Below are 57,671 nucleotides of genomic sequence, written 5' to 3' on the forward strand. Positions count from 1 at the left end.
AACTTAGATTACGGAAAAGTTGAAGCTGCAACTGGCAACACTGTTCGCCAACGCGCAACACTTCAACAAGGTATCGATAAAGATAACGCGAAAAAAATTAACAACATCATTAAAGAAATGAAATTAAAAGTAAAAACACAAGTACAAGATGATCAAGTACGTGTTACAGCAAAAAGCCGTGATGACTTACAAGCAGTAATCGCAGCTGTTCGTAGCGCTGATTTACCAATCGACGTACAGTTCATTAACTACCGCTAAAAAGAAAACTCCTCTTAATTAGAGGAGTTTTCTTTTTTGTCTTGTAGAGACAATATTACGAGAACAAACTATAGAAAAAGGTATATGCGGTGAAAATCGCTAAGTGAACAGGGTCTAACCATACGCATACTTTACAAGTGACCGTATGATTAAACTAGGCCTTATTGTAGAATTTGTTTTATACATGTATTTAGCAGACCTTATTGAAAATAAGAAAAAGACACCTCAAGACGTTTCCCCCTTCGATTTGAATTACTTTTCTTAGTAACTACACCCTAGACCAAAGTCATCTTAAAAATCGCTGTAACTCATAATTCCTCCCCCCGCCAAAACGTAACAATTTATGAGTATAAGAATATTTCCCAACCTTTAATGTATTGTAAAATTAATAAGGAACTTAAAAAATGTTAATTAAAAAAGAGTTAGAAGTGGTTATATGAAGAAATTAATACTATGGTTTTTATTGGCCACATTCTCCCTAAATACTGTAGGATGTTCTAATAATGCGAATTCACTAACGGATAAGTCTAACTGTATCAACAAAGCTTGGTACAAAAAAACTATGTCATGTAATCATTTAAAAAAACATTAAATAGTTAATGATAAAGGTCTAAAGAAAAGACACCCCAAAGTACCTTCCTCCGACTTGAACCAATAATATTCGGATGGATTTAAAAAGAAGCATACATCGTTAATAAAGATGCAGACTTCAAAATAAAAAGTACACTAAGTAAACTCTTATTCAAAAATTTATATTAAACACTAATATTTTAGAAGAAAGTTTATAAGTTTAAAACCTACAGGGATTTTCCCTGTAGGTTCTATTATATTTCAAGTAATCCCCAAATGAATTATGAGTGGCTTTTTTCATTTTGGTTTTCAAAATATTTTTCTTTAACCATTTTTATCAGATTTTCTTTTTCTGTTAGTTCAAATATAAATAATGCTTTTTTTATGTTATTTGCAATATCTTCTTCATTCTGTTGTTTAAATCTTAATAAATTCCATCCCTTTAAATAGTAAAGTTCACCTAATAAGTATAAAGTATTTAGATTAATAGCTAATTTGACTTTGTGAACATATTCCATGACATAATTCGGATTGTGATATATTTTTTTAAATTCTAAGCTCTTTAATGGTAATACCCAAATCGTAAAACTCCATTTTTCCACCTACTATTTAGCACTGTATTAGTATAAGAGTATTCTCTAACTTTTAATGTAATGTAAAATCAATATAGTTACAATTATTGATTGCTTCAAAGATTCTTCCCTATCGGTGCTAACACAAAAAACAGGTTAGGAAGAACATCCCCTTCCTAACCTGGCCCTCCTCTCACTAGGGACGTTTTCATTCTCACATCGTTTCTCTTAAGAAATTTCATATCAACAGAATAAATACTATCGCGTCACTGAACAAACTTACATATACAATAAGAAGACATGAACATAGAGCCAGCAACTTCTCATCTACGTTTCCTTTTAACTGCAATTAAAAACGCAATAAATAATACATTCACACCAACGATTAAGGAGATAAATAACCAATTCACACCTGTTTCTCCGTTAACTTTATACACGTTTGATTCTTCACGCTTTAAAACGAGATAAAATTTTCCGTTTTCCTCTCTTATAATTTCATCCTGCAACAATCCTCTTAACTCTTGTTTTTCACCAATTGCACTTGCAGGTAAGGAGACTTTTTGTGTTTCTTTCGTATTATTAATTGCTACTAAAGTTACTTCATCTTTATATTTTCGTTTTAGTACGCTCATCCCGCTCTTATCATACAGAAGCTCAAACGTACCGCGTCGTAAAGACGGTCTCGCCTGCCTAAGTTCACCTAGTTTTGTTATGTGCTGCATAAATTTTTCGTCTGACTTAAAATCCATTAATCGTCTATTATCGGGTACACTTCCTCCATCTAATGCAATTTCAGTTCCGTAATAAAAATTCGGAATTCCAGGTGATGTTAACAAATAAGTAAGCGCCAGTTTTAAACGTGATGGCGGATAATACATATTTTCTTTTGCAATACGCGCATATCTTTTTGTTTCTTGATCATCTAAAAGCGTAACAAATTCTCCTTCTTTTTTACTCACATCGTATAACGATTTCACCGATACATCTGCTTTAGAAAACGATTCTACTATTTTTTCGTTGTATTCACCATCCTCCTTTGTCATAATACGAAAATCTTTCTTTATCACTTGCATATCTTTTTGCGCGTTATCCCAAAAGGAACGCGGCTTTTTTTCACTATGTATAACATAACTTCCGTCTAAATCAACTTCTTTTATCCACCATTTCGTTGCATCAATTACCTGTTGTTCGTTTTCTCCAAGTGGAAATTGAAATACAACTTTCATTCCTTTTGCATGAGCTTCTTTTACAAGTTCTTTCACATCATTGTCTGTCCCGAAATGTTCATTTACCTTTTTAAAATTTCGCACGTCTAATCCATCGTACTTTCCACTTTCAAAAAGCGGCGAAAGCATAATGGTAGTAAAACCCATTTCTTTTATGTAATCCAACCTTTTTATAATTCCTCTTATATCCCCGCCTTGATACCCTTCTAAATTACCAACTTCTAACTGCTTGTCATTTTTCGGTTCTCCATTATTGAAGCGATCAATCATAATGGAGTATATAACTTCATCTCGCCACTCTCTTTTTTCGTCTGCAAAAGTATGTATTGGTACAAACAAAACAAAAGCTAAGCAAAAACAAATGAATAGTTTCCTAGTCCGTATTTTTCCCACACGCATCCCCCAAGTTCTTTAATTGTAAGAATATTATACCAATTTTCTGAATGAAGCGCATATGTCGATTTTAATCCTCACAAAATAATTCATGTTAGGTTTCATTACATCATATATATAATCTTCTGAATTTTTAGTTGATTTTTGGTTTAATTTCGAATATGATATGAAACATAACAAATATATGTTATTTTTTCTAACATTACAGGAGGAGAGATCATGGATATGGGAGATACAGTTTTTATGTTTATGACGACAGTAATGGTCATGTTGATGACACCAGGATTGGCACTTTTTTATGGAGGTATGGTTCGCAGCAAAAACGTACTCAGTACAACGATGCATAGTTATAGCGCAATGGCTATCGTTTCGATTCAATGGATTGTTATCGGCTATTCTTTATCATTCGGACCAGATTGGCACGGGCTTATCGGTACACTTGATTGGTTCGGTCTAAACGGAGTTACCTACGCACCAAATCCAGACTACTCATCTACTATTCCTCACAATTTATTCATGATGTTTCAACTCATGTTCGCCATTTTAACTCCAGCTTTAATTTCAGGTGCATTTGCTGAAAGAATGCGATTTTCTGCCTTTCTTATTTTTATCCTTCTATGGACAACAATCGTTTACAATCCTGTCGCTCATTGGGTATGGGGCGTCGGTGGGTGGCTAAGGGAACTTGGCGCCCTAGACTTCGCTGGCGGAAACGTCGTTCACATCACTTCCGGAGTTGCTGGTCTTGTATTAGCTATTTTCCTTGGAAAACGAAAAAACATAAATGGTTCTTCTCCTCACCATTTGCCATTTACAATGTTAGGCGCAGGTTTATTATGGTTTGGCTGGTTCGGCTTTAACGTCGGCAGCGCATTATCCTTAAACGACGTAGCGTTAACTGCATTTATTAATACAAATATAGCCGCCGCTGCCTCGGCTCTAACTTGGATGCTTTCTGAATGGTTCTTCCAATCAAAACCGACCGCAATGGGAGCTGCTTGCGGAGTTGTTTCTGGTCTAGTCGCTATTACACCAGCTTGCGGGTTCGTTACACCTTTCTCAGCTCTTCTTATCGGAGCAATTGGTGGCATATTATGCTTTGGCGCCGTTTTCTTCTTAAAAACAAAATTCGGTTATGACGATACACTTGATGCCTTTGGATGCCACGGCATCGGAGGAACTTGGGGCGGTATTGCAACAGGACTATTTGCAACTACTGCCGTAAACGGGGATGGTGCGAACGGATTGTTTTACGGAAACGCCGCGTTACTGTTTAAACAACTTGTAGCAATCGGGGCAACCTATGCCTTTACAATCATAATGACGTACACCATTATTAAAGTTATTAGCTTTTTCCTCCCTGTTCGAGTAGATGAGCACGAGGAACACATGGGACTTGATATTTCGATGCATGGTGAGAAAGCTTATGAGTATGTAGAAAAATCGGCAAATTAAAACGAAAAAGGTGTACTCCGTTCTAACACGGGGTACACCTTTTTCGTATATTCATAACGATACAATTATCTCAAACTATTGGTATATAAATATCCTTATCTATCTATTCATATAAACATCTTACCTTTTCATTAGTGCATTTAAAACGAGTTGTACTGCAACCGCATCATCTAAATAGCCGATTGGAAATATATAATCCGGAATTACATCGACCGATAATATAAAGTAGATCAGCGCACTTCCCATTAAAGCAAGTTCTGCAGTCGTTCCCTTCTTCTTCGTAAATCTTTCATACAATTCTTTTAAATCATTAATAAACGGGCCAATACTGCTTACCTTTTGAATCTTTTCAAGAAACCCCTTTTCAATCGTTTCTTTGCCTTCTTCTGTTTGCGAATATTGTTCATAATTCGTTAATTGCTGCTCTACATTCGATATACTAAACTTTTGATCATAGAGCTGTGCGGATTCAAGTAAATGTTCAATGTTATTAATGGAAACATGAATATCCGATTGCTCCTCCTGTTTCGTTTCAATAGAATAGCCTGCTGCCACAAACAAATCACCAACTGGAACACCAAGACTCTCCGCGAACTTTTGCAAATGCTTCGGATTTGCCTTTCGCTTACCATTTACAATCATTGAAATAGTAGCCGTATCAATTTCAGTAAGCAAACTAAGCTTTCGCATCGATAAAGACTTTTCCTTAAGTAACTTTTTCAACAACAATCCAAGATTACTTTTTTCATTATCTTGAGACATATCTCATTCCCCTTTATTCACGAGAATAACCATAGTTATTATAAGAAAAACAACTATAATCTCTATACAATTCATATTAACAAATTTTTTTGACTATTTACAAGATAGAAGTCCTTTATATGTTTACATTTTGTAAACAAAAAAGCTATCTTAAAAAATTAAGATAGCTTTTTAACTCATTTTAACCATTTCCGTAATAATAAAAATACACTACCACAAATTATGTAAGAACTCACGAATGTGACAATTGCTATAAAAAATGAATGATGCATAGAAAAGGTCAGTACCATTAATAAGAAAGATACGAAGATTAAATCCAATAAAATAAAATACCCCGAACTTAAAACACTTTCTACTAATTGTAACTCCGATTCTAATTCCGAATATTTCAGTCTTTTATACAGTAATCTCACTTTCACTCACCTTCTATGAATTAATCAAAAAATGCAGCAAAGGCAATAACTAATAATAATGTTCCACTAATCAATGTACCAAACTGACCTAAAGTGAATTTACCGATGCGAACGTGAGCTATCTTTCTTCCCAACACAACTCCGCCCCATACTGTAATAAAACTACCAACTGCAGCTGCAATACAAACAGCAATTGGATTCAAACCGAACAAACCCGCTCCTAATCCATTTGTGAGCGCATTAGCAGATAAACCAATCCCAAGAAAAATAGACTCCACAAAACCGATTTCCCCAGATTTACCGATATTTTTCGTTAAGCCATTTATTTCAGTGTCCCCCACTTCTCCTTCAATCTCTTGCACCGAAACCTTCCGAGGAATTGCTAGTAAGATGATTCGGAGACCGATTATAACTAATAAGAACGAACCGATTACAACCGGCATTATCCCAGGTAAAATTTTTGATAGCCATAAGCCAAAATATATTCCTACTACACTAAATAAAAAGCAAATTACCGAAATAATAAAATTTGATAGATGACTAATTTTTATATTTCGAATGCCATAAGAAATTCCTACCCCTAAGTTGTCAATACTCGATGAAAACGTTAGTGCTAATACCATCATCCATGCTGCCATTTCGTTCACCCCTTCGTATTGTTGAACATCCCGGAAACTAACGTGACATACATAGCATGGAATAGGAATATAGGAAGAAAATAACTCCCTATATTCCTTCCACTTAACAGCTCTGTTTAAAAACGGGGTAGAGTGAACCACTTCATTATATTTATACGATGTACTTTTCCTTTTTCGCGAACGAATTGAAAAATATCTCCCGTAAAAGATCCCATTTTACTAGAAATTTCTTTTTGCATCGCTTTATTTTCCGATACCGCTTTTACACTTAAATCTAATGCTTGCTCAAAATGTTCTAACGCTTTCTCTAGGTGGTAATCTACATCTTGTTCAACAGCTTTATGCGTCATTTCTTACTTCCTCCTTTTCCTCAACCTTTGCAGCTGCTTCAATTATCTCTTGTTCATTAGAATGTTCTTCTTCAACATAAGAAAGTTCTTTCTCGAATTGTTTTTGCATTCTATCCATTTTCGCTTCTACAATAATATCTTCCACTTCTTCTTTAATCGTTTCAAAAGTAGACTTCACACCTTTTGCACCTGATTCAACAAGTGGACGGAGTGTATTTCTTACAACAGGTAATAAAGCGGCACTTGCTAACGCTAAAGTAGATCCAATAACAATTTTTCGTATCATTTTCATTACTCCTTTACACTGTTTTTAATAATGCTAGTTCATTAACTACCAACTTTTTCGAGTCATCATTCTTATATGAGATTAATTTAATAATAGGTTTTGAAATTTGAGACACTGTACCAGCTACAAAAAGAACAGGTACCCATTGCATAAATGTTAATGGAGCGGTATGGAATATACGAGCAAATGGCGGAACATATATAGCTGATAATAATACAAGCCAAGACGTTCCTAACGCCGTCACAAAGAAACGATCTTTTGACCAATCACGCATCGTTTCGTCCGATCCTTCTTGTCTCCAAGAGAATGTTTGAATAAGTTGGCCGGCAACTAATGCTGCAAATGCTGATGTTTGCGCTACCGCAAGAGGCACGCCAACCGCTAAGCTCATACCGAATAAAGCAAGTGAACCTGCTCCAAGCAGTATTCCCCGCGTTACAACTTTTTTGTACAACTCTTTATCAACAATATCTTGACGTTTCGCTTGCTTCGTTTTGTTTCCAGGATTTACAGCTAAAATCATCGCTGGTAAAGCATCTGTAATAAGATTCATTAATAAAATTTGAATTGGTACTAACGGAATCGGCATTCCCGCAATAACTGCCGCACTTGTCACTAATACTTCAGCTAAATTTCCCGTCAATAAACATCCAACCGCTTTACGAATATTACCAATAATCGTTCTACCTTCTTTTACCCCTTCCACAATGGAACCGAAATGATCTTTTTTCAATATAAGATCCGCAGCTTCTTTCGTTACTTCTGTTCCTGTTTGCCCCATCGCAATACCAATGTTCGCTTTCTTTATAGCAGGTGTATCATTTACACCATCCCCAGTCATCGCTACAATTTGACCGTCCGCTTGGTATGCAGCTACTATACGTAACTTATGTGCCGGTGTTACGCGAGCAAAAACAGAAGTATTTTTTACAATTTCTTTTAATTGTTCATCTGTTACATTGTCGATTTCTACCCCTGTCAAAACACGATCATCACGATTCCAAATACCGGTCTGCTTCGCAATAGAAATTGCCGTAGTCGGATGATCCCCAGTAATCATGACAGGCTTTACACCAAGTTCAATCGCTCCACGAATACTCTCTTCCACTTCAGGTTTTGGCGGATCAATCATACCAACTAATCCAACAAAAATAAGGTCATCATTCTCAACATTACTATACGCAAAACCTAATACACGTAATGCCTGTTCTGCAAAACCTTCGTTTTGTTGTAAAATGACCTCTTTTTCTTTATCACATAACGGATAGATTTCACCGTTATGTTGATACCATTTACATCTAGTAAGGATTGCCTCTACAGATCCTTTCGAAAACTTATACAATGATTCATTTTCCTTACAAACGACACTCATAATTTTCGTCTCAGAATCGAACGGTTCTTCATGATGTCGTTCAAATGATGCCATATCCTTATATGAAACACCCGCTTTAGAAGCAAAACTTAATAAAGCCCCTTCAGTTGGGTCACCTTTCACAATCCACTGATCGTCTTCATGTTCTAACTTACTATTATTACAAAGAACACTAATTTGCAGAACGCGAACAAAATCTGGATGTTCTAACGGCGTTTTTTCACTTTCATGATAAGTCGCTTCTTCTACTTCCATCTCTACAGCAGCTGCGACTTTAGACGACGTTACATCCGATATTGTACCAACTGGTTCATATCCATCACCCGATACACTCCACATACGATTTGGTGTGGCAATGACTTTAACTGTCATTTCATTCTTCGTAAGAGTACCTGTTTTATCAGAACAAATAACAGTTGTTCTACCTAACGTTTCTAAACTGGAAAGCTTCCGAACAAGTGCATTTTGCTTTTGCATACGAAAGATTCCTGCACTTAAAGCGATTGTAATCATAATCGGTAAACCTTCTGGCACAGCAGATGCTGTAAGAGCAACTGATGTTGTAATCATTTGCGTAATCGGTAAACCGCGTAGCAATCCTGCTACAAGCACAATACCGCCAGCCACAAATGCTCCTTTAATAAAGGTTTTACTAATAGACGTCACCTTTTGCTGTAGTGGTGTAGGCTCTGTTTCTTCCCCCTTCATTAAGGAAATCATATAGCCCATCTCTGTACTCATCCCGGTTTCCACTACTATAGCTCTCGCCTTGCCGCGCGTTACAGATGTGCCCATAAAGAGCATATTATTCTGCTCCGCTAACGAAGATTCTTCCCCTACCGCATCCACTTTCTTTTCAACTGGTAGAGACTCACCCGTTAGCATCGCTTCATTAACTTCTAAATTCCAAGAGTCTATAATACGAAGATCCGCAGGTACGCGGTCTCCGGCTTGAAGGCAGACAACATCACCTGGGACGAGCTCACTACTTGCTACCTCTATCTCTTCCCCTTCACGGGTTACTATACAATTTGGCGCACGGAATTGATTTAAAGCTTCTACTACTTTTTCTGCTTTTCGCTCTTGAAGGGTTCCAATTACCGCATTGACGACGAGAATTGTCCCCATCGCTAATCCATCAAACACCCCGCCTGATAATACAGACAATCCAGCTGCTCCAAGTAAAATAAGCGATGTAAACTCTTTAAATTGCCCCATAAATGAAACAATCCAAGGAACAGACTGCTTCGGTTCAATTCTATTCATTCCATACTTTTCTTGTCGCATTTGCACTTCTCGAGCGCTTAGCCCTTGCTGTTTCTCCACTTGTAAATCTTTTATTACATCTTCTTGCGAGAGTGCATACCATTTTGTAGAAGTTTCTCTAGCTACCGAGTGGTTCATATTCAGTAACTTTTTATTAGAAAAAATCTTCTCACTTACTCGCTTCGCTCTAGATAAAAACGTTAAAGATAGAGCATTTGCCATTAAAGCGATAATAGGTGCCGTGAATATAGACCAAACAGCCAGCATCTCCCCGGCAATATTCCATATTTTCGCTACTCGAAAATGTTCTTTCACTAATAAATCGATTTGTTTCGCATAGGCGATTGACTGAAATATATTTTTCATTTCATAATAAGATACAGACGGAAATTCAATATTATCCTCACAAACAAATAATACTTCTTCCCCATCCGAACGAATACGCTCCACACGCTCTACAACATCACTATGTTGCCAACTTGCATCAATACCGTGCTGCGAAAGAACACTATGATTTACATGTAAACTATTTTGCAAAACTGCAAACTTCCACTGATTTTCACCTAATTCTTTCATTATTTCTGTGAATTCAGGTGTAATCGTCATTTTCGATCCAACTAACAATCCTACACATTTTTTACCTTTAGCAACGAACTGAACGTTAAATCCTTCTTTGCCAAGTCCTTTCGCTTCTAACTCATAAGCACTTATATCTACACCATTTCGCTGCACAAATACTTTACTCCCGATAAAGGATGGAATGCCTTGTATGTCACCTTTTATCCCTTCGTCATCAACTTCGATTTCAAAAGCTTTCCTTAACGTTCTTCCTGTTTGCTTCGCTCGTTGCACAACTTCCTCTTTCCAATCATGCCCACTTTTCTCCAGCAGTGAGGCTGCCGTGCACCAAACTTGCCCTTCATCTTCTGAAATGCAGCTAATCTCCGCTTCTTCATGACAGAATATACGCGATACATCGTCAAATACGATTGTTCTCGTTCGGGACAGTTGAGATAACGATCCTTCATTTGGAATAAGATATCCTCTTTCCCTCGCAACGAGATCTCCTTGTCGCCATGCATACTCAGCAGACGAAACTGCAGGTTTCGGATTCGCAGCTAATAAAACCGCCATTCCGCGTAGTGGATTTCTCGTAAAGGCCCATGTTGCTCCCCCAAAAAGCATGCCCCATTTCGATTGCTTTTCACTGTATGCTTTAATCTCCGGGGATAAAATTCTTTCTTTATACGAATCTGTCTCTTCATTTATGTTCGCTTGACTACGCTTCCAATTTAAATAATTTAATAGACTAAGTCCCGCTAGTACGACGATATTTTCCCGCGCTAGTGCGAGTGCAAGCGTTCCTATGCCAAGCACTAGATCAGAATTCACTTTTTTGCTAGCAACCATTTTTTTGAATCCTCGTTTTAAAAACGGGTATCCCGTCAAAACAGATAAAGCCCCCGACAAGTAAAAAAGCCCTGGACTTCTAGCTAAAGCCGATCTTCCCATAAATAGTTGCTTTATACCGAACGCACCTAATCCAGCGACAGAAAGCGCTAGTGGCAATGGAACACCTTCACCTTTTTTCTCGTAAGAAATTACACTAGATGAAGAATCTTCTGCTTTCTTCGTTTCTTCAATATTGTTAAAGTTAGTATTCTTTGTAGTTTGTTCTTCTAGGAGTTTAATTATTTCACAAACGGTATGTAGAGAGGTCTTGTTGATATCGTAAGTAATCAGGGCTCTTCCTGTAGAGATAGAGGGACTCACTTGATAAATACCTTCCACGTCACGAAAACGTTCTACTATCAAGTTCGCCATGTCCAAGTTGTATTTTAGTTTATATATTTCAATTCGAATTCTTCCAGGTAACGATCGTATAAATCTCGTTTTTAATAATTTACTCTGCATCATCATCCTCCTTATCCTTGTAAAGGAAGTAAAATCACTTACTATCTAAGGAGTAACAGGTATGCTTTCGTAATCTACACTCTGCTCAGAATGATATGCATTTACACGAGACGCCCATTTTTCCTGGAATTTAGAAATAGTTGTCGGTACAACTTCTACTGCTCCAATAATTGGCGATACTGTTTTTACTGCCACTTTACGTGCCGCTTCTTTTACTTTCGGTAAAGCTTCTTCCATTTCTGAACTAGTATTTTGAATTTGTTCTTTTGCACCGAGAAAAGCAGATACTGTTTTTACCGCTAGCTTTCTTAACCCCTTTCTCGCTTTTGGTGACGCTAATATAACCGCTGCTACTCCAACCGCTATACCGATTGGTGATTTCATAAATTGAAACATGTACATTTCTCCTCACTTAATTTTTTTCGAATTTGTAAAGTGAATCAATCCTATCCTACCAAGTAAACATGTAATTCATTTCATCACATCCTTTTTTTGTAAAAAGTATATATAGAGTATATATTTACGTTTGCATTATTTCAACAATTTATTAGTTTTTTGCAAATTTTATGTTAATTCAAAAAATATTTTTGTAAACACTCCTATTCCTATGCCATTAAACAGGTAATATATTCCATGTTTTGTTACTCAATTGTTGAGATTATATTGAGAATTTATTTTGTTTTTTCGCAAATCACAAACTAAGACACGCACTTTTACGAAACAAATTTTATATACTATAAAAAATGCTACAAGGAGTGATTTTCATGAGCTTATCTTATTGGAAATACGCGATTCTTACTCATATCACTGCAAATTTCCGTACCTTTTTATTCAATATCATTGTCGCTATTTTAGGAGAAATCGCCCTCTTTCTTGTCCTCAGTTTTATTCCAAAAAGATTTCATAAATTTTTTGCATAAAAAAGCCTGAGTTCCTATCTATCGTAGAACTCAGGCCACTTAGCCTTATTAAATAATGGGAACTTGTTACATAGATTTCTCAATACCCAATCTGGTATTAGAGAGAATATATCAGCGATTTTTTGGATATATCAACGATTTTTCAAATATATCGATTGTTTCTTTCAATATATCAACGGTTCGACACAACATATCGATTTACCAACAAATTCCGACATGTTTTACATGCGAAATACCCCACATAACTTTATACAAAAAAGACGACCAAAGCCCGGTCGTCTTTTCCTATTTATTTCGGAGCATTTCCTACATATTGCGTAATATCAACATTTAATGCCTGTGCTAAACGCATACCGTATTCTTGATCTGCACGGAAGAAGTTACAAACAGCTAATAATTTTGTGCGTTCATTTACGTCTTTTAGATCATTTGTTAAGTTTGCAATTAAGTTATCTTGCTCTTCTTTAGAGAATGAACGGTAACGCTCACCTGCTTGTTTGAAGTCATTTGGTTTCTCAATTTTTTCACGAGATACATAGCCTTCTACTTTCATAGTTGAATCGCGGTAAGTTTTATCTTCAACTGGATTCTCTGCATGACGACTCGGTTCGTAGTTGATTGTAGATGGGTTTTGATTCACTTGCATCGCACCATCACGTTGTTGATTATGAACAGCTGCGTATGGGCAGTTTACAGGAATTTGTAAGTAATTTGCACCAAGACGATAACGCTGTGTATCTGGGTAAGAGAATAAACGACCTTGTAATAATTTATCTTCCGATGGCTCAATACCATTTACAGTTGCACTTGGAGAGAACGCTACTTGCTCTACTTCTGCAAAGAAGTTTTTCGGATTACGATTTAACGTCATTGTCCCTACTTCCATTAATGGGAAGCGATCTTCTGGCCATACTTTCGTTGGATCTAGTGGATCAAAGTCTAAAGAGTCCATTTCATCTAATTGCATAACTTGTACGTGTAAATCCCATTTTGGGTAATTTCCTTTTTCGATTGCATCGAACAAGTCACGAGTTGCATGATTGAAGTCTTTCCCTTGTACTTCTTGCACTTCTTTCGCATTTAAGTTACGTACACCTTGCTGTGGTTTCCAGTGGTATTTAATATAAACAATTTTACCTTCTTCATTAATCCATTTAAATGAATGGACGCCGAAACCTTCCATTTCACGATAGCTTGCTGGTGTACCGTAATCAGAAAATACCCATGTCATCATATGTGTAGATTCTGGACTTAACGTCATGAAATCCCAATAACGATCTGGCGTTTGAATATTCGTATCAGGTGCTGGTTTTAAGGAATGTACCATATCAGGGAATTTAATTGCATCACGAATGAAGAAAACTGGTAAATGATTACCTACGATATCGTAGTTTCCTTCTTCTGTATAAAATTTAACAGCAAACCCACGTGGGTCACGTGCTGTTTCAGGAGAACCTTGACCATGAATAACCGTTGAAAAACGAACAAATACAGGCGTTTCAGTTCCTTCATTTTGTAAAAATGCTGCTTTCGTATATTGCTTCATACTATTTTTCGTTACGAATACACCGTGAGCCCCTGCACCACGTGCATGCACAACACGCTCCGGAATACGTTCACGATCAAAGTGCGCAAGTTTTTCTACTAAATGATAGTCTTCTAATAATACTGGTCCACGACGACCAGCTGTACGAGAATTTTGGTTGTCTCCAACTGGAGCACCTTGGTTTGTTGTTAAGCGATTATTTGGATTCATCTAGGGGGATCCTCCTCTTTCTTTCGTAGTAATCATTATTTATTTAAAATTATTATAAATTAATTATTATTCAAAACTAAATCTTTGTCAACTATTTCCTTCACTTTTTTGGAAACAATTTCAGCCAAACAGTCGATAAATGCAGATTGTGCATTCGGCATATTTGGTCTGAAATATTTGGCATTTAATTCATCCGTTACAACTTTACATTCATAATCGTTGTCATATAAAACTTCTAAATGCTCCGCTACAAAACCAACTGGGCAATATACGAAAGATTCGTACCCATGCTCTTCATATAAATCTTTCGTTAAATCTTGCACATCTGGACCAATCCACGGATCTGGAGTATTCCCAGCACTTTGCCAACCGATTGTATATTTTTGAATATTTGCAGCTTCTGCAATTAAATCTGCCGTATGCTTTAGTTGTTCTACATATGGGTCTCCTGCTGCAATAATCTTTTCCGGCAAACTATGCGCTGAAAAAATTACGACTGCTTTCTCTTTATTATCAATTTCTGTAAACGTCTCTTTTATTCGGTCTGCCCAATACGAAATAAATTTCGGTTCATCATACCATTGTTCAATTGGTTCAATAACAGAACCACCGATTTCTTTTGAAAGACGAATAGCACGGTCATTATACGCTTTAATGCTAAATGTAGAGTAATGCGGCGCTAATACGATACTAATCGCTTGCTCGATCCCATCACGCTTCATTTCTTCTACAGCATCTTCTATAAATGGTGCAATATGTTTTAAACCTAAGTAACAAGTAAATTCATACTCTGTAAATATGTTATTCATTGAATCTGTTAATTTATGCGCCTGTTCTTTCGTAATTTTTGCAAGCGGTGAAATTCCACCAATCGCTTTATAGCGCCCAATTAAATCTTCAAGCGCTTCTTCTGATGGCGTACGCCCGTGACGGATATGTGTATAATATGCCTCTACATCGTCTAATGATTCTGGTGTTCCATACGCCATTACGAGTAAACCTATTCTTTTCTTTGTCATCTATCTAACACCTCAATTTTATAAATGAGAATCTTTTTCAGAACGTTTGTTTCCAATTATAACAATTAATAATAAGTACGTCAAAATAATAATTCTAATTAAGTATTATTTATAAGGTGGTTTTGAATTTTATATGACAATTTCTTTAATAAAAAGCGACTTACATAATTGTAAGCCGCTTTTCCCTTATTCCTTAATATTTACCCCATATTCTTTAAACCAAACATGAATTTGTGCTAAATGAGCTAAAAGCTGTGGCCCAGTCATCAATTGACCAAACCATGGTGTTTGAAATGCACTGCCGCCAGACTGAATCAATCCGCTCAACAGCTCTTTATCAAACAGTTCGTGTAAAATTGAACCTTTATCCGTTAATAGATTTTGAAGCCATACTGTTACTGCGTTTGTATAGTGTGGATTGTGCGTTTTCGGATACGGACTCTTCTTTCTATATAAGATGTCATGCGGAAGTACATCTTCTAACGCTTTACGTAATAGACCTTTTTCGCGGTTTTTATACATTTTCATTTCCCAAGGAATATTCCACGCATATTCGACAAGACGATGATCTGCAAATGGAACACGTACTTCTAAACTTGCCCCCATACTCATGCGGTCTTTTCTGTCTAATAATGTTGTCATAAACCATACCATATTTAAATAAAATAATTGGCGTCTTTTTGCTTCTAGCGGACTTTCCCCCTCTAAAATAGGAACTTCTTGAATCGACTCTTCATAACGCCTTTGTACATATTGTTGTAAATTTAATTTATTTCTCCATTCTTTTTTTAGAAGTTGTTCACGTGCCTCTGTAGAACGCATCCATGGAAATGCACTCGATTGTAAATCATCTTCTCTATAAAACCACGGATATCCACCAAATATTTCATCTGCACATTCTCCAGATAAGCCAACGACAAAATCTTGTTTAATTTCTCGGCAAAACCATAATAATGACGAATCGATATCTGCCATACCAGGCAAATCACGAACAAGTACTGCTTCAGTTAAATACTCTGCTAATTTTTCATTCGAAATGACGCAGCGATGATGGGTTGTTTGAAATGTCTCAGTCATTAAATTAATAAACGGAGCATCTGAATTTGGCTGGAATGCATTTGCTTTAAAGTATTTGTCATTATCTTCGTAATCAATAGAATACGTGTGTAATTGCCCTTTTCCCGATCTCTCATATTCTTTCGCTGCAATAGCTGTAATAGCGCTCGAATCTACACCACCTGATAAAAAAGTACATAGTGGTACATCAGAAACAAGCTGTCTTGTAATAGCATCTTGTAATAAAAAGCGCGTTTTCTCTACTGTTTCTTCAAAAGAGTCTTCATGTTTTTTACTTTCTACATTCCAATATCTCCATATACATAAACCGTTCTTTGAAAATGTCATCGCATGACCTGGACGTAATTCTTTTATACCAGCATAAATACCGTGGCCAGGCGTTCTTGACGGTCCGAGTCCGAATATTTCTGATAACCCTTCTAATGTTACTTCCGCCTTCACATCTGGATGCGACAATATCGCTTTTAACTCCGAACCAAATAATAAGCGTCCGCTATCATATTTATAAAAAAGTGGCTTTACACCTAATCGATCTCTCGCAATAAATACTTGTTCTTTCTGTTCGTCCCATACTGCAAACGCATATATACCGTTTAAATGATCGACACATTCTTCTTTCCATTCAATATAAGAAGCTAATAATACTTCTGTATCAGAATGACCTTTGAACGTATACCCTCTTCTTAATAATTCCTTTCGAATGTCTTCTGTGTTATAAAGTTCACCGTTATAGCAAATGGCATAATTCGTTTCATCTTTTAAACAAGTCATCGGTTGTTTCCCCCCCTCAGGATCAACAACAATTAACCGTTTATGCCCAAATGCGACATTTCCTTTAATCCAAACTTTATTATCATCCGGCCCCCGCTTCGCTAACGTCTCAGCCATCTTCGTAACGACATCTCTTTCTCCTTCTAATGAGCGTTTATAATCCACCCATCCTGTAATCCCGCACATATAAATCATCCTTCCATCTTATTTCTTTTCTTGAACGTGCAGTAATCCCCACCCTAAGAGTGCGGATTAAAAAATGAAAAACTTGACGATAACCTACTATCCACATATGGAATAGCATTCTCACTCAGTAAAACGTGTTTTATTGTATGCCCACCTATGTCTAGATGTGTCTAGTTATAAAGAACGCACGAACTGTCTATAACAGGAATAACTACTTTTCATAAAGGAGAAATCGTATATGATACAACGTAAACATATTTTATATAACCAGCCCCGTGCTCATACAGTCGGTAATGTAGAATATATAAACAATGAATGGGTATTCTTTGATGATGAAAATGATGAAGCGTTTCTATTAGAAGATATTGCCGAAGATGGGTTTGAAATTTTGTATAATAACAATTGGTTACCAGCCCGTTTCTATGAACAAGATGTATTACAAATCGCCAACGAGCAACACCATTTGCAAAATGGTGAAATGGTACGTATTCGAAAAAAGTTACTTCTTAGCTATAATGAATGGCTCGAGGAATTACCTGACTCTGTCTTCACATTATTAACCGAATCATTGCAATCACTTCACTACTCTTTATATGATTGCATGTATTGTCATAATTATTTATCTTTCTTACCGAAAGAGGAGTCACGCGAAGGAGTAAATATTCTTTTGTTTGATAACGACGAAATGATCTGTACACTGCAGCACCATTTCGTCCGTCACACTACGTCAAATAAAAATATGTTCCGTTTTACGAAAGTAAATGGAGAAGAGTTGCATATCGATGCGACATAAAATAAAAAACCACCTTATCTCCCAAGTCTTTGAGATTATAAGGTGGTTTTATTTTTATTTGAATACGTACCAGCCAAGTGGCAATTTCAGTCCTAAGTATAATACTGCTACTAGCGCAACAATAAATAAGCCCCAAACCGCCCCTGTTGGTTTGTTTTTGCTCATTTTCACAAGAACCATTTCCATTCCACCGATAACTAAAATACCAGCTAACATTTTTAAGCCATACCACATGTGCATGCTACCTGTTGCTGTCTTCACAATACTCATGTACAACATGAAGCCTGTCACAATAATGATGATATACATTAGGCGAAGCCCCATATGTACACCTTTACCTTTTCTTCCTGCTGAATAAAGTGAATACGCAACGAAGAATAAAATTAAACCTAACGCCCATGCTGTAATATGCATATGTACCATCGTATTCCTTACCTCCTCTTTTCACACTTTTTCATCCTATATGATAACATGTTCATTTATTTTCAGGAAATGTTTCGCTTTTTTACATTTAAATGATATAATATTTAGAGTATTTACAAACTTCTTGTAATAACAAAAGGGGGAACAATCATGATTCAAACTAAGGATATTATCGAACTTACAGACACATACGGAGCAAATAACTATCACCCACTTCCAATCGTTATTTCTAAAGCAGAAGGTGTTTGGGTAGAAGATCCTGAAGGAAACCGCTATATGGACTTATTAAGTGCATATTCTGCAGTAAACCAAGGTCATCGTCACCCGAAAATTATTAACGCTTTAATTGACCAAGCTAATCGTGTTACGTTAACTTCTCGTGCTTTCCATAGCGATCAATTAGGTCCTTGGTACGAAAAAGTTGCGAAACTAACTAATAAAGAAATGGTACTTCCAATGAATACAGGTGCTGAAGCTGTTGAAACTGCAATTAAAACAGTTCGTCGCTGGGCTTATGATGTGAAGAAAGTAGAAGCAAACCGCGCTGAAATCATCGTTTGTGAAGATAACTTCCACGGACGTACAATGGGTTCTGTTTCTATGTCTTCAAATGAAGAGTACAAGCGTGGATTCGGTCCAATGCTTCCTGGCATCGTTGTAATTCCTTACGGTGATTTAGAAGCATTAAAAGCCGCAATTACACCAAACACAGCAGCATTCATTTTAGAGCCAATTCAAGGTGAAGCAGGAATTAACATCCCACCAGCTGGTTACTTAAAAGAAGCTTTTGAAGTATGTAAAAAAGAAAACGTTTTATTTGTAGCAGATGAAATCCAAACTGGCTTAGGCCGTACTGGTAAAGTATTTGCTTGTGACTGGGACAATGTAACTCCTGACATGTACATACTTGGTAAAGCACTTGGCGGCGGCGTATTCCCAATCTCTTGCGTAGCAGCAAACCGCGACATTTTAGGCGTATTCGAGCCAGGTTCTCACGGTTCTACATTCGGTGGTAACCCACTTGCATGTGCTGTTTCTATCGCAGCTCTTGAAGTGTTAGAAGAAGAAAAATTAACAGAGCGTTCTCTTCAATTAGGTGAAAAATTAGTTGGGCAATTAAAAGAGATTGATAACCCAATGATCACTGAAGTTCGCGGTAAAGGTTTATTCATCGGTATCGAATTAAACGAACCAGCTCGTCCTTACTGTGAACAACTAAAAGCAGCTGGTCTACTATGTAAAGAAACACATGAAAACGTAATTCGTATCGCACCACCTCTAGTAATCTCTGAAGAAGATTTAGAGTGGGCATTCCAAAAAATTAAAGCTGTATTATCGTAATGATAGAGAGGTGGTCCGACATGTTGGGACAACCTCTTTCTTTTTATATTCATTTACATTAAGATAATTTTGTAATTTTCTGTATTTTAAAATCGTAAAGGAGGTGCGATATACTATTAAGATATGGTAAACATATTAACTATTTAGCTACATCTTTTATTTTAGTTACATTCTTTGGCTTCCTACTTTCCACAACATGGCTTACTCACTACTCAACTCCTACTACATTCACACTACTGAAAGCATCATTTTGGACTGCTGTTATTCTTACTATCATTGGTTTTGGACGAGAAAAAAGCGCACTTACGGTTATACTATTTGGCATTTGTACACTTGCATTCATTGGTCTTTACACTTTTTCCATTATTGATTACCTCTATAACCCAAGGCCATAAAAAAGAGCTATCTTTTAACAAGATAGCTCTTTTCTTCACTTCACTACATTTCGCAAAGTACCAATTCCTTCTACTGTAATAACCACTTCATCACCAGCATGTAAAAACTTCGGTGGTGTGAAACCTTTTCCGACACCAGCCGGGGTTCCTGTTGCGATAATATCGCCTGGTTCTAAAGTCATTCCTTTACTTATCGTTGAAATAATTTCTTCTATTGAAAAAATCATTTTATTTGTGTTGGAAGTTTGCCTTACTTCTCCATTTACTACCGTTTCAATGTGTAATGCATTCGGCGCATTAACCACCGATTTATGAATTAAATACGGTCCCATCGGACAAAATGTATCGAAGCTTTTCCCAAGGAAAAACTGTTTATGTTTTCTTTGAATGTCTCGAGCTGTTACATCATTTATAATCGTATAACCAAAAACATGCTCAAGCGCTTTTTCTTTTTTTATTTGCTTCCCTCGCTTACCAATAATGATAGCTAATTCTCCTTCGTAATCTAGTTCGTCCGTTGCATGAGGGTGACCATTAATTTGCTCATTTATGCCAATAACTGTTGTTGGTGCTTTCGTAAAAATCATTATATTTTCTGGAATAGACTCTATTCCGCCCATTTCTATGGCATGCTCACGATAGTTTTTTCCAACGCACAAAATATTCTTTCTTGGCCTTGGAATCGGTGCTAATATTTTCACCTCTGTTAACGGATAATACGCCGCTTCCCCGTTCTCTTTTGCCCAATTTACAATTTCACATACTTTCTCAAAGCATTCAGTTCCTCTTTCAATACACTCTAACATTGTAATAGGGATTGTAACCTTTTCCCCTTTTTGTCTTTGCGCTTCTCTTAAGTGTAATACCTTTTTTTCTTCTTCATCCACAATACCTACAAATACCTTTTCTTCTTTCTTCGCCGTTACAAAACGCAATATTTCCACTCTCCATCCTAAAACTCATGCCCTTTAATTGTATTCGCATCCGTAAGAAAAAAACCTTCTCATACACGCTAATTTTTACAATATTCTTCTCATACCCTATTCGTTACGCCTTTATATTTGGCATAAAATGTAGAAATTTTACTTTTTTTAGCGAAGGTATTTCTTTTTTATGGAGTTTTTGTATAATATGTACTACATATATACTAAAAATTTCATTTAGAGATGGAGCCGATTTCAATGTTTGAGCAAGCGATTGAAAAAAAACGTGAAAAAATGATTTATTTTGCTGAACGCTATGGAATGACTTCTCAAAAAACAGTGGATTGTAGCCAAGAACTGGACAGGCTCTTAAATGTAATTTGGCATGTACATACGGATTTTCACCCAAATCAAACACTCGACACACACACGCAATAGCGTGTGTGTGTCTTTTATTTCAAAAAAACACACATTTTATTGAAAACGCCCATACAATAGTAGAAAAGAAAATTTTAAAAACGAAGGGTGTTTTATATGCCAGCTATGGTCGGACATATTCGTATCGTCAATATTGGATCAAGTGGTATTTTTCATATTGGAGATGTATTTGCGATTAGGCCTATTAGTTACTCACGTGCTTTCGCCGGGGCCGGCTCTTTCAACGTTGGAGACAATGTTTCTGTCTACAATTATCAAAGTGCAACGACTGTCAACGATTCAGATGTAATCGATCAAGCGATAATTGGCTCAACTTAAAGGAGGCAATTGCATTGAATTTTTATGTAAACCAAAGTATCATCATCAACAGTATTAAAATTGATAGCATTACAACCTCTTCTGTGTTCCAAATTGGTACTGCCGGAAGTATTAAAGCCCTATCTAAATTTTCAAATACGGGCGGATTTACGGAGCCGCTTCGCCCATTACAGGCGAAAGGACAAATTATTTCTATCAAACCATCAACTAGTTCTTCTTAAGACATCCTTGTCATAAATATATAGCAGGAATATTTTTACCCTCCCTATTGAAAAGGAGGTTTCACAAATGAATCAAGATATATATACTTACTTACACCAACTTCAACAAGCTCTTCAAACACAACAAGCAGCCATCCTGAATTTAGAAGATCAAGTGCGCCAACTCCAAGAAGAGCTTAACGAATTAAAAAATCGCCCCTCCTCTTCTGTAGGAAAAGTGGAATACAAATTCGATCAATTAAAAGTCGAAAATTTAAATGGTACTTTAAATATTGGTTTAAACCCATTTTCAGCAAAAGGACAACAAATTGAAGATTTTCAAGTGGATACAGAAACATTGAAGGTAAACCCTGAAACTGAAACAAACCCAGACTTTTATCAAGGTATCCTCCAAGAAATGCATCGATACTTAGATGAAGAAGCATATAATCGTATTCTCCATTTTGAACAAGAAGAGCGAACACCGCTTGATGAAATGTATCGACAAATGATGGTGGATGACATAAAAAAACAGATGGAGCATCGACTCCCTTATTATTTATCACAAGCGCAATCATATGAAGGTATTTCAACAGATCCAGATTATTTACGAGATATCATTATTCAGGCAATGAAACAAGATATTGACAAAGCCTTTCTCTCCTTTATTCAGCACATACCGGGAAATTTCCGAAAGGAGTAAGTATGTATGAACCTTAACGTTGTAAACCGTGAGTTAAAAGTCGGACAGATTAAAATGAACGGTGTATCGTCGTCCGCACTCTTTTTAATTGGAGATGCAAATCTCCTCATTCTATCTTCTATTCTCGATACACCATTTGAAACAGTTACAGAGGGTCCATTTGTACCATTAGTAACAGATGTCCCTCCTACTCCAGGTTAAGGAGACTGAGAAATTATGTTGCATCATGTGTCTATTGTCCAAAATGTTTCTATTATTTCTTTAGGGATTGCTGCTGTATTTCAAGTTGGAGATGCAAACCAAATGGAATTAAAAAGTAGAGCTATTGCCGTCCACCGTGAAATTCCTTTTTATATACGGGGAGAAGGTCGCTTTGATGCTTTTGAAATCTTTACAGATGAACACATTACAATTCCAAAACGAACGACAGATGTAAAATTAAACATTGTAAATGAATGCCCTTTTATTGAAGTTAATAACGTTGAATTACGCACACTTTTAAATTCTGGTTGCTTTCAAATTGGAAATGTTGATTATGGTTTTAATAACTCTCGTATTATACAAATCCGCCAATATATTACGGATGAACCTTCCGCACAATAATTCATATAGTAATTAAAAAGCTTAGTAAAGTAGGTGGATGGTATGCCTTCGGTTGTAGGAAATCTCGTCGTGCAAAACAGTAACGGCTCTTTCAACTTAGGAGATTTTTATAACGTATCTCCGAAAGAAAACACGAAAGCCTATAACGGATCTGGAGCTTCCAATGTTGGGTTTGTCGTGAATACGTTTAACGGTGTTAGTGCAACGAATACATTTGATTCTGATGTGGCAGATCAAGATCAGATTGGAACAGCGTAAAAAAAGTAGGAGATATTCTCCTACTTTTTTCTTTTATCTAATTCAAAATTATTAAAATAAAATTTTAATAAGCAAGAACTTTACTGTCCACAAATAGTGGTATAAACAAGTAAGTAGTGAAGAGGCACTATTTCATTTTATTTAAATGATAACCCGCTCTCCTCCAAAGCCCTCCTAAGCTTCGGCAAAGACGCAGGTCCCATACCATGCAGTTTTAATATTTCTTTTTCACTATATTTTGAGAGTTCTTCTACAGTTTGAATTCCATGGTGTTCTAATGCCCTTCTTGCTGGCGCTGAAAGAAGAGAGAGAAAACCTTCTTTTGGTTTTCTCTCTTTCTCACAGACTGGGCAAGTTGGACAATCGCTACTTTTATAGTACTCGTGTCCCTGTTCACAAGTTCTTAACGTTTTTTCCGTTACCATTTTCAAGCCCCTCTATTCTTCAATATTTACAACGTGATTCCCATCAAAGAAGTATAAACATTTCTCTTTTACAGGATGTTGTAAGCTTTTCTCCAGTGCTTTTGCATATAACGAAAGCTGCACTTTATATCGATCTTCTAAAATTGGTTTCGCTTGTTCGAATCCGCCTGGAAATTTCCCTTCAATCGTATCTGTTTTGAAGTCGATTAACGTAATGCCATCTTCCTCTTCAATCATGCAGTCGATAACCCCTTGGACAAGAATCGATTCCCCGCTATTCCCTTGCCAATCTTGATATGCTTCTTCTGCTGCAAGCATCATCGTAAATGGAACTTCACGCTCAACACTTTTTGCCGCTAATACCCTTTTACCTAAGTCACTGTCAAAGAATGAAATTACTTTTTCAATCGCTATTTCTTCCGCCTGCTCGAATGTTAATAATTCCTTATTTACCATTCCAGCAATTTGCTCTTGAAGAACTTCAACCGTAATCGGCTTCTTCAAATCAACATGCTGCATAACGGCATGGACTGCTGTTCCGCGCTCTGCGTACGTTAACCCTTTTTTCTCCATAAAGCGCGGACGTGTTTTAATTGGTGCACGTAGTTTTTTAATAAAGGCGTTATCACTACCATCTTCTGATTGATAATTTCTCTTTATTTCTGTAACAGATTGCTTCGCACGGTGAGATGTTGCTTCCTCATATCCGTACTTCCACATTAATCTATCGTACACTTCATCTTTTCGTTCACTTTCTAACGGCACAGCCTTTTTCTCACGAAGCGCTTCTAACAATTCTTGTTTCTCTTCTTGAACTGGCTCTGGTGCAAGTAGCGTATTACCGTCCACAACTTCTACTTTCCAGCTAGTGTCATACCCGTAAATTTCATCTGGAATACTTCCTTGTCCTAATTCAAGAAGCATTTCACTATCACGGTGTCTATATAATGAAGGTGCAATCCAGTCTAAATAACAAGACGCCCCGGCACGTATGTGATCTGGTAATAACCATTCACTATGTTCCCTCGCATCAAGCCATTTTTCCATTTCCTTATTTGCATCCTTAACTGTTCCGATTAAAATTAACTTCTCTTTCGCGCGCGTCAACGCTACGTATAGTACGCGCATTTCTTCCGCAATTAATTCCATTTTCATTTTACGCTTAATCGCAAGCTGTGATAATGTTGTATATTTAATTCGTTTACGCGGATCGATAAATTGCGAACCGAAACCGAAATCTTTATGCAATAAGAAACGTTTCATTAAGTCTTGTGTATTAAAACGACGACCGAGTCCAGCTACAAATACAACCGGGAACTCTAACCCTTTACTTTTATGAATCGTCATAATGCGAACAACGTCTTCTTGTTCACCGAGGGCCCTCGCCGTACCCATGTCATCACCGCGTTCTAAAATACGTTCAATAAAACGTAAGAAGCGGAATAATCCTCTAAATGATGTTGCTTCGTATTGTCTTGCGCGGTCATATAGTACGCGTAAGTTTGCCTGCCTTTGCTTTCCAGCTGGTAAACCGCCAACGAAGTCGTAATAACCTGTCTCACCGTACACTTTCCAAATTAAATCAGAAAGTGATTGTTGGCGCGCGAATTCACGCCATCCTTGCAGTAAGTTATAAAACCACTCTAATTTATCATGAAGTTCTTGCTCCTCTTCAAGTGGTGCCCCTTTTAAGAATGAGCTCATTACTTCATAAAACGAGCCTTTCTTTCCATGAGCACGAAGCGTCGCAAGTTCTTCATCGCTCAATCCAACGATTGGAGAACGAAGTACAGCTGCAAGCGGAATATCTTGCATCGGATTATCAATAACGCGGAATACGTTCATCATAATATTTACTTCTGTCGCTTCAAAGTAACCAGTCGCAAGGTCAGCGTACACTGGAATTCCTTGTAATTTTAACTCTTCCATAATTTGCGGGGCCCACGGCATGGAGCGAAGTAAAATAACGAAGTCGCGGTATTGTACTGGGCGCATACTATCATTTTTACGGTCATACACTTCATAACCTGAATCAACCATCGCTTTAATGCGCTGCGCCATAAGACGAGCTTCAAGCTGTGCTTTTTCGACTTCTGCACCTTCTTCTCCGTCTATTACTTCTTCTTCCGTTTGCTGAATGCACAGTAGTTCTGCCGCTACATCTTCACCTTCTGGATAGGTAGCACCTAACTTTAATTCAGCGTCTGCATCGTAGTCGATTTCTCCGACTTCTTCACCCATAATTTGTTTGAAGATAAAGTTCGTACCTGCTAACACTTCATGACGACTACGGAAGTTTTTCGCTAAGTCGATCTTCATTCCACCGCCCAATCCTTCTTGTGTGAAGCGTTTATATTTTCCTAGGAATAGTCCTGGTTCGGCTAGTCGGAAACGATAAATCGACTGCTTTACGTCACCAACCATGAACAAGTTTCCTTCACTCTCAGAATCTTTCGTTACGAATTTAATAATAGATTCCTGTACAAAGTTCGTATCTTGATATTCATCGACTAATACTTCAGCAAATTTATTACGATATTGGAGCGCCACTGCTGACGGATTCATTTCACCATTTTCACTTTGTTCACTTAAAATTTGTAAACAGAAATGCTCTAAATCTGTGAAATCGACCATTCCTTTATCTCGCTTCATCGCTTGGAAACGCTCTGTAAATACTTTTACAAGTTGAACAAGCTTTTCTAATACTGGGTGCATATCTTGAAAATCTCGTAAGAAACTTTCAGGTTTTCGGCTAAATAACTCTTCTTGTAATTTCTTCACTTCATCTTTCGCTTTATTACGAAGAGAGTCTACTTGTTTTACAACATCTTCATTGTAATCACTTTTCTTAATACGCTTTAACGTTTGCCACGATACATTTTGCATCGCTTCATACAAACTTGTCCACGACTCATGAGCAGCTGATGATAGCGTTCCAAGTAAAGCTAGATCTGCTTGCAGGGTTTCAATGCGAGGCGCTGGACCGTCAGGAAGCATTGCGAGTTCAGTTGCCTTACGAATATGCTGTTCCGCTGTTTCAAGCTGGAATTTCACATCTTCTAATAAATAAGAAGCATATACTAAATCTTCAATTGTCTTTCCTTCTACGTCATATGCTTCTACTAATTTATCAAGCCATTTTTCCGGATTTGGATGCGCTCTTGACTCTGTATGAAGCGCTAAAATCATACGTTGTAAGTCATCATCACTACGGTCACTCGTATAACGATCAACAAGTTCAAAGAAGATTGTATTATCTTCGATTCCGTACTCTTCTTCTAATATGTCATCTAGCACTTCTTCTTTTAACAATTCATTTTCTGTTTGATTCGCAATACGGAAACGAGGATCAACATCAAGCATGTAGTAATATCCTCTAATTACTTGTAAACAGAATGAGTGAATTGTTGAAATGGAAGCTTTATTTAATAGGCTCAGCTGCTTTCTTACGTGTTGAGAGCCTGGTTCATCAATTAATACCTTTTCTAACGCTTCCCCGATTCGGTTTTTCATCTCTTGCGCCGCTGCATTCGTAAATGTTACAACGAGCAGGCGGTCGACATCGACTGGATTCTCTTCATTAATAATCTTTTTAATAATACGTTCAACTAATACTGCTGTTTTCCCTGACCCAGCTGCAGCCGCAACTAAAATATCACGTCCATTCGCTACAACAGCTTTCCACTGGTCATCTGTCCATTGACTACCTTCTGGTTTTTCAGGCCAATTTTCTATCATTCTCCGCCAACCTCCTCTCTTATTTTCTCCATCGCTTCGCTATCTTTCATATCTTTTAACGATCGGAACTGATTATCTTCAAGTGACTCATCAAATTGACAAACAGATTTGAAGTTACAGAACGTACATGCTGCTTTATTTCCCATTTTATAAGGAGCAATATCGATAACACCTTCTGTAATATCTTTTCCGATATTTTCAAACGTATGGTGTACATATTTTTGCAGTACGTTAAACTCTTGCTCACTTGCAATACTTGAACGCGCACTAAAGCTACCGTCTTTTTTCAGGCCAGCAGAAATAATATCTGAACTTCCTGTTGAAAGTTTGTTATCCATTAAACGAACAACGTCAGCATCTCCTAATACGAGTCCTTTCATTTTAAATTTCTTTAAAATTTCTTTTTCAATTTCAGCTTCAGATGCGTCACCTTTCATCTCAACGATTGGGTTATGAATATGGAAATACAATACACCAGCTGGTGATGCTGCGTGACCTTTTTTCATCCACGTCTGCGCATTCGAAGTAACAACATCTAAATACGTTAACATTTGAAGTGCTAATCCGTAATACACTTCCGTTAAATCTAACGCTTTTGAACTTGATTTATAATCAATAATACGTAAGAACGTCCCATTTTCATCTTCTGCCTTATCAACACGGTCAATACGGCCGACAACTTCCATCTTCACACCATTTGGTAATGAGAATTCCATCGGCGGAAGTGATCCTGTACCACCCATACCGAACGGCACTTCTAAATCAACTGGTACGAATCCGCTTGACTTCGCATGTTCACGAAGAATGATTGACGTACGGAAAATGATTTGTTGTAGTTTTTGTTTTAAATAGAAATGACGGTTTGAACTTAATAAAATTTGTCGTTGTAATAACGGTGCGATTTCTTCTATTACTAAAACAGAAAGATGCTCACACTCTTTTATGGATAAATCCGCCCAAGTACGGTTTTCACGCAATAGCTTGTCCGCAATTTTCTTTAATGCCGCATGGAATAATTCGCCGATGTCCGGCGCATCAAGCTTGAAAATATCACGCTCTCTAAGCGATAAACCGTGCTGCGCAAAATGAGCGTATGCACAACGGTTAAATAGTTCCATACGAGAGACGCTTCCTTTAATTATATCTCCGTATAAATCTCTACTTACTGCTGTACTTAGTTTCTTCGCACGATTTCGATAGAATAAACTTGATAAGACGCGGCTACTTTTTTGTTTCCATTCATCTGAAGTTACGTAGAAATTATATACGTCCCACCAAAAGTCTAAATTCCCTTCAAATCCGTATCGCTTCCACGTTTGTAGTTGCTGCATAACGTAAGATAACGTTACTTCTGGCGTTGCTACGTATGAAATTTGTTCTGAACGTGATAAATCGTTTACGTCATTGGTAATAAATGAATCTTTCACATTAGGGAACATTCTTTTTATTTTCTTAATAAAGCTAGACGCAAGTAACGTCTTTCCTTCTTCATCTGCAAGCGGGCATGAAATATATAACTTCTCAGATGCTCTCGTTACCATTTGATACATAACGAACTGTTCTTCTAACAAAGTTTGTCTCGTCGTTGGCGCTAATTCAATCCCTGCTGCACCAAGAACTTCTCTTTCTTCATCAGAAAGCATACCTTCGTCCATAGGTGCTGCTGGAATAACACCCTCATTTACACCTATAATAAACGTTGCTTTCACGTCAGATAACCTGGAGTGATCAATATTAGCAATTAACACTTGGTCTAATGACGGCGGAATGTTAGCAAATTGAAGTGCCTCAAGACCTGTCGACATAACGTCCGTAAACATAGAAAGAGACATTTTCTCTTCACCAAGCATCTCTACAAACGTATCAAGAAGGCTCATTACTTCTTCCCATACTTGTTCATGATCTGTCGCAAATAAGAAATCTCCACTTTCTTCTGCACGTATACGTAATTCTTCTAGTTTTTTCGGAACATCCAGCTCTTCTAGAAATAAGTAAACTGCTTCACACATTTGCATAACTGTTCCTGCACGCTTTAACCTTTTTTGCATGCGAATAACAGGTGTTCTTACAACGTCACGTAACCTATTTATTTTCTCTTCCATTTCACGTTCACTGTCTGTAATCATCCCGTTCGTATCATCAAGAGAACGATAACGGCGATACATCCATGGATCCTCTGAAGTCCACCTCTTTCCTTGTACACCGTACGCTAAACAGTAATTTTCAAATTCATCCATTTCTTCACGCATCGTTTCTTTTCTTACGTCTAATGGATATAAAAGCTCTGTTTTCACGCAGCGGAACACCGCATCATAACGCCAATTCCCACTAATAATCTCGAGTGCAGAACGAATACATTCTACTAATGGGTGGTGTGACATCGGGCGCTTTTCATCGATGAAGTGCGGGATATTGTAATCTGTAAATAACGTGCGCATCACATCGTAATAACTTTCCCCATTACGAAGAAGCACTGCAATATCTCGGTAACGATATTTTTCATTCGCAACAAGTTTACGAATTTCACGAGCAACACCTTCTACCTCCGCTCGTAAATTCGCAGCTGTGCTAATCGTTACACTCGCTTCACCGTTAAATTTTTCATTCGGACGCGCTTCATAATGAGCTTCTAAATGCGCTAATGCGGGAGAATGAAAACGCGGCTGTTCCATAAGTGGAATTGTTTTTTCAATTTCTATTTTCTCTTCACGCGCTACTTGTTTGATTTTTTCATACGTTAACGTCGTTTCATAAAATAAATCGAGTTCATTTACTGGCTGTGCTAACGTTTTTTCATCTATCGTTAACGTGATCGTAACTCTCGCTCCGCAAATCATAAGCTGTCTTACAATCTCTAACTCTTGCGGGGAGAGTGAATGAAATCCATCTATATAAATTTCCGCACCATTTACATATTCAGACTGCGGAAGCTTTTCCACTAGCAATTGTAGGTAGTCTTCTGAATCTAAATATTTTCCAATTAAAGCACGTTCAAAATCATCGTATAGTAACTGTAAATCATACACTTTATTCGCTAGTAACTTTTGTTCGGCACTGCTACTATGCGCATCCAATTGTTTCCACATTTCATATACGTTAGATGGCGTTACATTGTAACGTTTAAACTCTGCAATCATACTGCCAAGATGTTCAAAGAAACCGTTTTGCTCCGCTGCTTTTTGGAACACCGATAATCCATCTTTACGAGACTCTACAATTTTACGGAGTAACATATGTACACCCGCTTCATCAATATGAAGACGACTCGCTCCGCCAACTTCTTGTAGTACCTTCCACGCTAATCGTGAAAAACTAAAAACTTGTGCCCGAATAGAACCTCTTACATCCTCACTTCCAATTAACGCCTGCTGCGTCTGGAATGTCATCTGTTCTGGCACAAGATATAATATTGTTTTCCCTCTCGGGCGTTGTTTTAACTCTTCTTGCACTTCGCGTAAACAAAGTGTACTTTTTCCACTTCCCGCTCTACCAATCACAAATCGAAGTGACATGTAACCCCACCTTTCACTTACATAACGAACGTTAGTTTGCTACTATAATTGTATTATAGTACACGAAAAAAGACAAACTGAGTTGTTTGTCTTTTCTATACTTCCACTTCATTATATCAACCTTTTGAAAAATTCGTTTGCACCTCTTGAATTGGCCAATATCGCAAATCAACTTTACCGACAACTGTATCAGCTTTTACAAAGCCAAAGTGTCTACTATCCCAGCTCCCGAGCCGGTTATCACCTACTACAAAAATAAACCCGGGTGGCACCAGCTTTTCTTTCGTTAACTCTTCTAATGTAAAGTCGCCTGTTAGTTGCCTTCCATTTATCTCTTTCTTATACTTCTCTAAATACGGCTCATCAATAAATTGACCGTTTATATATAACTTATCCTGCTTATATTCAATATGATCTCCAGGTAAACCGATAACCCGCTTTACATAGTCCTCTTTTTTATTCGCATGAAATACCACAACGTCAAATCTGTTCAAGTCCCCAACTTGATAACTCACCTTATTTACAACTAGCATATTGCCATCCTGCAATGTCGGCATCATTGACTTCCCCTCTACAACATACGTTGAAAAGAAAAACGTTCGAAAAAATACAGCTAATAATACACCAATTAAAATTGTTCGTATCCACTCTATGCCTTCTTTTTTCAAAGTTTTCTTCATCTGCTTCTCCCCTTATCCTTTAATACTGAAGCTTTCCTTTACAAAGAAGACTATTCTTAATGTAGTTCTAACTTTACTTCGATTTTCTTACCGACATACCATAAAATAAAAATACCAATCGCTACAATAACTGATTTCACTGGATTATGAATAAATGACATTAAATCATGACCGATATACGTTAAAATAAAAATCATCACAAGTTTTCCGAATGCTAACGCTAGACCAAACTGTTTTACACTAATTCGGGATAAACCAGCGACAACATTTATTAGCGCTGACGGTGTAAACGGAAAACAAAATATAACAAAAATCGGTGCGAATCCTTTCCTTTCAATCCACCCCATTGCTTTTCGTACTCTCTCATGCTTATTTACAAACGAAAAGAAACGACTGCGACCAAAATGGCGGATGATGAAAAAGACAAGTAATGCACCCATTACTGATCCAAGCCATGAATAAAGAAAACCGAGCCAAAAGCCAAATGCAACAGCATTCGCCAGTACAAATACAATAAGCGGTAATGCTGGAATCAACGCCTCTATCATCGGTAAACCAATACCAAGAAGTGGTCCGAACGCTTTATAACTCTCAACAATATGATCCATATTTTCTGGTGAAAAATACTCTTTGATTGTCTGAAAATCCATTCTACACTTTACCCCTTTACTCTAAATACTATCCCTACTGTATCATTGCTTATATGAAAGAGGAAATGGTAGATACGACATACGGAGATGTATTTATTAAAGTTTCCATATCTTTCATAAGAATTCCTTCATTATTTAGCTATGATAATCTATCAATATTCGACAGGACGTGTCGTTCATTTTGTTATTTAGATTGTTTTTCGGTTTTTATCGGTAAATGAAATTATACTGGTGATTTTCTAAATATATCAATTACAACTCGTTTTTTCTAATATATCGCCTGATCTAGAAAGACTGACTGACAAACAAAAAAAGAATGGGGATTCCCCCATCCTTTCACACTTCGCCTTCCTTCACAAAATACACCTTCTCATAAGCGGGTCTTAATGTTGATTCCTCTTTTTTATCGACCTCTTTAAAACAAGGATTCCCTTGTTTTTTCCTACGATCTTCATATTCAGTACGTAATTTCGCTGTACGATTTTGTTGATTTTCAAAACTAGTTTTTGATATTTCTAATTTCACAGCAAAGCCATTTATAAATCTAATAATAAGATTTCCATCTTCTAATTCTTTATTACTTTCAATATAAAAATGAGACAACCAAGCGCACTCTTTTCTAGAGTAAGAATAGGTAGGGAAAAAATAAAGTTGATCTGCTGGACTAATCGCAATCGGTGCTTTATGTGTAATATGAGTTAACTCTTTCGTTCCTTCTTTTCTGCCTAAGAAACTAGAGCCATGCTTGCGGCAACTTCTTTCTATAATATCTAGAGGTTTTTGAAATACGAAAAAAGAATCATTCATTTCAACGACTCGCGTAACAATTTTCTTTTCACTTAGAATAACAGGAAGTAAGGCCATCGTATTTTTCGTTACAACATAATTTTCGACATAGCGTTCCACTTTACTTTCCATACTCCATTATCTCCTTTTTTCCATTTATATTAGCAGCTGCATATATAATTTTAGCATCTATGAAAAGGAAATAGCTTACAAGTTCCGCTTTTTTACAATTTTTTATCATTTATCAAACATTTGTTAAACAATAAAATCACAATATAGAAATTAATTAATTTTAAAGTTATAAAAACAGCATTTATACTACCTATAAATATTTATTATCCATTCCTCATTTCACATCATTACAACAACTAACTTTGCTATAATTAAAATGTAAATCCAATATATGGAGGGCCACTATGGAAGAAAAAGAGATTCAACCATCGATTCAAATGAAAAATAGTAGCGTCATTATCGTGAAAAACTCAGCTAGTATTATATTCGGTTTATTTTTCATTCTGCTATTCTTTGCCAAACCGTTTCGTAAATCAAAATGTCCAGAATGTAAAAAACGTGAGAAGAAAAAATCAGGGCAAGAACAATAAAAGGCCTTCCTTTATGGAATGCCTTTTTACATTCGTAGTATCATTTTATTTATTCTTCTTCCCCCTAAAAAACGACTATATTTTCTTCCAAGGTTCTCTACATCTTTTTTGATTTGTAATATGATCCTTATATAAAACATGAGAAAGAGTATTTGTACTTGTTATCCGCTTTTAATTTTTATTAAAAAATTCAAATTTGCACATCTTTATCCATCACTAACAATTCGTTAATTAGTTAACTTTGTAATATAAGTTTTGTATATAATGTCATTCAAAAACACAATATATATAAGTAGCTATTTATAATTACATTGCTTTTTATCGAATTCTAAAAAGGAGTTGTATACTATGGATAAAGAAAATCCATTAAATCAGCAGGTTAATAGCATTCCCTCAGATGCTCTGAATACCCCTAGTAAGGAACAAGAACAACTGTTAGAAACATCATCTCAAAACGTACAAAATTCCAACAACAACGCTAACAAAAAAGATGTTACTCAAGGTCTATCTGGAAAAGATTTCCCCATTTCAACAGAGAATACAAATTTATAGTTATTTACTATCATACGCAGCAAATGCTCTTGCTGAACTAATTCTTCTACAGAAACTAATACGCATTCTAGATAATTTTTTACCAGTTGTAACATCGAAAAAGAGATTTAGATATAAAAACAGGCTCTAAAAAAACTTTCTCCACAACAAAAAAAGGATGGCATTAGCCATCCTTTTTTCCATCATCAACTATAAAATTATAGTTTGATTACGTTTTTAGCTTGAGGTCCACGGTTACCGTCTTCGATTTCGAAGCTAACTTTTTGACCTTCTTCTAAAGATTTGAAACCGTCAGTTTCGATTGCTGAGAAGTGTACGAATACGTCGTTTTCGCCTGGAACTTCGATGAAACCGAAACCTTTTTCGTTGTTAAACCATTTTACTTGTCCTGTTACTGCCATAATTATTTCCTCCTAAGAAAATACAAATTTTAAATTTTTTAGTCTTCCTGTCTAAAAAAAGAATCCACACATTATCAAATACGAAACATAAACTAGTTCTCACATACTTTTTCTCGTTCGTTTTCAGCACTTGATAACATATGGATTGCTTAATTTAACTATTCAACTGACATCATCATAGCACATTAAAATAAAATGTACAATCTTTTTCGAAAATAGAATTTCTAATTTTTAGTATTTCTTATAAAATATAATTATCTCTATTCTAAATAAGGAGGAGTTTATGACCAATAAAATTCCTAAAAAAACATTAAAAAGAATTGAAGAGGATATTGAAAATAATAATCTTGGAAAAGCAAGAGATAGATTGCATGGCCTCATCTTTACATACCCAAATGAATTACATCTTCGAAAACAACTCGGAGATATTTATTATAAATTACAATATCCAGAAATGGCTGGACGTTACTGGTATCTAGAAGAGCATAAAACAGGTATTATGCATGAATCATGTTTATTATTTGAAAAATCAATGGGAAATAGTCCTCATCATATTGCACGTGCTTTAAAGTTTAAAGGCGATTCTAACCATATAAAAGGTTTGTATAAAGATCAACCTTTATCTTCAGTGCAGAAGAAAGTAGCAGAGGAGTTAATTTATGAGTATAAAGAAACATGGAAAGATAAGCTAGTTCCTTTTGGCTGTCTAGCATTGCTTGCTTCCCTTCTCTTTTCTGCCGTTGTTGGTCTATTCACTATTTGGAATTGGATTTTTTAATCACAGGGGGAATTTTCACATGTCAAACTACGCTAAAGAAGAAAGGCTAACAGGGGGAAACGTCTCAAGCGTATATCGTTCTGAAAATACTGTTCGGCGAGAGTTAAAGCCAGACAGTGAAAAGATTCATAAGCTATTGCAACATTTAGAAAACAAAGGATTTCATTATGCTCCAAAGTTTTTAGGTGTAGATGAAAAGGATAGAGAGATTTTATCCTTTATTGAAGGAGAAGCTGGCAATTATCCTTTAAAAGAATATATGCGATCTAATGATGTATTAAAAGAAATAGCAAAGATGCTCCGCCTTTACCATGATGCTGTAAGTGATTTTCCGTTATTAGCTGATTGGAAACCGATGGATCATACTCCAAATAACATTGAGGTTTTATGTCACAATGATTTTGCCATATATAACATTATTTTTAATAATAAGAAGCCAGTAGGGATTATTGATTTCGATGTTGCTGCTCCTGGTCCAAGACTATGGGATATCGCTTATACACTCTATACTTGTGTGCCTTTAAGTAGAGTGTATTATACTGAATCCGGTGAAGCCGTTCATTATGACTCATCGCAACATGCAGATCGTATTAAAGAGAGAGTGAATTTGTTCGTTCAGTCCTATGATAAAAATATGGATGAAGATTACTTAGGAATGGTGTTGCTTCGATTAGAAGGGTTATGTACATATATGAAACGAAAAGCTCAAGAAGGCGACTTGAATTTCCAAAGAATGATCGATGAAGGACATCTAGAGCATTATGAGAAAGATATGAAGTTTATTCGTGATCATAGGGCTGAGTGGAGTTGATTTAGTAATAAAGAAAAGTTAGTATCGTTTTTTGCCGACAACTCAATCTCTCTTTTCGAATCGTTTAGAAAATAACAAGGGGCACCTTTCAAAAAGGTGCCCCTTCCTTTTATTTCGTAAACTGTGCTTCTTCCGTAGATCCTTTTAACGCTGTCGTTGATGAAGTTCCGCCTGTAATCACTTGTGCCACTTCATCAAAGTAACCTGTTCCTACTTCGCGTTGATGACGTGTTGCAGAGTAGCCATGTTTTTCAGCTGCGAATTCTGCTTGTTGTAGTTCAGAGTATGCTGCCATGCCGCGCTCTTTATAGCCACGTGCTAGTTCAAACATACCGTAATTTAATGAATGGAATCCAGCAAGTGTTACGAATTGGAACTTGTAACCGTAAGATGCGATTTCCTTTTGGAAGCTTGCAATTGTTTTTTCATCTAGTTTTTGTTTCCAGTTGAATGAAGGTGAGCAGTTATATGCAAGTAGCTTCCCTGGATGCTCCTTATGAATTGCGTCCGCAAATCGTTTTGCATCTTCTAAATTTGGTTCTGACGTTTCACACCAAACGAGGTCTGCGTACGGTGCATACGCTAAACCGCGCGCAATTGCTTGATCAAGACCTGCATTCGTACGGTAAAATCCTTCTGGTGTTCTTTCTCCTGTAATAAATGCTTTATCAACAGGATCAATATCGCTCGTAATTAAATCAGCTGCATCCGCATCTGTTCTTGCAACGATAATTGTCGGCACTCCCATTACATCTGCTGCAAGGCGTGCAGAAATTAAATTGCGTACTGCTGTTTGCGTTGGTAGTAGTACTTTTCCGCCTAAATGGCCACATTTTTTCTCTGAAGATAATTGATCTTCAAAATGCACACCTGATGCACCTGCTTCAATCATACCTTTCATCAGTTCGAATACATTTAATTGCCCACCAAATCCAGCTTCTGCATCTGCTACAATCGGTACGAAATAGTCTGTATCATCGCTTCCTTCCATATGCTGAATTTGATCCGCACGTTGAAGCGTTTGATTAATTCGTTTTACTACAGCAGGTACGCTGTTCGCTGGATATAAACTTTGGTCTGGATACATATGCCCAGAAAGGTTTGCATCAGCTGCTACTTGCCAACCACTTAAGTAAATCGCTTTTAACCCAGCTTTTACTTGTTGCATCGCTTGGTTTCCTGTTAATGCGCCAAGTGCGTTAATATAGTCTTCTGTATGAAGCGATGTCCAAAGCTTCTCAGCACCACGACGCGCTAACGTATGTTCAATATCAATTGACCCGCGCAGGCGAATTACATCTTCTGCCGAATATGGACGTGTGATCCCTTTCCAACGCTCATCTAATTCCCAGCTTTCTTGTAACTTCTCGATTCTTTCGTTTTTCATTTGTTCCATCCCCTTTTCATTTTTTATAAAATTTCATAACCCGGTAATGTTAAAAATGGTACGAATTCATCATTTCGAACGAGATTTGTAAACAACGTTGTCGCCTCTTGGAATCTCCCTTTCTTAAAGGCTTCCTTACCAATCTCTCTTTCTATTTTTGCTAATTCTTCTTCTTTTAATTCTTCCATTAATTCAAGCGTAATATTACGACCATCATTTAGTTTTCCACCTTCATGACGAATCCATTGCCATACTTGTGCTCTTGAAATTTCAGCTGTTGCCGCATCTTCCATTAAGTTATAAATGGGTGCTGCTCCCCGTCCGCTTAACCAAGATGCAATATATTGAATACCTACGCTAATATTCATGCGAAGGCCCTCTTCTGTAATCGTTCCCACCGGTACCTCTAGTAAATCGTTTTCTGTTACACATATTTCTTCACGTCTTCTAAAAATTTGATTTGGTGTTTTCATAATGTGATTAAACACTTCCATTGCAACCGGTACAAGTCCAGGGTGGGCAACCCAAGTCCCGTCATGACCGTCTAAAGCTTCGCGTTCCTTATCAGCACGCACTTTTTCAAAAGCTGCTTCATTTGCTTCTGGATTATTTTTAATCGGAATTTGTGCCGCCATTCCTCCAATTGCTGGTGCATTACGGCGGTGACATGTTTGAATTACTTTCAAAGAATACGAACGCATAAATGGCGCCGTCATCGTGACTTGTGCTCTATCTGGTAGTAAGAATTTATTATGATTACGGAAACTCTTTAAAAAGCTAAAAATATAATCCCATCTTCCGCAGTTTAAGCCAGCAGAATGATCTTTTAGCTCATACAAAATTTCATCCATTTCAAACGAAGCGTGAATCGTTTCCAGTAACACAGTTGCTTTAATCGTTCCATTTGGAATGCCGATATATTTTTGAGCAAATACGAATACATCATTCCATAATCTCGCTTCTAAATAACTTTCCATTTTCGGTAAGTAAAAGTATGGGCCGCTCCCTTTTGCTAAAAGAGCTTTCGCATTATGGAAAAAGTACAAGCCGAAGTCTACTAAGCTACCCGACATATTTTTCCCATCAACTTGCATATGCTTTTCCTCTAAATGCCATCCTCTTGGACGTACAATGAGTACAGCTGTTTTCTCATTTAATCTATATTCTTTCCCTTTATCATTTTCATGTGAAATCGTTCCCTTTACTGCATCTCGTAAATTGATTTGGCCTTCCACTGCATTTTCCCAAGTTGGTGAATTCGAATCTTCAAAATCCGCCATAAAAAGATGCGCTCCTGAATTTAAAGCGTTAATGACCATCTTTCTATCTACCGGTCCAGTAATCTCTACACGGCGATCCTCTAAGTCTTTTGGCAGCTTGGCAATTGTCCAATCCGCTTCACGTATGTGTTTTGTTTCTTCTAGAAACTTCGGAAACTCCCCTGCATCAATTCTCTTTTGTTTTTCTACACGTTTTTGTAAAAGTTCTATGCGGCGCTCATTAAAATTCTCATGTAGTTCCTTCAAAAAACTAAGCACCTCAGGTGTCAATATTTCGCTGTACGCTGGTAACATTTCTCCAACGAGTGTAACCCGTGAAGTTTGCGTCGACATATTAGCATCCCCTTCTTAAACTGTTTTATAACAGATTTGATTTCATGTTTTATATTATATAACAAATCTTCAGAAAAGGAAGTTTTTTTTGAAAATTCATTTCGTTTTTTTTTCAAAACGCCATTCTTTCGCGCTTTATTTCATACAAAAAAGGCCGCTGTTATACAACAACGACCTTTTTGTATTATTTTTGAATTTCACTTTGACTAGTTAAACTTTATTACTGCCCTTGTTCCATATCATGCAATATTGCTCTATGTAAAAACTGTGCGTATTGTTCTCTCGTTACCTTCATAGACGGACCGAATTTACCTTCTCCGATTCCCATTGTAATACCATTTGTTTGTACTGCACTAATTGCATTCGTTGCCCATGAATTTGCTGAAACATCATTAAAGTTATGAGATCCCTTTGCCTGTAGGTCAAAAGCATTCGTAAGAACTTGTGCCATTTCCGCACGCGTTAACGTCGCCTTCGGTCTAAAGTTTCCATTCTCGTCTCCCTGGAAAATTCCGATTTCCGTTAGAGCCAATATCTCCTCGATAAAGCTTGTTGAATTTTCATCGATATCTCCATATGGGTTTTCATATTCATCTTGTTCTTCCATATCAAACACACGGTAAATTAAAGCTGCAACTTGCTCACGTGTTACATTATCCCCAAAACCGAATATTCCATCGCCATATCCCAAAATTATTTCTTGTTCCGCTAATTCATGAATTGCCTCATATGCCCAATGTCCTTTTGGTACATCTTTAAATACAATTGTATTTGCTTTTTGCAACGGTGCACTTTCCGCTTTTACACTATTACTCTCTGCTGAGAATAACACCCCACCCATAATTGTTAATGCTGTAGCTGTTTTTAATAATTTTTTGCTCATCAAATTATCTCCCCAATATGTATATGTTTTTTTAAAAATATACAGAATAAATGGTATAGTGACAATATATTTTCCGACACATTTCGTGACGGTTTTGTGAATCATATTACACATCATGTCTTTTTCATCGGGTTGATTATAAAGCTTGTTTATAACCATAAAAATACATAAATACGAATAATAATTCTTTTTTAAACAAACAAAAAAGCACAAATTTTTCTATTTGTGCTTTCATATTTCACTCTACTTCCAATCCTCTTTCAAATGATAATTAATAATCGCATTATTAATAAACTGAGCATATTGTTCTCTAGGTACAGGGCGATTTAATTCATACATGCCATTCCCAGTTCCTCTCACAACATTATTAGATTGTAACGCACTAATTGCATCTTCTGCCCAGTGACCTTTTGGAATATCTTTAAATGTATGTTTTTGTTTCGTTTCAAAATTAAATGCTCGTTTTAAAATGACAGCCATTTCCGCTCTAGAGATTGGTGCTTTCGGCCTAAAATCCCCTTGGCCATCCCCTGTAAAAACACCACGTTTTGTTAACGCTAAAATTTCCTTTTTAAAAGTGGTTGTACTATCAGAAACATCTTTATATGGATTCGCTACTGGCCCTTCTTCTTTTATCTCAAGTGTTCTGTAAATAGTCCCAGCTACTTGTTCACGTGTTATAAGATCGCCAACACCATACTTCCCGTTTCCATACCCTAATATAATTTTATGATACGCTAAATCCATAATAGCATCATATGCCCAAAATCCGTATGGAACATCTTCAAACACAATCATTTGTGGATACTCTTCCGCTTTTACAGGTGTCACATTCGCCCCTGCAAATATACCTCCTGCCATTGTCGCAATCATCATTACACCCAATATTTTTTTCTTCATTATCCTCTCTCCCTATTTCATTTAAATAAAATGAACTTCATTGTTTCAGGAGTACTATTTTTTTGTGAATGTAAGATAAAATGCAAATCTTCTAGAAGAAATATTCCCACTACCTTTCTGCTTTATACCCCCTTCTTTCTTTTTCAAAAAGGAAGTTGTCACATCTAAGGTGTTATATACTAAAACATTCTACAATCTCTTTATAAACTCCTTTTCACTTTATAACTTCCCTTTATTGGCACCTAAAGGAGATGCCTAATGGAGATTACTATATTCATGGTTTATATTTCAGAGGTAGCATCCCCCTTCACTGATAACTCGCTTTCGCTGAATTTTGAGGTGGGGGTCTTACTGCCCAGCAAATAACGGGATAAAAAAATCATCCTTTTTTCTTAAAAGAGGATGATTTTTTTATATTTATTAACACTCAAATATGCTACTACTTTTGAAGAGTAAATTGGGCAACTATTTGTTTTAATTTTCCTGCTGCGTTATGCATATGTTCAATTGAAACCGAAATCTCTTGAACAGATTTTTCTTGCTGTTGAATAGACTCTTTTACCCTATCAGTTCGGTCAGATGATCTTTGGGAAATTTGAGCCATGTCTTCTGCAGAAGCCGAGATTTCCTCACTACTCGCTGCAATTTCATCTGTAGACATAGATACCGTTTGAATTTGCTCAGATACTTGCTGTACTTTTTCTGTAATTGTTCCAAATACTTTTTCTGTATGCATTACTACTTGTGTACCTGCCTGTACCTCATTATCTACTTTCCCCATCATATGTACCGTATGGTTCGTTGTTCCCATAACTTGAGTAATAAGATTCTCAATTTGTTTTGCAGAATCACTAGATTGTTCTGCTAATTTCCGCACTTCATCTGCCACAATTGCAAATCCTCTACCACTTTCACCAGCACGTGCAGCCTCAATTGCGGCGTTTAATGCTAATAAGTTAATCTGGGAGGTAATACCTTGCATAACATCAATGATTTTAACAATTTCTTCTGATTGTTCTTTCATAGTCTCTACTTGTTTCACACCGCTATGTACTGAATTTTGGATTGTATCCATCTGTTGAATCATTTGTTTCATTAATTTGTTACCACTCTCTGCATCTAATGCTGATTGAGCAGATAATTCATTTACAGAGGATGATGTATTGACTATACTCTGCATTCCTTGCGTCAACTCTTCCATCGCACCCGCAGTTTGTTCCATTGCTTGCATTTGACTCTCTGCACCATTTGCAACTTCTTCAATATCCATAGTGATTTTCTTCGCTGCACTACTAGATACTTCTGATGCAGATACTACTCCGTCTGCATGTTGGAATAAAAGCTGAATATTATTCTCTACTTCTTGCATATTTGTTCTTAGCCCTGCAATCATCTCGTTAAAATTACTTACTAATACACCTAATTCATCCTTAGCAGTATAATCACCATGTACGGTTAAATCTCCTTCTTTCGCTCTTTCCATCATACGACTAACCGTTTGTAAAGGAGCAACTATGAGCTTGCTAATAATATAACTTACTATACATATAACGATTGTAGTAACTACTACAAGAATGATAAAGGTAATAACGGAACGATCAATCATTTTTTGAGAATCTTTAAATACTTGGTCAGCTAAATTTGAAACATACGATTCTAGATCCACTGCATAACCAGCTAACTCTATTCCCTTCGGTTTTAATTCCTTCTGAAATTCATTTACCATTTGTGGCTCATTTGTTGCCTTCGCCTTTTCAAATAATTTTTTATATGTATCTTTATAACTTGGCAAAGATTTCTTCATCTTCTGAAATAGTTCATCCTCTTGCTTACTTAAATTAAAACCATCATCATATTCTTTTAATAAAGAATCATATTTTTTAAGATCCTTTTCAATATTATCAATTATCCCCTCTTTATTTGCCACTTCATTTTGTGATGCCGTAATTAATTCTAGTAAGTTATATTCTAATGAATTTTGTGTACGAAGCATTCCTTCTAATAAAATTGCAGAATATTGATAATCATCTACTACAACCTCTGTATCGTGCTTAATCTTATTAATAGAATTAATTGCTACACTGCTCATAATTACCATACCTAAAACTGCTAATGAAATAAGCGCTAATAATTTATATTTCACTTTTAAATTTTGTAAAAAATACATTTTTCCACCTTTATTCCTTTATATATAGATTTTTAGAATTTTATAGCTTATTATTTACAAAATCGTAATAAAAAGCAATGATAAATATTCCCAATATGAAACTTATATCTCTATAAAAAAAGAAGTAGCTATCATGCTACTCCTTTTTGCTTTGTTTCTCATATTGTTCAAACGTATGAATTCTTTCAAAAATTGGTGGGTGCGTGTATAAGAAAAATTTTACTAACGCAGGCGGATTTACTTGGCTTAAACTTGTTTTTGATAAATATTGAAAAGTTTTCACACCAGATTTCCCATCCTTCGTCATATTTAAAGCATATTGATCTGCCGCTCTTTCTTCTATACGTGAAACGTAGTTTGTTGCTGGTTGTGCTGCAAAAGAGAGGACAGAAGAAATTAAGAAAAATAAAGGTAAAATGGAGAAACATGCCACTTTTGAAATTTGCAATGTATCTCCCCATTTGCGAATACACATATTTATAATACGACTAATTAAAAACATACCTATAAACGATAGCAATACATAACTTGCAACGCCAAAATATATATGTTTCATAACATAATGCCCCATTTCATGGGCCATTATAAATAAAATCTCTTTATCTTTTAACTGCTTAAGTGTTGTATCCCACATTACAATACGGGCGTTAGGGCCAATTCCTGTTACGTAAGCATTTAATGCATTCGTTTTTTCTGACATATTTACTTCATATACGTGTTTAGCAGGAATGTCCGCTTTGTCTGCTATCGCTAAAATTTTCGTTTCTAATTCTTTATTTTTCAGCGTCGAGAAGTCGTTATACAGTGGATCAATAACGACAGGCTGTATGAATGTTAAAAAGATTGTAAATGGAACAGAGAGCGCCCATCCTGCGAGCCACCATCTCTTCGGAAATTTACGGATAAGCCATAATAGAACGGTAACTACGATTAACATAGTCGCATAACTTTCCCAAAAACCGATAACATGATCTTTTATCCAGCTTTGTGTACTTTGTGTTGAAATGCCGTAATCAACGGACACTTTCCGGCCAATCCATTGCATCGGTAAGGCAAGCACTGTTGTCAGTAATGATAAATAAAAGAAATAAATCGCAACTTGCAAAACACTTATTTTAGTCGTTTCCTTCGACCATTTCTCAAACTTTCTTGAAATACCTAGCACAAGTACAAATAATAAAATAATCCATTCAAGAGGCGTCGCTAAAAAGTATAGTAAATTTTTCACGCGCGAATAATCTTGGCTTAGCGTAAGCTCTCTCGTACTCATAAACGTTTCTGGATCTGCACTCGTTCCCTTATACATGTCCGGAATAAGTTCATGATTCCATCCAAATAAATACCAATATATAAGTAACGCAAATCCAACGTACAAAAAAAGCGACCAACCGATAACCTTCTTCACGCTATTCCCTCCTCTATGCTGCCTGTCTATTATTATTGTAAGTTCGTACACGCTAAATTAGAACAAGCTTATTATGTGAATTGCTCTGGATCTTTTTATTTACATAAAAAAACTCTTCTACATAAGAAGAGTTTTACCTATCTTTACACACTTTCTTCGGTTCACAATCCGTACACTTACAAACCAACACGTACCCTACTTCCTTTTTAGATAAAATAAAAAGCCCCTTTAAGGAAGTACATCTATTAATAAACTAAAATCTTGTAAAGAGAAAGAACTATATTTCATAATACCCTGTACGGCTAAAAGTAAAACAAGACCGATCACACACATATAGTTAACGCTTTCTTCATTCTTTTTTTCAGTAACGACTCCACCACTTATACATAAAATCCCTAGCAAATGGAGCGCTAAATACATGAAAAAATAAGCTTCCTCCCATCGTAAAATAACATTCACTGTCGTTATTAACACTAGACTAAGTAAAATCAAATAAAAAAACTTATTTGATGATATCGTTTCATTCATATAATTTTATACATCCCTTTCAAATTTCGAATTAATGATGTTTCAAAGCTATAAAGTAAATGATTGTTTTTATACCATAAAACAAAAGGAAAGCCACCATTACTTTCTCGAATACTTTATGAATCCACATTTACTTCTCTTCATTCTTTTTGAAGATGCGCTTCATCATTTCTTCTACAATTAGACCAAATATTAGTAAAACCCCGAACACAATAAGAAGAGAAATAATATTTTCTTTTAAATGAGTACTAGAAAATAAGTAATACTCTGGAAACACAATCGTATCTACTACAGGTTGAAGCCAATGCCAAACGCTTTTATCACACATATCTGTAATAGACGTAGAATCTATAATGTCTTTTAATATTTTTTCAACCGTCTTCTTCATCTTATTTACTCCCGACTACATCTGAAAAGCTCTTTTCCTGCTCTGCATATATAACCGGCACTTCTTTACTCCAATATTTGCGATTAACAAATAAAAAGATAAGTACTAAGTTTAATCCTGTTATAAAAATAATAAGTCCAGGAAAGAATGTCGTATAATTTGAGAAATCGGCAAAACTAATAATTTTTTCTCTACTTATTAGAAAAGACGCACCTATTACAAATGCATTGTTTAACATATGTATTGCAATTGGCATGAGTAAACTTTTCGTACGAATATATACGATTGACAATACGATGCTGAATATGGCTGCACCGAGGAAATCAACATGTAACAACGCAAACAATATTGCTACAACGATGGTCGCTATGCTCGTTCCCCATTTTGTTGCAAAACGTTGAAGTAAAAATCCGCGAAAAACAAATTCCCCGATAATTGGTGCGATGAATACGACCCTAATGACTTGAGATACATATCCCCCAGTACTATCTACAATTGGTTCATGCAGGGCGTTCATAATAAAGTCCGGTGTAATCCATGCAAAACTATACATATACAAAATAAGATACCCGTAACTAAACATGCATAACATAACCGTAATGTATAAAACTTGTACCAAGTTAAATGTTTCATTTTTATTAACAAATAATGAAAATGAAATGTGGTGCTTTCTATACTCATAAGAAATCCATACCATCGGAAGGATATAGAATATAAGGATATTTATAAAAGAAGAATTTTGTATATGAAATATACTTGTTAGCAAATCGCCACTACTTCTCGCTATTAAAATTAATAGTGCAAATACAATTAAAAAATATCTAGCTCGCATCACTTGAAACGGGTTCACACTCATCTCCTCCCCTATGTTACTTTTATCATATCATTTGATTCTTAATTTTTTGCGAAAGAAAACCTTAAAATTTCCTTAAAAATTCCATAAGTTACAAAATGATGATATGATATTCGAGAAAATTAGGAGGGATATTTATGTACCAAGCAAATATTTTACTCGTTGATGATGAAACAGCAATTTTACAATTACTAACTACCATTCTTGAAAAAGAAGGCTTTTCTCATATTACAACTGCAACATCAGCTGAAATGGCTTTATCTCTAACTAAGCAAAACAATTACGATTTAATTATTTTAGATGTAATGCTTCCTGGACAATCTGGTTTTGATATTTGTCCAATCATTCGCCAACAAACAGATTGTCCAATTTTCTTCCTATCAGCAAAAGCATCTGATTTAGATAAAATATCCGGATTTTCATACGGTGCAGATGATTATATTACGAAACCATTTAATCCATTAGAAGTAGTAGCACGTATGAAAGCACAGCTTCGGAGACATATGAAACAAACCGTACCACACGAACAAAAATCACACTCGATTTCATTTGGAAGATTTGAAATTGATCAGCACTCTGCAGAACTAACAGTAGATGGGCACATTGTCGAATGCTCCGCTCAACTCTTTCAACTACTACTCTTCTTTTGCGAGAATCCGAACTACGTATTTTCGAAAGAGGAAATATACGAAAAAGTTTGGGGAGCACCTGCCTATAATGGCGATGACAACACTGTTATGGTCCATATTCGAAAACTACGTGAAAAAATTGAACATGATCCAAGTAAACCAGAATATATAAAAACCGTTCGCGGGCTTGGTTATAAGTTCGTTACAAAGTAGGGTGACGATATGAATTTTAATAAACGACTTATTATTCAATTTATCATGCAACACGTTTTTGTTTTAGTTACATTACTTATCGCTGTAGTTGCTGCTTTTACTTATTTAATTTTTCTTCTTACTAGTACTTTATACGAACCTAACATTCCGGATTCTGATAGTTTTACAATTTCAAGATACATCTCTTCAGAGGATGGGCATATTTCGTTACAATCTGAAGTGCAAGATTTAATAAAGGAGAAAAATGATTGGCTCCAAGTTGTAGATGAAAACGGAAAGATCCTCTACCACTTTAATACACCAAATGATGTTCCGGATGCTTATACGAAGACATCTTTAGTCGCATATATACAACATCATATCGAAAGCAATTATAAATTTACATATTGGGAAATTGAATTAGAAGAAAAGAAAGCTCTTGTTATTTATGGTGGTATGTTAAAAAGCAATGCGTTACTGACAGCAATTCAAAAGGAGCATTCCTCTTTAACGATGGACTCGTTCGCATTAACAGATCAAGAAAAACAGTTACTGTCTAAAGAAAAAGCAACACTTCAAATATTTAATCAAAATGGCGAAGAGGTTTTTTCCTATCCAACTGGAAAGAAAAAAACATTTTCAGCAATACAAATTGCCCTTAATGAAAAAGAACCGTGGAATCATAAAGAAAACACGTCTAGCTTTTACGATGCAAATAGTGGCAACCTTCTCGTTGTAACTGCAAAAAATGAGCACTACTATCCAGATGACGAAATTGAAGATGTATTTACTAAGAAGTTTCTCATCGGATGCGGATTAATCCTTCTTATCGTATTTGTTTATTTAGTCATTCTTTCTATTTGGTACGGTAATAAATTCGGGAAACCGTTATTACATGCGATGCGCTGGCTTAAAAATATCGCTGGTGGAAAGTATGAAGAACCTATTAGTAAAAAAGGAAAACCCGTCAGGTTCCGGCGATCTGGTAAAGAAAAATGGTCATTCCGTTTGTTTAGAGATGTAACAAGTTCACTAGAACACCTTTCTATTACACTCAAAAAAAATGATGCGATGAGGCAAGTCCTCCAGCAAACACGAGAAGAATGGATTACCGGTCTAACACACGACTTAAAAACACCACTTAGCTCTATATATGGCTACGCATTATTACTCGAATCGAATCAATATAACTGGACTGATCGTGATATTCAGCAATTTGGTAGTGTTATGAAAGAGAAATCTCAATATATGACGACATTAATTGATGATTTAAGCTTAACGTATCAATTAAAAAATAACAGCCTTCCTGCCCAACACGTAAACGTTGAAATCAATCAGTTCGTCCAAAAAGTATTATTGCAATTTATTAACAATCCAACACTTCAAAATCAAAATATTGAATTCGTACCGAGCTCAAATAAAATTCAATATTTCATTGAAGAAAAATGGTTCCAGCGTATTATCGAAAACTTACTAGTAAATGCTGTAAAACATAATAACGAAACAACTACTGTCATCGTAAAATTATCACAAAACGCTAATTCCTTTACACTCTCCATTTCAGATGACGGAAAAGGAATGGATGAAAAAACGAAAGAACTTCTATTTGAACGATATTACCGCGGAACAAACACAGAAGAAAGCAACATCGGAACTGGACTTGGCCTAGCCATTACAAAACAGCTCGTTCATGCTCATAACGGGACAATTTCCGTTGATAGTGCACTCGGAAAAGGAACGACGATTATTCTTGTGTTTCCGTTTCGTTCGTAGGAAAGACGCTATGTGGCGTCTTTTTTTCTTTTCTGGGAGAGTTTTGCGGTAATTGAAATTATGCAGATCGTTTTTTTGGGGTGTTTTAGCGGTATATGAAATTATATCAGCGATTTTTTGAATATATCAGCGCAACTCGAATTATATCAGCGATTTCCGAAATATATCGGCGCAATTCAAAATATATCAGCGATTTTCTAGATATATCGACTTACCGACAAAAATCGACAATACTAACCTACTTCCTCTACTACTATACAAAGTAAAAATAACCCTTCATAACTCACTATGAAAGGTCACTCCATATTTCAGCTATTTCCCTACTAACACAAACACATTCTCATCAGGTGCTTCCATTACTGCAACATGTCCTGATTCTGTTGGAAATGGTTCGCGAATCCACTTTACATCTTTATTATCTTTTAAACTCTCATACGTTTGTTGTACATCTTCTACTAATACTTCGACTTCCGTAAAATTAATATCCGGATGATTGCTTATTACTAACTCCGAACTTTTCTCATCTGGAAATTTCAATCCTATTAACGTCCAAATAGCTCCTTCTTCTAGTTCTCTTTCTATCATCCAGTTTTGCTTCATTCCCATTTCTTTATAGAAAGAAACTGATCTTTCTATATCTTTCGTATGTATAGATACACATTCTAGTTTTTTGAACATTTTCCCATTTCTCCTTTTATGAAAAAGCGAACCATCTCCCAATGATTCGCTCTTACCCTATTATTTTTTCTTCACCGGTATCCAAAGCTCTACTTGTGCAAACTCACTCTTATCTTCGTGGCAACGCTCATCGTACAGTTCAAACTCTGTAACTCCGCAATGTTCATACCCTGAATGCGGGAACCATTCTGAGAATACTGCATTCCACGTTTGGTGAATAGACGATACCATTTCTTCATGAGGAACTTTCGGCGTTGTAAATACAGCATATGTCGCTGCAGGGAAAGTACGCTTTGCAATTTCATTTGGTACATTTTCAAAGTCTGTAACTTCCATTCCAATAATATAAGTGAAGTCCCCTGTTTCTAAATTAAAATCAGTACATAATCCAAGCTCTACCCATTGGCTCGTATCTTTACGATTCGGAATCGTTGTTCCAAGATCTTTTTGTAAATATTCTTGCCAAAATGCTGGGATGTCTTGATGGTTCTTCCCCTCTTTACTTGTCGTCTTCAGTTCATAACCTGCCATTAAAAATTCTGGTTTATTTACAATACGATATTCCATTTGTATGCCTCTTAAATACGGATTTAATTTTCTTTGCTTTACATTCACGCTGTAATACATCGGTGTTTCAATTTCTTGTTTTCGATATTCACTCGGTGTCATTTGAAATAATTTCTTAAAGGCTCTCGTGAACGTTTCGTGAGATTGAAAGCCATGCTCAAATGCGATATCAATAACTTTTTCATCCGTATGAGAAAGTTGATAAGCTGCCCGGGCTAACCTCCGCTTTCGAACATACTCCATTACTGTATCACCTACTAATGCCTGAAATACACGATGAAAATGCGACTCAGAAAAACCTGCAATACGTGCTAAATTACGCAGCGTCTGTTTTTCCATTACATCTTCCTCAATATAATCAATTGACCTTTGAATTTGTGTTTCATAGCTTTCCATCTCTGTTCACCCGCCTTATATGTATTATGATAAAAGAGAATCCTATCCAATTCTTGACGTTTTTTACTATAATTCCATAAAAAATTGTAACTTTTTTATATGTATTTCGTTGTTATGTATGAAGGGAGGGAAATGTAGTGAAACGCAAACAATCATTAGAAGACATTTACTCCGAGCATATGCAAGATTTATTTCGCTATCTTCTCTCCCTAACCGGAGATTCCCACTATGCGGAAGATCTCATGCAAGAAACCTTTTACCGAATGCTCGTCCATATTGACTATTATAAAGGAGAAGAAATTAGGCCGTGGTTATTTACAATTGCCTACAATGCCTTTATCGATTGGTATCGAAAAGAAAAAAAGTATAACACAACTACAGTGGAAGAATTCCATTTACCAAACGTGCCAAGTACAGAACATGAATATTTCGTAAAACATGAGATTGCTAGTTGGTTAGACAGTTTATCTTCTCTTCCGCTCGAACGACGAAATGCCCTGCTACTACGAGATTACTATGGATTCTCCTATAAGGAAATAGCAGAAATGACTGGTCTCTCATTAGCGAAAGTGAAAATTGAATTACACAGGGGACGAAAAGAAATAAAAAGCATAAAGGAGTGATACAGATGGGCTGTGCAGAATTTAAAAAACTATGGAAGAAGTATGAAAATGGAACGCTCACGCATGATGAACAAGAACTGTTAGAAAGTCATATTGAGTCATGTGAAGAGTGTGAAGCTTACTTAGATGAGCTGTTAACAAAAACAGAACCAATTAAGAAAAAGTTACCTCCAAAAGATCTTAAAATTCCTTTTTGGAGAATTAAGTGGAAACATCGTTTACAAACGTTTGGTTTTATATTATCAATTTGCATCGTTATCTATATAATCGGCGGGGTATTATCAGCCTTTTATTTTCAAGCTAATAATGATAAAAGGCTAAAAGAAATTAGAGAGGTTCCTTCGCTGGCACTTGAAGCAACTATCCCAAATAGCCGCGTTATGGGAGGCGGAACAAGTGTAGAAGCTTTTTTCCGTACAAATAGCCAATTTGATTTAGTAAGAACCGTCGGTAAAAAAGAAATGCCACTTGGTACAATAGAAACAAAAAGCTTCTTATCATCTGTAGATATCACGAAGCAAACTTGGATGAATCCGTTCTATCAACCAAAACTCTTCTTTGTTCATCCCAAAACAGAGCAGGGTGATTATTTAAAGGATTCATCAAAAAAAGTATGGGATACACTTGCAAAAGTACATGATGGAACCGTTGCAGAAGTAGCAATTTCTTTTGATAAAGCTTACACTTTAAAAGAATTAGAACCGCTTTTATATAGCATATTCGAGGCACAAGAACTCCCTCCAACTCCTGTATGGTACGCTTTAGATACAGGACAAGAAAGAAAAAATGTAGATGACTATATCCTACATGGCGGAGAAGCTATAGGGTTTCCAGAACATGTAAGATTCCTCGATAATGAAACTGACGGGCAGAAAACGCAAGAAGACAAAGTAACCGAAATGATGCGCGTTCTTTCTATCCATAAAAAAACGGTAAGCAAAATAGCAGCGCTTTCTGAGAAAGAACTAAACTTAGATAAACGTTATCAATATGTAAAGGATAACGGTGTAAAAGTATACGGAATTGTTATTACTGGCCCATCGAAAGAGTTATTAAAATTACAAAACTCCCCGCACGTACGTTATGCGATTCTTGGAGATATTGAGATTTGGAATTGGTTTGATAATTAATAAAAAAGAAGTAGCGCTCTAAAAAAGATGCGCTACTTCTTTTTTATTCCGAAATCACTTTCACATACATCCCTCTCACCGCTTTTTCATAAGCAATATCACTCATCTGTCTTATGTTTTCTGACACAACAGATGCTGGAATAACTTCATCTTCACGAAGTAACGGCGGATCAATAAGACGCACTTTATTTTTCTGATGTAAATCATAATCGTTTCTATCTTCTTTTACTTTTACATTTCGATGAACTTTGCTTAATAAAGCTTCTACTTCGGGGTCATTACATTGTTGCAATTTCGAAATAAGCTCCTCATCTTCAAGAAGAAAATCATCTGCATGAATAATCCTTTTATGAAGAGCTACCTTTAACGTTTTCGCTAACATATCATTTCCGTAAATATTCATTGGTTCCATAAAGAAATCGATTACTTCCTTGTAATACGTTTCTGTAAACCATTCTGCCATTTCGACACTTTGAACAACCATTTTCCCATCTACAGCGATGACATCTTCTAAAAAACTGTGAACTTCTTCTAAAGAAACATACCCATATGTATACATATCTCGTAATGTATAATCCACTCTGTCTGCGCATAATTCTGGTGCTGACCTTTCGAGTAACGTCCATTTCGAATCATCTAACAAAATATCTTCATAGTTATAACCATACTTCGCAAGAATCGCTGGAATTTCTGAGTTTTTCACAACAGAACTAAATATCTCTTCATGATAACTTTCATCTTCATTATCAAAAACGTAATCAATCACATGGGAAAAAGCAGTATGCGATACGTCATGCAGTAAACTAGCAATCTGTTCTTTTACTGAACCACCTAATTTTTTAACTAATAACATAACACCAACTGAATGATCAAAGCGCGTTACATTCCATTTCTCGTTCATTAAGTAACTTGCGCCATTTTGATGAATACCTTTTAGCCTTTGCATAGACTTACTTGAAATTAATTCTTCTACTACTTGATCCACTTCAAATTCTCCGTATAGTACATCTGATATGATCACTTACAATCCCCCTTTATTTTAATCGAGTCTTATAATCTTATCTCTTTTATGAAATTAGCACCAACATAAATATTTATTGTTATTTGTTTTTATTAAAAAAAATAGAGAGCCATCAGCTCTCTATTTCATAACCCCTATTCAAATGTAACTTCTACCTGCACAATCTCCGACCTACTACCAAGTCTAAGCGGTGGTCCCCAAAACCCAAATCCAGAAGAAACAATTGCGTGGAACGCGCCTTTTTGTGCGTATCCCCAGTCTAGCTCGTACATTCTTCTCGTTACAATATGATTGGGCGCCATTTGTCCGCGGTGCGTATGACCGGATAATAATAAATCTACACCTGCCGCTGCTGCTTGTTTCAACTCAAATGGCTGGTGATCCATTGCGATAACAGGCATCGATTTATCTACCGTACTCATTAATTGTTCAAAGCTTTGACGATCTCGCTCTGTTTTATCTCTTCTTCCAACGAGATAAAAGTCATCTTCAATTGTAATTACTTCATCTAAAAGAATACGAATATCAATCTTATCCATCTCTTGTAAAAACTCTGGAACCGCTCTACCATAGTATTCATGGTTCCCTAAAACACCATATACGCCTAATGGTGCTTTCATTTGTTTCATGATTGGTCCCATATTCTTTTGAATGAACACACCTGGATGATCATCGATAATATCACCTGGCAGTAAAATAATATCAGGTTCCATCTCATTTACATGACGAACAAGCCTTTTTAAATGCGAAACGCCAGACAGTTTACCGAAATGCATATCAGAAGCCATCGCAATGCGTAAACTTTTACGCCCCTCTACCTTTTTCGGTATGTGCACCTCGTACTTTCTTACTACCGGGCTATACGCATTAAATACTCCATACGCAAAGATAAAGATAAATGCAGCTATCACAGCCGCCCCTGTCCAAATAATTGCCGCTTCTTTCTCTACTGAAAACTGTAAAAGAAAGACCATAATATTAGCTAATGGCAACAACATAAGCGCATATTGTATAACTGCAAACCAAATCGAACCTATCGTTCGCAGAAATGGCAAAAACTTAAACACTTGCACGAGAATGTACGCATATGAAATAAATGCAACTACGAAAGCATAATATCCCCAAGATTCCCAGCCAAATACCGCATGAAGCCAAACCCATCCGTTCCAGCCAATGTAAAACATAAGTAGTGTGTATATAATTAACATGGTAAATATATTGAGATAACGAAGATTCTTCACAGCCAGCCTCCTTATTGATTTCTTCTATTATAACTTGTTATGCACTTATAACGTAAATATTAAGCACTTCGCTCATCATAGTAAAAACCTATAGTTGTTAGACTTGTATCTAACAACTATAGGCACCATTTATATCAACATTGTTTTTACAAATGCTCTTTATAAAAACTTGTTAATTTTTCTACTGCAATTTTTACTGGTTCTGGTTGGTCGTATAAATCGTAATGACTCGCACCTTCCACAACAAGTAAATCTTTTTTCTCTGAAGCTGCTTTCTCATACAGCTCATGACCATCTTTATAAGAACCGAATGCGCCTTGCTTGCTACCGACAATAATTTGCAGCGGCTGCGTTAATAACGTAGCTGCTAAATGGAACGCATCAAAACCAATTACCGATCCCATGCTCGTAAAGTTTAGCTTATTTGGAGAGTTCACACTTTGACCTCGCGGCGTTGTGTAATACTCAACTGCTTCTACAATATCTATATCGGTCATACCCGCTGCTACTAACTCTTCCTGATTTTTAGGAATCCAATTTGTAATCATTTCCTCTGCTCCGCGTGCTTCAGCAGTACGTTGTTTACCAATTGCCTCTAACACACCAATCGGGTTAGACTCACGATTTAAACGACCGATATTTGCACCAACAACTGTACCAACCGCTTTAATGCGGCGCTCTGTCATCGCAGCATTTACCGCATAACCACCGCCTGCACAAACACCTAACACACCGATACGTTCTTCATCTATATAAGGAAGAGTAGTTAAATAATCTACTGCTGAGCGAATATCCTCAACTCGCGCAGCTGGCTCTTCAATATATCTCGGTGTACCTTCACTTTCACCTTGATATGACGCATCAAACGCAAGCGTGACATATCCTTGTTCCGCTAACTTCTCGGCATACAATCCTGCTGTTTGATCTTTACAGCTACTACCTGGATGCACACAAACAATCGCTGGATTTTGTTTCTTTTCCTCAGCACCTTCAGGAATGTTCAAAACACCTGCAACTTGTAAACCTCTTGCATAAAATCTTATATTTTCCTTCGTAACTGCCATATATAAAACCACCCTTATCTTATTATTAATTTTACACTTGTGAGAGTTATTACTCACGTGTATATTTATAATAAAATGAGTAGAACCTTGTTTCAATGACCACATTTACGCATTTGGGTGATAATACACACATAAAGAAATATGTGTATCAACAACGGAGGAACACGATATGGAGAAAATCGATAGAAGAATTATAAAATCACAAAACGCCATTCAATCGGCATTTATAGAAATGTTAATTACAGATGGATTTGATGAAATTACAGTTAAAAACATTACCGAAAAAGCAAACATCGGAAGAAAAACGTTTTACTTACACTATCTAGATAAGTACAATTTATTAGATAAAATTGTGGACGATCATTTAGACCAATTAAAAGAAATATGCTACGAGAAGCAAAACAAAGAATTTATAGAAGGAACAATCATATGGTTTGAATACTTCAAAGAACACAAACCATTTTTTGCGGCACTATTTAGAAGTAACAGCACCTTATCATTTCAAAAAAAATTACTAACTTTCATCATGGGTGAAATAGAGAAAAAATTAAATACAGACACATCAGTAAATAAAAACATCGATAAACATATCGTCTTAAAATTTTTAGGAACAGCTGTAATGGGCATTTTAGAGTCTTACGTGTTGGATGAAATTGATAGTGATGTTGTGTTTGTTGCGACGCAAGTTGGAGAATTGATTAGGAGGAATATATAAAATGAAACTTTAATCAGTGGGGATTTATTCATCCCCCACCTAACTTCTTTGCTTTCGCTGCATTTTGAGGTAGGGGTCTTACTGCCCAGCAAATAGCGGGATAAAATAAAACCGCATCAATTTCCTTAATAAGGATTGATAAAATGCTATTATCGTTATCCTTCAAAACTCATCTATGCAATTATGCATAACCATCCATTCCGTTTTATTTTCATGTTACGATATAAATGTAATACGACATATATCGACAAAGATAAAAGGAAGTGATTGTATGAAACGTTCTAAAACATACTTAAAATATTTAGCATTATCCGCTGTTTTTGCTAGTAGTGCTATAACTCTTTCAACACCTGCTGCTTACGCTCAAACAACATCACAAGTTGTAACAGATATCGGGCAAAATGCAAAAACACATACGAGCTATAATACATTTAATAATGATCAAGCTGATAATATGACAATGTCTTTAAAGGTAACTTTTATCGATGACCCTAGCGCTGATAAACAGATTGCCGTTATTAATACAACTGGTAGTTTTCTAAAAGCAAATCCTACTATAAGTGATGCACCTATTGATAACTACCCAATCCCTGGCGCTAGTGCAACATTACGTTATCCTTCACAATATGATGTTGCATTTAACCTTCAAGATAACAGCGCTCGTTTCTTTAACGTAGCGCCTACAAATGCTGTAGAAGAAACGACTGTAACATCTAGCGTATCTTATCAACTTGGTGGCTCTGTTAAAGCTTCTGTAACGCCTAATGGCCCTAGCGGTGAAGCTGGTGCAACTGGTCAAGTAACTTGGTCGGACTCTGTAAGCTATAAACAAACTAGTTATAAAACAAATTTAATTGACCAAACAAACAAAAACGTAAAATGGAACGTATTCTTTAACGGATATAACAATCAAAACTGGGGTATTTATACACGTGACTCCTATCATTCTTTATATGGAAACCAACTTTTCATGTACTCTCGCAC

The 57,671-nt window shown here is 36.2% G+C and carries 56 protein-coding genes and 3 pseudogenes (2 of these 59 running past the window's edge); 23 read left to right on the top strand and 36 right to left on the bottom strand.

What is annotated here, in order from left to right:
* On the top strand, positions 1-258 hold the 3' portion of the coding sequence (locus ES895_RS10540) for a YajQ family cyclic di-GMP-binding protein (RefSeq protein ID WP_001040149.1). It extends 234 nt beyond the left edge of the window; only the last 258 of its 492 coding nucleotides appear in the window; its start codon lies beyond the left edge, outside the window; the stop codon is at positions 256-258.
* Positions 259-1,109: 851 nt separating this feature from the next.
* Here the strand turns inward: ES895_RS10540 and ES895_RS10545 are convergent.
* Positions 1,110-1,331 (bottom strand): annotated as a pseudogene (locus ES895_RS10545) (hypothetical protein); the annotation flags it as partial.
* A 392-nt stretch (positions 1,332-1,723) separates the two neighbouring features.
* Entirely contained in the window at positions 1,724-3,025 is a 1,302-nt protein-coding gene (locus ES895_RS10550) for an alpha-amylase family glycosyl hydrolase (protein WP_098375686.1), read from the bottom strand.
* A 213-nt stretch (positions 3,026-3,238) separates the two neighbouring features.
* Here ES895_RS10550 and ES895_RS10555 point away from each other — a divergent pair, with 213 nt between their 5' ends.
* Positions 3,239-4,474 (top strand): ammonium transporter, encoded by a 1,236-nt coding sequence (locus tag ES895_RS10555; RefSeq protein WP_098375687.1) that lies wholly within the window; start codon positions 3,239-3,241, stop codon positions 4,472-4,474.
* Positions 4,475-4,594: 120 nt separating this feature from the next.
* Here the strand turns inward: ES895_RS10555 and ES895_RS10560 are convergent, their stop codons facing one another.
* The 7 genes from ES895_RS10560 to ES895_RS10590 all read right to left on the bottom strand — a co-directional run bounded on the left by ES895_RS10560 (position 4,595) and on the right by ES895_RS10590 (position 11,871).
* The gene (locus tag ES895_RS10560) at positions 4,595-5,236 is read right to left on the bottom strand and encodes a DUF1232 domain-containing protein (protein ID WP_000076219.1); all 642 of its coding nucleotides are present in this window, start codon (positions 5,234-5,236) and stop codon (positions 4,595-4,597) included.
* Between the two features lie 176 nt (positions 5,237-5,412).
* Positions 5,413-5,649 (bottom strand): hypothetical protein, encoded by a 237-nt coding sequence (locus tag ES895_RS10565; RefSeq protein WP_001238640.1) that lies wholly within the window; start codon positions 5,647-5,649, stop codon positions 5,413-5,415.
* A 20-nt stretch (positions 5,650-5,669) separates the two neighbouring features.
* Positions 5,670-6,287 carry a sporulation membrane protein YtaF gene (ytaF, locus tag ES895_RS10570; protein WP_000741934.1) on the bottom strand — a complete coding sequence of 206 codons (618 nt, stop codon included), beginning with the start codon at positions 6,285-6,287 and terminating at the stop codon, positions 5,670-5,672.
* Positions 6,288-6,403: 116 nt separating this feature from the next.
* On the bottom strand, positions 6,404-6,637 hold the full coding sequence (locus ES895_RS10575) for a hypothetical protein (RefSeq protein WP_097994896.1): 234 nt from the start codon (positions 6,635-6,637) through the stop codon (positions 6,404-6,406).
* Positions 6,627-6,923 carry a hypothetical protein gene (locus ES895_RS10580; protein ID WP_000619724.1) on the bottom strand — a complete coding sequence of 99 codons (297 nt, stop codon included), beginning with the start codon at positions 6,921-6,923 and terminating at the stop codon, positions 6,627-6,629. Before ES895_RS10580 ends, ES895_RS10575 begins: the two co-directional genes overlap by 11 nt.
* A 13-nt stretch (positions 6,924-6,936) precedes the next feature.
* Positions 6,937-11,475 carry a cation-translocating P-type ATPase gene (locus ES895_RS10585; protein ID WP_098375688.1) on the bottom strand — a complete coding sequence of 1,513 codons (4,539 nt, stop codon included), beginning with the start codon at positions 11,473-11,475 and terminating at the stop codon, positions 6,937-6,939.
* A 45-nt stretch (positions 11,476-11,520) separates the two neighbouring features.
* The gene (locus ES895_RS10590) at positions 11,521-11,871 is read right to left on the bottom strand and encodes a YtxH domain-containing protein (protein WP_135238334.1); all 351 of its coding nucleotides are present in this window, start codon (positions 11,869-11,871) and stop codon (positions 11,521-11,523) included.
* A 368-nt stretch (positions 11,872-12,239) separates the two neighbouring features.
* Between ES895_RS10590 and ES895_RS29225 the strand changes: the two genes are divergently transcribed.
* Entirely contained in the window at positions 12,240-12,395 is a 156-nt protein-coding gene (locus ES895_RS29225) for a hypothetical protein (RefSeq protein ID WP_023901154.1), read from the top strand.
* Positions 12,396-12,684: 289 nt separating this feature from the next.
* On the opposite strand, the gene katB is transcribed toward ES895_RS29225, so the two are convergent.
* The 3 genes from katB to asnB form a co-directional block, all read right to left on the bottom strand.
* Positions 12,685-14,151 carry a catalase KatB gene (gene katB, locus ES895_RS10595; RefSeq protein WP_098021194.1) on the bottom strand — a complete coding sequence of 489 codons (1,467 nt, stop codon included), beginning with the start codon at positions 14,149-14,151 and terminating at the stop codon, positions 12,685-12,687.
* Between the two features lie 59 nt (positions 14,152-14,210).
* The gene (hemH, locus tag ES895_RS10600; RefSeq protein WP_135238335.1) at positions 14,211-15,170 is read right to left on the bottom strand and encodes a ferrochelatase; all 960 of its coding nucleotides are present in this window, start codon (positions 15,168-15,170) and stop codon (positions 14,211-14,213) included.
* A 186-nt stretch (positions 15,171-15,356) separates the two neighbouring features.
* A complete protein-coding gene (asnB, locus tag ES895_RS10605) occupies positions 15,357-17,204 on the bottom strand; it encodes an asparagine synthase (glutamine-hydrolyzing) (protein ID WP_061655459.1) in 1,848 nt (615 codons plus the stop codon).
* Between the two features lie 238 nt (positions 17,205-17,442).
* On the opposite strand from asnB, the gene ES895_RS10610 reads away from it, so the two are divergent.
* Positions 17,443-17,997 carry a DUF2777 domain-containing protein gene (locus ES895_RS10610; RefSeq protein ID WP_000616049.1) on the top strand — a complete coding sequence of 185 codons (555 nt, stop codon included), beginning with the start codon at positions 17,443-17,445 and terminating at the stop codon, positions 17,995-17,997.
* Between the two features lie 54 nt (positions 17,998-18,051).
* Here ES895_RS10610 and ES895_RS10615 read toward each other — a convergent pair whose 3' ends face one another.
* Positions 18,052-18,420, bottom strand: a complete 369-nt coding sequence (locus tag ES895_RS10615; protein ID WP_000233495.1) for a YisL family protein — start codon at positions 18,418-18,420, stop codon at positions 18,052-18,054.
* A gap of 150 nt (positions 18,421-18,570) precedes the next feature.
* Between ES895_RS10615 and rocD the strand changes: the two genes are divergently transcribed.
* Both rocD and ES895_RS10625 read left to right on the top strand, forming a co-directional pair.
* Positions 18,571-19,761: an ornithine aminotransferase gene (gene rocD / locus ES895_RS10620; RefSeq protein WP_000616658.1), complete on the top strand. Its 1,191-nt coding sequence runs from the start codon at positions 18,571-18,573 to the stop codon at positions 19,759-19,761.
* A gap of 110 nt (positions 19,762-19,871) precedes the next feature.
* A complete protein-coding gene (locus tag ES895_RS10625) occupies positions 19,872-20,156 on the top strand; it encodes a hypothetical protein (RefSeq protein ID WP_000926863.1) in 285 nt (94 codons plus the stop codon).
* A 35-nt stretch (positions 20,157-20,191) separates the two neighbouring features.
* Here the strand turns inward: ES895_RS10625 and ES895_RS10630 are convergent, their stop codons facing one another.
* Positions 20,192-21,091, bottom strand: coding sequence for a fumarylacetoacetate hydrolase family protein (locus ES895_RS10630; protein WP_001213086.1), 900 nt, complete (start codon positions 21,089-21,091; stop codon positions 20,192-20,194).
* A 246-nt stretch (positions 21,092-21,337) separates the two neighbouring features.
* Between ES895_RS10630 and ES895_RS10635 the strand changes: the two genes are divergently transcribed.
* From ES895_RS10635 to gerPF, 7 genes are all read left to right on the top strand, one after another.
* On the top strand, positions 21,338-21,517 hold the full coding sequence (locus tag ES895_RS10635) for an aspartyl-phosphate phosphatase Spo0E family protein (protein ID WP_000462845.1): 180 nt from the start codon (positions 21,338-21,340) through the stop codon (positions 21,515-21,517).
* Between the two features lie 96 nt (positions 21,518-21,613).
* The gene (gerPA, locus tag ES895_RS10640) at positions 21,614-21,835 is read left to right on the top strand and encodes a spore germination protein GerPA (protein WP_001111187.1); all 222 of its coding nucleotides are present in this window, start codon (positions 21,614-21,616) and stop codon (positions 21,833-21,835) included.
* A 14-nt stretch (positions 21,836-21,849) separates the two neighbouring features.
* Complete coding sequence (gene gerPB, locus ES895_RS10645) at positions 21,850-22,056, top strand: spore germination protein GerPB (protein ID WP_001012508.1); 207 nt, start codon at positions 21,850-21,852, stop codon at positions 22,054-22,056.
* 67 nt (positions 22,057-22,123) lie between these two features.
* Positions 22,124-22,738, top strand: coding sequence for a spore germination protein GerPC (gene gerPC, locus ES895_RS10650; RefSeq protein ID WP_001070760.1), 615 nt, complete (start codon positions 22,124-22,126; stop codon positions 22,736-22,738).
* A 6-nt stretch (positions 22,739-22,744) separates the two neighbouring features.
* Positions 22,745-22,939, top strand: a complete 195-nt coding sequence (gerPD, locus tag ES895_RS10655) for a spore germination protein GerPD (RefSeq protein WP_001052807.1) — start codon at positions 22,745-22,747, stop codon at positions 22,937-22,939.
* A 15-nt stretch (positions 22,940-22,954) separates the two neighbouring features.
* The gene (locus ES895_RS10660) at positions 22,955-23,341 is read left to right on the top strand and encodes a spore germination protein GerPE (protein WP_000902319.1); all 387 of its coding nucleotides are present in this window, start codon (positions 22,955-22,957) and stop codon (positions 23,339-23,341) included.
* Between the two features lie 42 nt (positions 23,342-23,383).
* Positions 23,384-23,599, top strand: a complete 216-nt coding sequence (gerPF, locus tag ES895_RS10665) for a spore germination protein GerPF (protein ID WP_001141566.1) — start codon at positions 23,384-23,386, stop codon at positions 23,597-23,599.
* A 137-nt stretch (positions 23,600-23,736) separates the two neighbouring features.
* On the opposite strand, the gene ES895_RS10670 is transcribed toward gerPF, so the two are convergent.
* The 6 genes from ES895_RS10670 to ES895_RS10695 all read right to left on the bottom strand — a co-directional run bounded on the left by ES895_RS10670 (position 23,737) and on the right by ES895_RS10695 (position 33,522).
* On the bottom strand, positions 23,737-24,024 hold the full coding sequence (locus ES895_RS10670) for an RNA polymerase alpha subunit C-terminal domain-containing protein (protein WP_000255727.1): 288 nt from the start codon (positions 24,022-24,024) through the stop codon (positions 23,737-23,739).
* Positions 24,025-24,036: 12 nt separating this feature from the next.
* A complete protein-coding gene (gene addA, locus ES895_RS10675; protein ID WP_000572256.1) occupies positions 24,037-27,762 on the bottom strand; it encodes a helicase-exonuclease AddAB subunit AddA in 3,726 nt (1,241 codons plus the stop codon).
* Positions 27,759-31,274: a helicase-exonuclease AddAB subunit AddB gene (addB, locus tag ES895_RS10680; protein WP_000058584.1), complete on the bottom strand. Its 3,516-nt coding sequence runs from the start codon at positions 31,272-31,274 to the stop codon at positions 27,759-27,761. Before addB ends, addA begins: the two co-directional genes overlap by 4 nt.
* A 116-nt stretch (positions 31,275-31,390) precedes the next feature.
* On the bottom strand, positions 31,391-31,954 hold the full coding sequence (gene lepB / locus ES895_RS10685; protein ID WP_000751910.1) for a signal peptidase I: 564 nt from the start codon (positions 31,952-31,954) through the stop codon (positions 31,391-31,393).
* A gap of 56 nt (positions 31,955-32,010) precedes the next feature.
* Complete coding sequence (locus ES895_RS10690) at positions 32,011-32,604, bottom strand: TVP38/TMEM64 family protein (RefSeq protein ID WP_000347517.1); 594 nt, start codon at positions 32,602-32,604, stop codon at positions 32,011-32,013.
* A 336-nt stretch (positions 32,605-32,940) separates the two neighbouring features.
* Positions 32,941-33,522 carry a competence protein ComK gene (locus tag ES895_RS10695; RefSeq protein WP_000444439.1) on the bottom strand — a complete coding sequence of 194 codons (582 nt, stop codon included), beginning with the start codon at positions 33,520-33,522 and terminating at the stop codon, positions 32,941-32,943.
* 284 nt (positions 33,523-33,806) lie between these two features.
* Between ES895_RS10695 and ES895_RS10700 the strand changes: the two genes are divergently transcribed.
* Entirely contained in the window at positions 33,807-33,992 is a 186-nt protein-coding gene (locus tag ES895_RS10700) for a hypothetical protein (protein ID WP_000391373.1), read from the top strand.
* A 348-nt stretch (positions 33,993-34,340) separates the two neighbouring features.
* On the top strand, positions 34,341-34,544 hold the full coding sequence (locus tag ES895_RS10705) for a hypothetical protein (RefSeq protein ID WP_000356922.1): 204 nt from the start codon (positions 34,341-34,343) through the stop codon (positions 34,542-34,544).
* A 197-nt stretch (positions 34,545-34,741) separates the two neighbouring features.
* On the opposite strand, the gene cspA is transcribed toward ES895_RS10705, so the two are convergent.
* Positions 34,742-34,945 carry an RNA chaperone/antiterminator CspA gene (gene cspA / locus ES895_RS10710; protein WP_000301518.1) on the bottom strand — a complete coding sequence of 68 codons (204 nt, stop codon included), beginning with the start codon at positions 34,943-34,945 and terminating at the stop codon, positions 34,742-34,744.
* 283 nt (positions 34,946-35,228) lie between these two features.
* On the opposite strand from cspA, the gene ES895_RS10715 reads away from it, so the two are divergent.
* Both ES895_RS10715 and ES895_RS10720 read left to right on the top strand, forming a co-directional pair.
* Entirely contained in the window at positions 35,229-35,723 is a 495-nt protein-coding gene (locus ES895_RS10715) for a DUF6584 family protein (protein ID WP_000182386.1), read from the top strand.
* Positions 35,724-35,742: 19 nt separating this feature from the next.
* A complete protein-coding gene (locus tag ES895_RS10720; RefSeq protein ID WP_000073788.1) occupies positions 35,743-36,534 on the top strand; it encodes a phosphotransferase in 792 nt (263 codons plus the stop codon).
* A 109-nt stretch (positions 36,535-36,643) separates the two neighbouring features.
* On the opposite strand, the gene aceA is transcribed toward ES895_RS10720, so the two are convergent.
* The 10 genes and pseudogenes from aceA to ES895_RS10765 form a co-directional block, all read right to left on the bottom strand.
* Positions 36,644-37,921: an isocitrate lyase gene (gene aceA, locus ES895_RS10725; RefSeq protein WP_000787346.1), complete on the bottom strand. Its 1,278-nt coding sequence runs from the start codon at positions 37,919-37,921 to the stop codon at positions 36,644-36,646.
* Positions 37,922-37,944: 23 nt separating this feature from the next.
* On the bottom strand, positions 37,945-39,534 hold the full coding sequence (aceB, locus tag ES895_RS10730; RefSeq protein WP_000107349.1) for a malate synthase A: 1,590 nt from the start codon (positions 39,532-39,534) through the stop codon (positions 37,945-37,947).
* 220 nt (positions 39,535-39,754) lie between these two features.
* A complete protein-coding gene (locus tag ES895_RS10735; RefSeq protein WP_114159535.1) occupies positions 39,755-40,522 on the bottom strand; it encodes an S-layer homology domain-containing protein in 768 nt (255 codons plus the stop codon).
* Between the two features lie 138 nt (positions 40,523-40,660).
* Complete coding sequence (locus ES895_RS10740) at positions 40,661-41,317, bottom strand: S-layer homology domain-containing protein (protein ID WP_000727094.1); 657 nt, start codon at positions 41,315-41,317, stop codon at positions 40,661-40,663.
* 439 nt (positions 41,318-41,756) lie between these two features.
* The gene (locus tag ES895_RS30200; RefSeq protein ID WP_409194079.1) at positions 41,757-42,710 is read right to left on the bottom strand and encodes a methyl-accepting chemotaxis protein; all 954 of its coding nucleotides are present in this window, start codon (positions 42,708-42,710) and stop codon (positions 41,757-41,759) included.
* Positions 42,705-43,484: pseudogene (locus tag ES895_RS30205) on the bottom strand (MCP four helix bundle domain-containing protein); the annotation flags it as partial. The pseudogene ES895_RS30205 and the gene ES895_RS30200, both read right to left, overlap by 6 nt.
* A 136-nt stretch (positions 43,485-43,620) precedes the next feature.
* Positions 43,621-44,889, bottom strand: coding sequence for a M48 family metallopeptidase (locus tag ES895_RS10750; RefSeq protein ID WP_000755729.1), 1,269 nt, complete (start codon positions 44,887-44,889; stop codon positions 43,621-43,623).
* A 228-nt stretch (positions 44,890-45,117) separates the two neighbouring features.
* Complete coding sequence (locus ES895_RS10755; RefSeq protein WP_001006050.1) at positions 45,118-45,417, bottom strand: DUF2101 family protein; 300 nt, start codon at positions 45,415-45,417, stop codon at positions 45,118-45,120.
* Positions 45,418-45,448: 31 nt separating this feature from the next.
* Positions 45,449-45,805: pseudogene (locus tag ES895_RS10760) on the bottom strand (hypothetical protein).
* A gap of 1 nt (position 45,806) precedes the next feature.
* A complete protein-coding gene (locus ES895_RS10765; protein ID WP_001067984.1) occupies positions 45,807-46,655 on the bottom strand; it encodes a CPBP family intramembrane glutamic endopeptidase in 849 nt (282 codons plus the stop codon).
* A 140-nt stretch (positions 46,656-46,795) separates the two neighbouring features.
* Between ES895_RS10765 and ES895_RS10770 the strand changes: the two genes are divergently transcribed.
* Both ES895_RS10770 and ES895_RS10775 read left to right on the top strand, forming a co-directional pair.
* Entirely contained in the window at positions 46,796-47,500 is a 705-nt protein-coding gene (locus tag ES895_RS10770) for a response regulator transcription factor (RefSeq protein WP_000283871.1), read from the top strand.
* A 9-nt stretch (positions 47,501-47,509) separates the two neighbouring features.
* Positions 47,510-49,252, top strand: a complete 1,743-nt coding sequence (locus tag ES895_RS10775) for a sensor histidine kinase (protein ID WP_001010440.1) — start codon at positions 47,510-47,512, stop codon at positions 49,250-49,252.
* 312 nt (positions 49,253-49,564) lie between these two features.
* Here ES895_RS10775 and ES895_RS10780 read toward each other — a convergent pair whose 3' ends face one another.
* Entirely contained in the window at positions 49,565-49,930 is a 366-nt protein-coding gene (locus tag ES895_RS10780; protein ID WP_000473643.1) for a VOC family protein, read from the bottom strand.
* A gap of 60 nt (positions 49,931-49,990) precedes the next feature.
* A complete protein-coding gene (locus ES895_RS10785) occupies positions 49,991-50,893 on the bottom strand; it encodes an AraC family transcriptional regulator (RefSeq protein WP_135238336.1) in 903 nt (300 codons plus the stop codon).
* A 137-nt stretch (positions 50,894-51,030) separates the two neighbouring features.
* Here ES895_RS10785 and ES895_RS10795 point away from each other — a divergent pair, with 137 nt between their 5' ends.
* Together ES895_RS10795 and ES895_RS10800 are read left to right on the top strand one after the other, a co-directional pair.
* Positions 51,031-51,516: an RNA polymerase sigma factor gene (locus ES895_RS10795; protein ID WP_061113667.1), complete on the top strand. Its 486-nt coding sequence runs from the start codon at positions 51,031-51,033 to the stop codon at positions 51,514-51,516.
* A gap of 5 nt (positions 51,517-51,521) precedes the next feature.
* Positions 51,522-52,646 carry an anti-sigma factor gene (locus tag ES895_RS10800; protein WP_097862875.1) on the top strand — a complete coding sequence of 375 codons (1,125 nt, stop codon included), beginning with the start codon at positions 51,522-51,524 and terminating at the stop codon, positions 52,644-52,646.
* A gap of 43 nt (positions 52,647-52,689) precedes the next feature.
* On the opposite strand, the gene ES895_RS10805 is transcribed toward ES895_RS10800, so the two are convergent.
* The 3 genes from ES895_RS10805 to ES895_RS10815 form a co-directional block, all read right to left on the bottom strand.
* Positions 52,690-53,667 carry an HD domain-containing protein gene (locus tag ES895_RS10805; protein ID WP_097862874.1) on the bottom strand — a complete coding sequence of 326 codons (978 nt, stop codon included), beginning with the start codon at positions 53,665-53,667 and terminating at the stop codon, positions 52,690-52,692.
* Between the two features lie 134 nt (positions 53,668-53,801).
* Positions 53,802-54,908 carry a metallophosphoesterase gene (locus ES895_RS10810; protein WP_000793768.1) on the bottom strand — a complete coding sequence of 369 codons (1,107 nt, stop codon included), beginning with the start codon at positions 54,906-54,908 and terminating at the stop codon, positions 53,802-53,804.
* A 146-nt stretch (positions 54,909-55,054) separates the two neighbouring features.
* Positions 55,055-55,972 carry an alpha/beta hydrolase gene (locus ES895_RS10815; RefSeq protein WP_000301539.1) on the bottom strand — a complete coding sequence of 306 codons (918 nt, stop codon included), beginning with the start codon at positions 55,970-55,972 and terminating at the stop codon, positions 55,055-55,057.
* A 169-nt stretch (positions 55,973-56,141) separates the two neighbouring features.
* Between ES895_RS10815 and ES895_RS10820 the strand changes: the two genes are divergently transcribed.
* Both ES895_RS10820 and cytK2 read left to right on the top strand, forming a co-directional pair.
* Complete coding sequence (locus tag ES895_RS10820; protein ID WP_097994890.1) at positions 56,142-56,687, top strand: TetR/AcrR family transcriptional regulator; 546 nt, start codon at positions 56,142-56,144, stop codon at positions 56,685-56,687.
* Positions 56,688-56,958: 271 nt separating this feature from the next.
* Positions 56,959-57,671: the 5' portion of a beta-channel forming cytolysin CytK2 gene (cytK2, locus tag ES895_RS10825; protein ID WP_000830636.1), read on the top strand. The gene runs 298 nt beyond the window's last position; the window shows 713 of its 1,011 coding nt (coding positions 1-713); it begins with the start codon at positions 56,959-56,961; the stop codon falls past the right edge of the window.

It is taken from the genome of Bacillus sp. 007/AIA-02/001, from assembly GCF_004634455.1.
Classification (GTDB): Bacteria; Bacillota; Bacilli; order Bacillales; family Bacillaceae_G; genus Bacillus_A; species Bacillus_A cereus.

Excerpts from the sequence above, each read along its gene's own strand:
- ES895_RS10580 (WP_000619724.1), bottom strand. The coding sequence starts at position 6,923 with ATGATACGAAAAATTGTTATTGGATCTACTTTAGCGTTAGCAAGTGCC.
- ES895_RS10550 (WP_098375686.1), bottom strand. The coding sequence starts at position 3,025 with ATGCGTGTGGGAAAAATACGGACTAGGAAACTATTCATTTGTTTTTGC.
- ES895_RS10770 (WP_000283871.1), top strand. The coding sequence starts at position 46,796 with ATGTACCAAGCAAATATTTTACTCGTTGATGATGAAACAGCAATTTTA.
- ES895_RS10560 (WP_000076219.1), bottom strand. The coding sequence starts at position 5,236 with ATGTCTCAAGATAATGAAAAAAGTAATCTTGGATTGTTGTTGAAAAAG.
- ES895_RS10590 (WP_135238334.1), bottom strand. The coding sequence starts at position 11,871 with ATGTTTCAATTTATGAAATCACCAATCGGTATAGCGGTTGGAGTAGCA.
- ES895_RS10720 (WP_000073788.1), top strand. The coding sequence starts at position 35,743 with ATGTCAAACTACGCTAAAGAAGAAAGGCTAACAGGGGGAAACGTCTCA.
- ES895_RS10615 (WP_000233495.1), bottom strand. The coding sequence starts at position 18,420 with ATGGTACATATGCATATTACAGCATGGGCGTTAGGTTTAATTTTATTC.
- rocD (WP_000616658.1), top strand. The coding sequence starts at position 18,571 with ATGATTCAAACTAAGGATATTATCGAACTTACAGACACATACGGAGCA.
- ES895_RS10690 (WP_000347517.1), bottom strand. The coding sequence starts at position 32,604 with ATGGATTTTCAGACAATCAAAGAGTATTTTTCACCAGAAAATATGGAT.
- addB (WP_000058584.1), bottom strand. The coding sequence starts at position 31,274 with ATGTCACTTCGATTTGTGATTGGTAGAGCGGGAAGTGGAAAAAGTACA.
- ES895_RS10780 (WP_000473643.1), bottom strand. The coding sequence starts at position 49,930 with ATGTTCAAAAAACTAGAATGTGTATCTATACATACGAAAGATATAGAA.
- ES895_RS29225 (WP_023901154.1), top strand. The coding sequence starts at position 12,240 with ATGAGCTTATCTTATTGGAAATACGCGATTCTTACTCATATCACTGCA.
- ES895_RS10610 (WP_000616049.1), top strand. The coding sequence starts at position 17,443 with ATGATACAACGTAAACATATTTTATATAACCAGCCCCGTGCTCATACA.
- ES895_RS10705 (WP_000356922.1), top strand. The coding sequence starts at position 34,341 with ATGGATAAAGAAAATCCATTAAATCAGCAGGTTAATAGCATTCCCTCA.
- cspA (WP_000301518.1), bottom strand. The coding sequence starts at position 34,945 with ATGGCAGTAACAGGACAAGTAAAATGGTTTAACAACGAAAAAGGTTTC.
- ES895_RS30200 (WP_409194079.1), bottom strand. The coding sequence starts at position 42,710 with ATGATTGCAGGGCTAAGAACAAATATGCAAGAAGTAGAGAATAATATT.
- ES895_RS10585 (WP_098375688.1), bottom strand. The coding sequence starts at position 11,475 with ATGCAGAGTAAATTATTAAAAACGAGATTTATACGATCGTTACCTGGA.
- ES895_RS10695 (WP_000444439.1), bottom strand. The coding sequence starts at position 33,522 with ATGGAAAGTAAAGTGGAACGCTATGTCGAAAATTATGTTGTAACGAAA.
- ES895_RS10785 (WP_135238336.1), bottom strand. The coding sequence starts at position 50,893 with ATGGAAAGCTATGAAACACAAATTCAAAGGTCAATTGATTATATTGAG.
- ES895_RS10715 (WP_000182386.1), top strand. The coding sequence starts at position 35,229 with ATGACCAATAAAATTCCTAAAAAAACATTAAAAAGAATTGAAGAGGAT.
- ES895_RS10740 (WP_000727094.1), bottom strand. The coding sequence starts at position 41,317 with ATGAAGAAAAAAATATTGGGTGTAATGATGATTGCGACAATGGCAGGA.
- ES895_RS10700 (WP_000391373.1), top strand. The coding sequence starts at position 33,807 with ATGGAAGAAAAAGAGATTCAACCATCGATTCAAATGAAAAATAGTAGC.
- lepB (WP_000751910.1), bottom strand. The coding sequence starts at position 31,954 with ATGAAGAAAACTTTGAAAAAAGAAGGCATAGAGTGGATACGAACAATT.
- ytaF (WP_000741934.1), bottom strand. The coding sequence starts at position 6,287 with ATGGCAGCATGGATGATGGTATTAGCACTAACGTTTTCATCGAGTATT.
- ES895_RS10800 (WP_097862875.1), top strand. The coding sequence starts at position 51,522 with ATGGGCTGTGCAGAATTTAAAAAACTATGGAAGAAGTATGAAAATGGA.
- ES895_RS10815 (WP_000301539.1), bottom strand. The coding sequence starts at position 55,972 with ATGGCAGTTACGAAGGAAAATATAAGATTTTATGCAAGAGGTTTACAA.
- addA (WP_000572256.1), bottom strand. The coding sequence starts at position 27,762 with ATGATAGAAAATTGGCCTGAAAAACCAGAAGGTAGTCAATGGACAGAT.
- gerPD (WP_001052807.1), top strand. The coding sequence starts at position 22,745 with ATGAACCTTAACGTTGTAAACCGTGAGTTAAAAGTCGGACAGATTAAA.
- gerPA (WP_001111187.1), top strand. The coding sequence starts at position 21,614 with ATGCCAGCTATGGTCGGACATATTCGTATCGTCAATATTGGATCAAGT.
- gerPC (WP_001070760.1), top strand. The coding sequence starts at position 22,124 with ATGAATCAAGATATATATACTTACTTACACCAACTTCAACAAGCTCTT.
- asnB (WP_061655459.1), bottom strand. The coding sequence starts at position 17,204 with ATGTGCGGGATTACAGGATGGGTGGATTATAAACGCTCATTAGAAGGA.
- katB (WP_098021194.1), bottom strand. The coding sequence starts at position 14,151 with ATGAATCCAAATAATCGCTTAACAACAAACCAAGGTGCTCCAGTTGGA.
- ES895_RS10635 (WP_000462845.1), top strand. The coding sequence starts at position 21,338 with ATGTTTGAGCAAGCGATTGAAAAAAAACGTGAAAAAATGATTTATTTT.
- ES895_RS10660 (WP_000902319.1), top strand. The coding sequence starts at position 22,955 with ATGTTGCATCATGTGTCTATTGTCCAAAATGTTTCTATTATTTCTTTA.
- hemH (WP_135238335.1), bottom strand. The coding sequence starts at position 15,170 with ATGACAAAGAAAAGAATAGGTTTACTCGTAATGGCGTATGGAACACCA.
- ES895_RS10555 (WP_098375687.1), top strand. The coding sequence starts at position 3,239 with ATGGATATGGGAGATACAGTTTTTATGTTTATGACGACAGTAATGGTC.
- ES895_RS10735 (WP_114159535.1), bottom strand. The coding sequence starts at position 40,522 with ATGATTCACAAAACCGTCACGAAATGTGTCGGAAAATATATTGTCACT.
- ES895_RS10820 (WP_097994890.1), top strand. The coding sequence starts at position 56,142 with ATGGAGAAAATCGATAGAAGAATTATAAAATCACAAAACGCCATTCAA.
- ES895_RS10755 (WP_001006050.1), bottom strand. The coding sequence starts at position 45,417 with ATGAATGAAACGATATCATCAAATAAGTTTTTTTATTTGATTTTACTT.
- ES895_RS10775 (WP_001010440.1), top strand. The coding sequence starts at position 47,510 with ATGAATTTTAATAAACGACTTATTATTCAATTTATCATGCAACACGTT.
- aceB (WP_000107349.1), bottom strand. The coding sequence starts at position 39,534 with ATGTCGACGCAAACTTCACGGGTTACACTCGTTGGAGAAATGTTACCA.
- ES895_RS10575 (WP_097994896.1), bottom strand. The coding sequence starts at position 6,637 with ATGACGCATAAAGCTGTTGAACAAGATGTAGATTACCACCTAGAGAAA.
- gerPF (WP_001141566.1), top strand. The coding sequence starts at position 23,384 with ATGCCTTCGGTTGTAGGAAATCTCGTCGTGCAAAACAGTAACGGCTCT.
- ES895_RS10670 (WP_000255727.1), bottom strand. The coding sequence starts at position 24,024 with ATGGTAACGGAAAAAACGTTAAGAACTTGTGAACAGGGACACGAGTAC.
- aceA (WP_000787346.1), bottom strand. The coding sequence starts at position 37,921 with ATGAAAAACGAAAGAATCGAGAAGTTACAAGAAAGCTGGGAATTAGAT.